52 protein-coding genes, 2 tRNA genes and 5 pseudogenes (2 of these 59 running past the window's edge) are annotated in these 55117 nt (G+C 60.8%); 26 read left to right on the forward strand and 33 right to left on the reverse strand.

The features are described 5' to 3' along the window. Positions 1-184: pseudogene (locus LMH93_RS09745) on the forward strand (transposase domain-containing protein) (its annotated part extends 95 nt beyond the left edge of the window); the annotation flags it as partial. Here LMH93_RS09745 and LMH93_RS09750 read toward each other — a convergent pair. Continuing rightward, entirely contained in the window at positions 104-454 is a 351-nt protein-coding gene (locus tag LMH93_RS09750; protein WP_230065099.1) for an NUDIX domain-containing protein, read from the reverse strand. The pseudogene LMH93_RS09745 and the gene LMH93_RS09750 overlap by 81 nt on opposite strands. Positions 455-760: 306 nt before the next feature. On the opposite strand from LMH93_RS09750, the gene LMH93_RS09755 reads away from it, so the two are divergent. After that, a complete protein-coding gene (locus LMH93_RS09755; protein WP_019750939.1) occupies positions 761-1033 on the forward strand; it encodes a PepSY domain-containing protein in 273 nt (90 codons plus the stop codon). Positions 1034-1203: 170 nt separating this feature from the next. Here LMH93_RS09755 and LMH93_RS09760 read toward each other — a convergent pair whose 3' ends face one another. The 3 genes and pseudogenes from LMH93_RS09760 to LMH93_RS09770 form a co-directional block, all read right to left on the reverse strand. Then, on the reverse strand, positions 1204-1530 hold the full coding sequence (locus LMH93_RS09760; protein WP_014756015.1) for a hypothetical protein: 327 nt from the start codon (positions 1528-1530) through the stop codon (positions 1204-1206). 730 nt (positions 1531-2260) lie between these two features. Then, positions 2261-3055, reverse strand: coding sequence for an OBAP family protein (locus LMH93_RS09765; RefSeq protein ID WP_230065100.1), 795 nt, complete (start codon positions 3053-3055; stop codon positions 2261-2263). A 431-nt stretch (positions 3056-3486) separates the two neighbouring features. Next, positions 3487-3597 (reverse strand): annotated as a pseudogene (locus tag LMH93_RS09770) (transposase domain-containing protein); the annotation flags it as partial. A gap of 270 nt (positions 3598-3867) precedes the next feature. Between LMH93_RS09770 and LMH93_RS09775 the strand changes: the two are divergent. Together LMH93_RS09775 and LMH93_RS09780 are read left to right on the forward strand one after the other, a co-directional pair. Beyond that, positions 3868-5076, forward strand: a complete 1209-nt coding sequence (locus tag LMH93_RS09775; RefSeq protein WP_230065101.1) for an MFS transporter — start codon at positions 3868-3870, stop codon at positions 5074-5076. A gap of 156 nt (positions 5077-5232) precedes the next feature. Then, positions 5233-5838, forward strand: a complete 606-nt coding sequence (locus tag LMH93_RS09780) for a TetR/AcrR family transcriptional regulator (RefSeq protein WP_230065102.1) — start codon at positions 5233-5235, stop codon at positions 5836-5838. A 101-nt stretch (positions 5839-5939) separates the two neighbouring features. Here LMH93_RS09780 and LMH93_RS09785 read toward each other — a convergent pair whose 3' ends face one another. Both LMH93_RS09785 and nhaA read right to left on the reverse strand, forming a co-directional pair. Then, the gene (locus LMH93_RS09785; protein ID WP_185279544.1) at positions 5940-7211 is read right to left on the reverse strand and encodes a chloride channel protein; all 1272 of its coding nucleotides are present in this window, start codon (positions 7209-7211) and stop codon (positions 5940-5942) included. A 226-nt stretch (positions 7212-7437) separates the two neighbouring features. Next, complete coding sequence (gene nhaA / locus LMH93_RS09790) at positions 7438-8799, reverse strand: Na+/H+ antiporter NhaA (protein WP_064328531.1); 1362 nt, start codon at positions 8797-8799, stop codon at positions 7438-7440. A 303-nt stretch (positions 8800-9102) separates the two neighbouring features. Between nhaA and LMH93_RS09795 the strand changes: the two genes are divergently transcribed. Continuing rightward, a complete protein-coding gene (locus LMH93_RS09795) occupies positions 9103-11076 on the forward strand; it encodes a BCCT family transporter (RefSeq protein ID WP_185279542.1) in 1974 nt (657 codons plus the stop codon). 92 nt (positions 11077-11168) lie between these two features. Here the strand turns inward: LMH93_RS09795 and LMH93_RS09800 are convergent, their stop codons facing one another. The 3 genes from LMH93_RS09800 to LMH93_RS09810 form a co-directional block, all read right to left on the reverse strand. Then, positions 11169-12623: a TrkH family potassium uptake protein gene (locus LMH93_RS09800; protein WP_185279541.1), complete on the reverse strand. Its 1455-nt coding sequence runs from the start codon at positions 12621-12623 to the stop codon at positions 11169-11171. Between the two features lie 368 nt (positions 12624-12991). Continuing rightward, entirely contained in the window at positions 12992-13633 is a 642-nt protein-coding gene (locus LMH93_RS09805; RefSeq protein WP_003251131.1) for a 3-oxoacid CoA-transferase subunit B, read from the reverse strand. 8 nt (positions 13634-13641) lie between these two features. Next, on the reverse strand, positions 13642-14337 hold the full coding sequence (locus LMH93_RS09810; protein WP_003251128.1) for a 3-oxoacid CoA-transferase subunit A: 696 nt from the start codon (positions 14335-14337) through the stop codon (positions 13642-13644). Between the two features lie 1906 nt (positions 14338-16243). On the opposite strand from LMH93_RS09810, the gene LMH93_RS29845 reads away from it, so the two are divergent. Next, positions 16244-16894 carry a methyl-accepting chemotaxis protein gene (locus LMH93_RS29845; RefSeq protein WP_370626975.1) on the forward strand — a complete coding sequence of 217 codons (651 nt, stop codon included), beginning with the start codon at positions 16244-16246 and terminating at the stop codon, positions 16892-16894. A 286-nt stretch (positions 16895-17180) separates the two neighbouring features. Continuing rightward, positions 17181-17819 (forward strand): TetR family transcriptional regulator, encoded by a 639-nt coding sequence (locus tag LMH93_RS09820; protein ID WP_100774381.1) that lies wholly within the window; start codon positions 17181-17183, stop codon positions 17817-17819. Between the two features lie 3 nt (positions 17820-17822). Here the strand turns inward: LMH93_RS09820 and LMH93_RS09825 are convergent, their stop codons facing one another. The 4 genes from LMH93_RS09825 to LMH93_RS09840 form a co-directional block, all read right to left on the reverse strand. Then, positions 17823-21386, reverse strand: a complete 3564-nt coding sequence (locus LMH93_RS09825) for a molybdopterin cofactor-binding domain-containing protein (protein WP_230065104.1) — start codon at positions 21384-21386, stop codon at positions 17823-17825. Beyond that, positions 21383-21856, reverse strand: a complete 474-nt coding sequence (locus tag LMH93_RS09830) for a (2Fe-2S)-binding protein (protein WP_070096646.1) — start codon at positions 21854-21856, stop codon at positions 21383-21385. The genes LMH93_RS09825 and LMH93_RS09830 overlap by 4 nt, the downstream gene beginning before the upstream one ends. Positions 21857-22708: 852 nt before the next feature. Then, on the reverse strand, positions 22709-23185 hold the full coding sequence (locus LMH93_RS09835) for a MarR family winged helix-turn-helix transcriptional regulator (RefSeq protein WP_003251120.1): 477 nt from the start codon (positions 23183-23185) through the stop codon (positions 22709-22711). A 70-nt stretch (positions 23186-23255) separates the two neighbouring features. Beyond that, complete coding sequence (locus LMH93_RS09840; protein ID WP_004577272.1) at positions 23256-24308, reverse strand: 2,5-dihydroxypyridine 5,6-dioxygenase; 1053 nt, start codon at positions 24306-24308, stop codon at positions 23256-23258. Positions 24309-24629: 321 nt separating this feature from the next. Here LMH93_RS09840 and nicC point away from each other — a divergent pair, with 321 nt between their 5' ends. The 6 genes from nicC (at position 24630) to LMH93_RS09870 (ending at position 30956) form a co-directional block, all read left to right on the forward strand. After that, positions 24630-25778 carry a 6-hydroxynicotinate 3-monooxygenase gene (gene nicC / locus LMH93_RS09845; protein ID WP_003251117.1) on the forward strand — a complete coding sequence of 383 codons (1149 nt, stop codon included), beginning with the start codon at positions 24630-24632 and terminating at the stop codon, positions 25776-25778. Next, positions 25775-26581 (forward strand): N-formylmaleamate deformylase, encoded by an 807-nt coding sequence (gene nicD / locus LMH93_RS09850; protein ID WP_185279537.1) that lies wholly within the window; start codon positions 25775-25777, stop codon positions 26579-26581. The genes nicC and nicD overlap by 4 nt, the downstream gene beginning before the upstream one ends. A 13-nt stretch (positions 26582-26594) precedes the next feature. Next, positions 26595-27347, forward strand: a complete 753-nt coding sequence (locus LMH93_RS09855; protein WP_003251112.1) for a maleate isomerase — start codon at positions 26595-26597, stop codon at positions 27345-27347. Positions 27348-27362: 15 nt separating this feature from the next. Then, positions 27363-28004, forward strand: coding sequence for an N-carbamoylsarcosine amidohydrolase (locus LMH93_RS09860; protein WP_185279535.1), 642 nt, complete (start codon positions 27363-27365; stop codon positions 28002-28004). Positions 28005-28212: 208 nt separating this feature from the next. Then, positions 28213-29526: an MFS transporter gene (locus tag LMH93_RS09865; RefSeq protein WP_003251108.1), complete on the forward strand. Its 1314-nt coding sequence runs from the start codon at positions 28213-28215 to the stop codon at positions 29524-29526. Positions 29527-29663: 137 nt separating this feature from the next. Then, positions 29664-30956: an OprD family porin gene (locus LMH93_RS09870; protein WP_054889270.1), complete on the forward strand. Its 1293-nt coding sequence runs from the start codon at positions 29664-29666 to the stop codon at positions 30954-30956. 171 nt (positions 30957-31127) lie between these two features. Here LMH93_RS09870 and LMH93_RS09875 read toward each other — a convergent pair whose 3' ends face one another. Then, a complete protein-coding gene (locus tag LMH93_RS09875; RefSeq protein WP_003251104.1) occupies positions 31128-31313 on the reverse strand; it encodes a hypothetical protein in 186 nt (61 codons plus the stop codon). A gap of 350 nt (positions 31314-31663) precedes the next feature. Between LMH93_RS09875 and LMH93_RS09880 the strand changes: the two genes are divergently transcribed. After that, entirely contained in the window at positions 31664-31849 is a 186-nt protein-coding gene (locus LMH93_RS09880) for a hypothetical protein (protein WP_230065105.1), read from the forward strand. A gap of 386 nt (positions 31850-32235) precedes the next feature. Here LMH93_RS09880 and LMH93_RS09885 read toward each other — a convergent pair whose 3' ends face one another. After that, entirely contained in the window at positions 32236-33141 is a 906-nt protein-coding gene (locus tag LMH93_RS09885; RefSeq protein WP_017148232.1) for a LysR family transcriptional regulator, read from the reverse strand. 98 nt (positions 33142-33239) lie between these two features. On the opposite strand from LMH93_RS09885, the gene LMH93_RS09890 reads away from it, so the two are divergent. Beyond that, entirely contained in the window at positions 33240-34001 is a 762-nt protein-coding gene (locus LMH93_RS09890) for a sulfite exporter TauE/SafE family protein (protein ID WP_003251098.1), read from the forward strand. 1 nt (position 34002) lies between these two features. Here LMH93_RS09890 and LMH93_RS09895 read toward each other — a convergent pair whose 3' ends face one another. From LMH93_RS09895 to LMH93_RS09915, 5 genes are all read right to left on the reverse strand, one after another. Continuing rightward, positions 34003-35427 (reverse strand): GGDEF domain-containing protein, encoded by a 1425-nt coding sequence (locus LMH93_RS09895; protein WP_003251095.1) that lies wholly within the window; start codon positions 35425-35427, stop codon positions 34003-34005. 137 nt (positions 35428-35564) lie between these two features. Continuing rightward, positions 35565-37394 carry an SLC13 family permease gene (locus tag LMH93_RS09900; RefSeq protein ID WP_230065106.1) on the reverse strand — a complete coding sequence of 610 codons (1830 nt, stop codon included), beginning with the start codon at positions 37392-37394 and terminating at the stop codon, positions 35565-35567. A 126-nt stretch (positions 37395-37520) separates the two neighbouring features. Further along, a complete protein-coding gene (locus tag LMH93_RS09905; protein WP_003251091.1) occupies positions 37521-37913 on the reverse strand; it encodes a glycine zipper domain-containing protein in 393 nt (130 codons plus the stop codon). A 73-nt stretch (positions 37914-37986) separates the two neighbouring features. After that, positions 37987-38178, reverse strand: coding sequence for a hypothetical protein (locus LMH93_RS09910; RefSeq protein WP_080580367.1), 192 nt, complete (start codon positions 38176-38178; stop codon positions 37987-37989). Between the two features lie 243 nt (positions 38179-38421). Continuing rightward, the gene (locus LMH93_RS09915; RefSeq protein ID WP_019750959.1) at positions 38422-38712 is read right to left on the reverse strand and encodes an RcnB family protein; all 291 of its coding nucleotides are present in this window, start codon (positions 38710-38712) and stop codon (positions 38422-38424) included. Between the two features lie 117 nt (positions 38713-38829). Here LMH93_RS09915 and LMH93_RS09920 point away from each other — a divergent pair, with 117 nt between their 5' ends. Both LMH93_RS09920 and LMH93_RS09925 read left to right on the forward strand, forming a co-directional pair. Further along, positions 38830-39180, forward strand: a complete 351-nt coding sequence (locus tag LMH93_RS09920) for a hypothetical protein (protein ID WP_012051882.1) — start codon at positions 38830-38832, stop codon at positions 39178-39180. 169 nt (positions 39181-39349) lie between these two features. Next, a complete protein-coding gene (locus LMH93_RS09925; RefSeq protein WP_012051883.1) occupies positions 39350-40171 on the forward strand; it encodes a class I SAM-dependent methyltransferase in 822 nt (273 codons plus the stop codon). Here LMH93_RS09925 and LMH93_RS09930 read toward each other — a convergent pair whose 3' ends face one another. From LMH93_RS09930 to LMH93_RS09945, 4 genes are all read right to left on the reverse strand, one after another. Next, positions 40172-40939 carry an SDR family oxidoreductase gene (locus tag LMH93_RS09930; protein ID WP_230065107.1) on the reverse strand — a complete coding sequence of 256 codons (768 nt, stop codon included), beginning with the start codon at positions 40937-40939 and terminating at the stop codon, positions 40172-40174. 36 nt (positions 40940-40975) lie between these two features. Further along, the gene (locus LMH93_RS09935) at positions 40976-42043 is read right to left on the reverse strand and encodes a phosphotransferase family protein (RefSeq protein WP_014859700.1); all 1068 of its coding nucleotides are present in this window, start codon (positions 42041-42043) and stop codon (positions 40976-40978) included. 183 nt (positions 42044-42226) lie between these two features. Continuing rightward, a complete protein-coding gene (locus LMH93_RS09940) occupies positions 42227-42544 on the reverse strand; it encodes an SCP2 sterol-binding domain-containing protein (RefSeq protein ID WP_003251077.1) in 318 nt (105 codons plus the stop codon). A gap of 56 nt (positions 42545-42600) precedes the next feature. Further along, positions 42601-43311, reverse strand: coding sequence for a histidine phosphatase family protein (locus LMH93_RS09945; protein ID WP_003251075.1), 711 nt, complete (start codon positions 43309-43311; stop codon positions 42601-42603). 197 nt (positions 43312-43508) lie between these two features. On the opposite strand from LMH93_RS09945, the gene sohB reads away from it, so the two are divergent. Then, complete coding sequence (sohB, locus tag LMH93_RS09950) at positions 43509-44528, forward strand: protease SohB (protein WP_004577258.1); 1020 nt, start codon at positions 43509-43511, stop codon at positions 44526-44528. A gap of 154 nt (positions 44529-44682) precedes the next feature. After that, a tRNA-Cys gene (locus LMH93_RS09955) sits at positions 44683-44756 on the forward strand. A 219-nt stretch (positions 44757-44975) separates the two neighbouring features. On the opposite strand, the gene LMH93_RS09960 is transcribed toward LMH93_RS09955, so the two are convergent. Genes LMH93_RS09960 through LMH93_RS09970 form a run of 3 tightly spaced genes read right to left on the reverse strand, consistent with a single transcriptional unit; the run spans position 44976 to position 45760 of the window. Beyond that, complete coding sequence (locus LMH93_RS09960; RefSeq protein WP_004577257.1) at positions 44976-45152, reverse strand: hypothetical protein; 177 nt, start codon at positions 45150-45152, stop codon at positions 44976-44978. Further along, a complete protein-coding gene (locus LMH93_RS09965) occupies positions 45149-45472 on the reverse strand; it encodes a hypothetical protein (RefSeq protein ID WP_004577256.1) in 324 nt (107 codons plus the stop codon). The genes LMH93_RS09960 and LMH93_RS09965 overlap by 4 nt, the downstream gene beginning before the upstream one ends. A gap of 48 nt (positions 45473-45520) precedes the next feature. Continuing rightward, positions 45521-45760 carry a hypothetical protein gene (locus LMH93_RS09970; protein WP_230065389.1) on the reverse strand — a complete coding sequence of 80 codons (240 nt, stop codon included), beginning with the start codon at positions 45758-45760 and terminating at the stop codon, positions 45521-45523. Between LMH93_RS09970 and LMH93_RS09975 the strand changes: the two are divergent. The 4 genes and pseudogenes from LMH93_RS09975 (at position 45659) to LMH93_RS09985 (ending at position 48877) form a co-directional block, all read left to right on the forward strand. After that, positions 45659-45926 (forward strand): annotated as a pseudogene (locus tag LMH93_RS09975) (hypothetical protein). The gene LMH93_RS09970 and the pseudogene LMH93_RS09975 sit on opposite strands and share 102 nt — an antisense overlap. A gap of 680 nt (positions 45927-46606) precedes the next feature. Then, positions 46607-47383 (forward strand): annotated as a pseudogene (locus LMH93_RS29850) (PAS domain-containing protein); the annotation flags it as partial. Positions 47384-47482: 99 nt separating this feature from the next. Next, positions 47483-47920: pseudogene (locus tag LMH93_RS29855) on the forward strand (methyl-accepting chemotaxis protein); the annotation flags it as partial. Between the two features lie 657 nt (positions 47921-48577). Continuing rightward, a complete protein-coding gene (locus LMH93_RS09985) occupies positions 48578-48877 on the forward strand; it encodes a hypothetical protein (RefSeq protein ID WP_003250941.1) in 300 nt (99 codons plus the stop codon). Between the two features lie 126 nt (positions 48878-49003). Here the strand turns inward: LMH93_RS09985 and LMH93_RS09990 are convergent, their stop codons facing one another. Further along, entirely contained in the window at positions 49004-50101 is a 1098-nt protein-coding gene (locus LMH93_RS09990) for an SDR family oxidoreductase (RefSeq protein ID WP_230065108.1), read from the reverse strand. A gap of 72 nt (positions 50102-50173) precedes the next feature. On the opposite strand from LMH93_RS09990, the gene LMH93_RS09995 reads away from it, so the two are divergent. Beyond that, entirely contained in the window at positions 50174-50545 is a 372-nt protein-coding gene (locus LMH93_RS09995; protein ID WP_003250937.1) for a MerR family transcriptional regulator, read from the forward strand. A 31-nt stretch (positions 50546-50576) separates the two neighbouring features. Here LMH93_RS09995 and LMH93_RS10000 read toward each other — a convergent pair whose 3' ends face one another. The 3 genes from LMH93_RS10000 to adhP all read right to left on the reverse strand — a co-directional run bounded on the left by LMH93_RS10000 (position 50577) and on the right by adhP (position 52398). Next, a complete protein-coding gene (locus LMH93_RS10000) occupies positions 50577-50813 on the reverse strand; it encodes a hypothetical protein (protein WP_230065109.1) in 237 nt (78 codons plus the stop codon). A gap of 276 nt (positions 50814-51089) precedes the next feature. Continuing rightward, a complete protein-coding gene (locus tag LMH93_RS10005) occupies positions 51090-51296 on the reverse strand; it encodes a DUF6434 domain-containing protein (RefSeq protein WP_230065110.1) in 207 nt (68 codons plus the stop codon). Between the two features lie 91 nt (positions 51297-51387). Further along, entirely contained in the window at positions 51388-52398 is a 1011-nt protein-coding gene (gene adhP, locus LMH93_RS10010; protein ID WP_003250933.1) for an alcohol dehydrogenase AdhP, read from the reverse strand. Between the two features lie 435 nt (positions 52399-52833). Here adhP and LMH93_RS10015 point away from each other — a divergent pair, with 435 nt between their 5' ends. Then, positions 52834-53028: a hypothetical protein gene (locus tag LMH93_RS10015; protein ID WP_003250932.1), complete on the forward strand. Its 195-nt coding sequence runs from the start codon at positions 52834-52836 to the stop codon at positions 53026-53028. Between the two features lies 1 nt (position 53029). Here the strand turns inward: LMH93_RS10015 and LMH93_RS10020 are convergent, their stop codons facing one another. Together LMH93_RS10020 and LMH93_RS10025 are read right to left on the reverse strand one after the other, a co-directional pair. Further along, complete coding sequence (locus tag LMH93_RS10020) at positions 53030-53443, reverse strand: DoxX family protein (RefSeq protein WP_003250931.1); 414 nt, start codon at positions 53441-53443, stop codon at positions 53030-53032. 104 nt (positions 53444-53547) lie between these two features. Next, positions 53548-53632 (reverse strand) — tRNA-Leu (locus LMH93_RS10025). Positions 53633-54099: 467 nt separating this feature from the next. Between LMH93_RS10025 and LMH93_RS10030 the strand changes: the two genes are divergently transcribed. Continuing rightward, a protein-coding gene (locus tag LMH93_RS10030; protein ID WP_004576582.1) for a two-component system sensor histidine kinase NtrB crosses the window boundary here: on the forward strand, positions 54100-55117 show its 5' portion. It continues 143 nt past the right edge of the window; the window shows 1018 of its 1161 coding nt (coding positions 1-1018); its start codon is at positions 54100-54102; its stop codon lies off the right edge, out of view.

The following is a 55117-nucleotide window of genomic DNA, read 5'->3' on the forward strand; positions in this document are numbered from 1 at the left end:
TGACCTGCTCAATACTGACCTTGAAGCCATTGAGGCTGAGCTAAACGCACTTCGTCCTGCCCCAACGCGGGACGAAAACCGTCAAAAGCCCAAGCGTGCGCCGTTACCGCCGCAATTCCCACGTACCGTCATTCGTCACGAGCCAGAGCACACCCAGTGCGCTTGCGGCTGCCGGCTTCAGCGGTGAGGGGGGCGGCTGTACTGACGTTGGCACGTTCATGCGATAGAGCCAGTGCTCTTCCGATTGGAGTACGCTGTGTCCGAGGAACTGAGCATCCGTCAGTCGCATGCCGGTTTCTTCACAGAGCTCTCGACGGGCTGCTTCTAGCTGGGTCTCTCCAGGATCGATTTTTCCGCCTGGCAAAGACCACTCGGAAGCTTCTTTGCGCACCAGCAAGACTTTGTCGGCTTGCAGGCAAATGACAGTGGAGTGCAGTTCTTTCGATTGGCTCATGGCGGATCCTCCGGTATGAACGGAAGGCCATACCTACATCACCTACATCTGGAAGTTCACTCCGCTCGGTAAATGGCCTGTCGGGTCGTTGCACCATCCTCTCAGCATGATTCCAACCGCTTCCATCCGTCGGAACCTTGGGTGGAATTTCAACCATGCTGAAACCACAGTCGCTGCCTTGCTGTTACGAGGTCTGCCGGAGCTCCATGAAGAGACCTCAGTTTCGGTGTCGATCCGCACTCAAACTGAACGGCGAGATCAGCGTGAGGGTCGGAACGGTAACTGTCACGAAAAAGGATGTTAACGATGAAAGCGATGACTCGACTGTTCACTGGCTTCGCCGTAGTCGCCGCAATGGCAAGCACTGCAGCATGGGCGGATCAGCCTGGAGCAGATTGGAAAGTAACCAAGGATCAGGCCGAAGCTACCTTAAAAGGCGCCGGCTACACGCAGATCACCAAGATCGAGGCCGATGATGGTCATTGGGAGGGGGAAGGAATGAAAGCTGACGGCAAGCAGTATGAGTTCCAGGTCGATCCGCACGACGGCAAGATCATCAAGGACGAGCTGGATAACTAATCAGGGCGGTTGTTGCTCTCTGATCGGCCCGCGCTTTGTGTGCGGGCTTTTTTTCGCCTATCAATTTGGAAAACTGTACTGTTTCCTTAGCCGGTCATTCCGTCATTCCTTGAATGGTGGCTTCGAAGATATTGGGGAAGCCAGGGGTATCCCTATCCCTGGCTATTTGCTTAGCGGTTGTCTTCCGTCATTCCGCTGTCTTCGTCCTGAATCGCTTGCGACTCATCGTCCATACTTTCCTTCCGATCAGATTTAATGCCGGTGGAATGGCCTCCTTGGCCACCCCGTTGGGTTGCACCACCGGCACGCTGAGGATCATCTTCCTGAAGGTTACTGCCGCTGCCATGCCCAGTTTGCTGATTCTCAGGTCTCCCTCCGGACATTTGATCACCTTTCTGGCTGGCTTCAGACGCCCGTTGTGCATCATTGGCAAAACTGCCAGGGTTGTTTTGAGCGGTGCCGCCTTGCTGACCAGCCTTGTCTTGATCGTTAGCCATGATCTCGCACCTCGTGTGTTCACACAGAGAGCCTGTGTTTTCTTCGGATGCCGGGAGAGTGTGGGATGCTCCCCTTACTTTCGTGCTAGCTGACCGGGGGCGCGAAAGATCGTAAAACGCAACGTATCGTGTGATAAAGATCGTTGCGATGGTATAGGTAGGTGTGGCGATCTGAGCGCGGCTAATTTACTTCCAACAGGGGCAGACGCTGCCGGATGTCGGCGATGAGCCGTCTGCCTTCTGCCTGCATCAGATCGCCATAATTGGCAATTGCGCCACACCTTCGGCACGTGAGGATGGCCTTTTTGTTCAACTTTACTGGTGTCACAAGGTCTTGCCCACCGCATTTGAGACATCTCAGCGTGACGCTCACAGCTTTCCTCTCCATGGATGTTGATGAGTACCCTTCCGTTGCCGTGCTGTTCGTGAAACACGGTGCGGTAAATGGAGTGGCGCGGTGTGCTGAACGTTCACTTTGACATGAGGCTAGCTTGCCCAGCCCGCTGCTGGATGATGGCAACTACTGACAAGGGCAGTCGGGAATCCAAGTTGTGGGATGCGCCGGGATAATTTGGATAAGGCAAGCGGAGCGCGCCGGCCCAAGGATGGGCCAGCGCGTGAGGATGTAAGCCCGAGAGGGCTGTAGCCTGGCTTTGCCAGGGTGCGGTTTACGACAGCCGTCCCAAGAGGGGTACGTCAGGGGCATAACTACATGCAACAGTCCCACGTGCTATTGGCTGGAACGGCTGTTCGCCTTCTCAGAGGTCGACGTGGCGGGCCGATGCAGATGAGCACCCGTTGGATCGGTGATCTGAATAACGTTGCCGTGTTGCCAAGCATCCGCCTTGGGATCAGCCGCAGGGATTTGAATGTCAGCCCGCTGAGCTTTGATTTTTGCCGCATCTACCCTCAGACGGCGATTGCGCTGCTCGACCATCGCCGGGTCAGCCTGGCCATCCATTGTGAACCCCATCATCAACTGCGGAACGCCCACAGGAAGAGCTTTATCCTGGTCGGTGTGCCACGTGTGCCATGTCTTCCCGTAGGTGTGGGCAAGCCGCTCCATCAGCGCATGTTCAGCAGTCGCGGGTATGCCTGGTGCAACCAACTGACCGGACGAGACTTCATACCCGTGGCTGTGCCACATCGCCTTCTCGTTGGTCGGCAGACCAGCAAACAGCTTTTCGTCGATGATGTACTCGACACCCATGATCTTCGCTTCCTTGGTATTACCGTCGAAGACGAGGCACTGGATGACATCCTCATTCAGGATGGAGCAGTAGTGATGCGCTTCCATCTGCACATCAGGATGTCCGTTGTAAAAGTGGAAGCCATCCAGGTAGGCGTTGATGGCCTCAATGGGCGGCTTGGCCTGCAAGGTCGCGGCGCCGGCTTCCAGCAACTGAGTCTTTGCGGATTCGGGCCTGCCAGGCGTCTCCACAGGCGACTTCGTCTCAGGAGCAGAGCAAGCCCAAAGAAGACTACAGGCCAGGGGAAGGGCTACGAATTTGATGAGTTGTGACATGAGAGTGGCTCTAGCTAGTGTCCTCAAGGGACAGCCTGGGCCTGTTGAACGGACAACTCAGAAGACAAACGGCCGAATTCTAGGCAAAAGAAAGCCCGCTGCTAGTCGGGCTAATGGGAACTTCTATCACACGGGGGGATAGGACGAGTGTTGCCTAGGTGTCGTGAAAATGGGGTGAAAGAAAAGTCCCTCCAATGTCATGCAGGGTTCTCCAACGCTGGGCCAGCCTATGCGCGTGATCTGCGACAGAGCTATGCGACGGTTCACGTCATTGAATCTTGTGGTCAAATGGCAAGCGGAGCGCGCCGTCCCAATGGTACAGAGGCGTGAGGAAAGCCCTGATTATTCAGGGCTTTTTGCGATTCTTAAACGATGCACGCTCCCCTCCTGCCGCAAGGTCAGGGCTTGGTTTACCGTGGCTTCCCCGACTTTCACTTCCACGGCAATAGCGATTCGTAATCCTCAATCTTCGCGGCATGCGGCAAGTCCTCCAGTACGTGGCGAAGCCATGCATAGGGTTCTTGGCCGTTGGCTTCGGTGGTTCAAGCAAGCTCTCAATTGTGCGCTGACTGCAGTGACGTTCGTGGCGACTGGCCTGCGGGCCTCATCGCTCATACCTTTCAACTCTCGCTTAACGGCGAACGAGTGCTCGCGCCACGCAAGGCGTCACGGGGCAGGGCGGCTGAATAAGGACGTTCCCCGTCGAGTATTTACATTCAGTTCGTATGATAATAAGGTTTTAATCATACGAGCTGCATGTATTTTACCTTGAGCGTGACTGCCCAAGGGCGTTTCGATAAGGAGAGTCGAGCGTGTTCAGTACCTACCGCGAGCTGTTCCAGGCCAGAGGCGCCAAGGGCTTCGCCTTGGCCGGCCTGCTGGCCCGGCTGCCGTTGCCGATGACCGGTATCGGGATCATCACCATGTTGTCTCAGATCACCGGCAGTTACGGCCTGGCCGGTGCGGTGGCGGCCACCTTCGTGCTGACCTATGCACTGATGTCGCCGCAGCTCTCGCGCCTGGTCGACCGCCATGGCCAGGGCCGCTTATTGCCGGCCGCCGCCGGGCTCAGTGTGCTGGGCATCCTTCTGCTGTTGGCTTGCAGCTATTGGCGGCTGGCGGACTGGACCCTATTCGTCGGGGCCGCGCTCGCCGGCTTCATGCCCAGCATGTCGGCGATGGTGCGCGCGCGCTGGACCGCGATTTACCGCGGCAAGGCGCAACTGAAGACAGCCTACTCGCTGGAAACCGTTCTTGACGAAGTCACTTTCATTGCTGGCCCGCCGATTTCGGTGGGGCTGAGCGTGGTGGTACTTCCGCAGGCCGGTACATTGGCTGCTGCCGTGTTCCTGGCCATCGGCGTGTTCGCCTTGGCGGTGCAGGTCGGCACCGAGCCGCCAGTAGAGGCCGATGCCGCCACCGGGCAAGACAGCGTGTCGGTGTTCAGGCTGGCCGACGTACGCCTGCTGACCTTGCTGATGGTCGCTATGGGCTTGATCGTCGGTACGGTCGACATCGTCAGCGTGGCATTCGCCGAGCAGATGGACATGCCGGCTGCGGCCAGTGTGGTGCTGTCCTGTTATGCCGTCGGCTCCTGTGTCGCGGGGCTGGTGTTCGGTGTCCTGAAACTCGATACCCCGCTACACAAGCTGCTACTGCTGGGTGGGTTGGCGACGGCGGCGACAACCTTGCCGCTGCTGGTGGTGGGAAACATCATCGGGCTGGCCATTGCCGTGCTGGTTGCGGGCCTGTTCTTCGCCCCGACCATGATCGTGGCGATGTCGCTGGTAGAGCGCATCGTTCCCGAAAGCAAGCTGACTGAAGGGATGACCTGGTTGCTCGCCGGTCTCAACGTTGGAGTTGCCGGCGGTGCCGCAGCGTCTGGGCAGGTGGTCGATATGTGGGGTGCCCAGGCCGGATTCAACGTTGCCTTGGCCGGCGGGGCCGCAGTGTTGTTGGTCGCGCTTTGGGGCTACCAGCGCATGCGCGCCCGAGCCCGACAGGCGTCGTATTCGCTTTGATCGGCTTCAGGGCTGGCCGCCAGGCTTGGTGGCTCGGTCACCGCGCGACGATACGACAGGCTTGTCAGTGCGCCTCGCGCCCAAGACAATGCGTGCAAGCGCTATGAATACTCGTATACGCCTACCCCATGCCGCCAGAACACAAGGAATAGCTGGATGGTTCGCCGCACCCGCGCCGCAATGCAAGAAACCCGAGCCCTGTTACTGGCCACCGCCCGCCAGATGTTCAGCGAGCAGGGGTTTGCGCACGCCTCGATGGATGATCTGACCGCTCGGGCGGGCTTGACGCGGGGGGCGTTGTACCACCACTTTGGCGACAAGAAGGGGTTGCTGGCAGCCGTCGTTGAGCAGCTCGACGCTGAAATGGACGAGCGCCTGCGTGCTATTACCGAAACCGCCGATAACGCTTTGGACGGCTTCCGCCAACGCTGCCACGCCTACCTGGAGATGGCGCTGGAGCCCGATATCCAGCGCATCGTGCTGCGCGACGCCAGAGCGGTGTTGGGGGGCGGCTCGCCTGAGGCCCAGCGGTATTGCATAGAGTCGCTGCGCCAGTTGATCGACAACCTGGTACTACAGGGCGTTTTCGTCAACGCGCACGCTCAAGCGCTGGCTGCGTTGATCTACGGCAGCTTGGCTGAAGCGGCTGTGTGGATCGCGGAGGCGGACGACGGCAATGCTCGCTTGGCGCAGGCCGGCAAGGCGTTCGACCTGCTGTTGCTCGGGGTGCTAAAGCGGCCAACAGACTCTACGGAGGCGTGAATGCGCGCGACAGTTCCGCCCTGTTGGGAGCCCCGTACCCCTCAGGGCAGTTCCGCTACCTGACTACCCGTTAACGTCTGGCAGGGCAGGCTTGGTGCTGCTCAAGGTTTTTCGGTAGCGCTCGGTTGGCGAGCGGCGGGTTCTGTGGAAGAAGACGCGGCAGCATGAAGCTTGTCGGTAATCTGTTTGGCCAAGGCATGGTAAAGCGAGACTGGAGACACCCATCCAGAGATCGCCGCCGCCATCAGTGTCGCGGCCAACATGGGAATGGCCAGGTCCGGGCTGTGTGTCAGTTCAAGCACGATGACCGAGGCGGTCAGTGGCGAGCGTGTCACACCGGCCAGGTATGCGCCCATGCCGAGAAGTGCGCCTGCCTGAGGGTCAATATCGGGCAGTAAGCTCAACAGCGGCGCAAAGGCGGCGCCGATGCTCAGTGAAGGCGAAAAGAGCCCGCCTGGAATCCCGGAGAGATAGGACGCGACGTTGGCCAGAAACTTCCACAGCAGAAAGCTTGTGTCCGTGATCGGCTGCCCCTCCAGCAACGCACGTGTTTCTTCATACCCGGTGCCGAATACATGATTCCCAGAGACGAGCCCCAAGGTGGCCAGCAGCAACCCACAGATGGCAGCAAAGCGCACTGGATAGCGTCCGCGTAACGTACAGACCTGGCCGAGTATGCCCTTGTCGGTGGGCAGCACAAGCTTGGCGTAAAAACCACCCAGCAGCCCGCCCAGCACTGCACAGGCAGGAACGACGCTCCAGCCCCAGCCCACCGGCATCCGACCGCTGATCTCTCCAAAGTAGGCGTAATGCCCCATCAGCCCCAGCGTCACGACCCCGCCGATCAGCACCGCAGTGAGCACCAAGCCACTGAAACGTTGCTCGAACGTGCGGCTCAATTCCTCAATGGCAAAGACTACCCCCGCTAACGGTGTATTGAAGGCTGCCGCAATACCCGCAGCGCCTCCGGCGAGCACCAGGCCAGCGATGGTGCGCCGGCCGTGCAGGCCTAAGCGTCGGCCAAAGGAATAGAGCACTGCGGCGCCGATGTGGACGGTCGGGCCTTCCCGGCCAACCGAACCGCCGACCAGCAGGGCGCCCAGCGTCAGGCTCATGCGTGCTGCCGCCACGGGGAGCGAGAGTAATCGGGCGCGCAGCCGGCGAGAGGGCATTTCCAGGGCGGCGATGACTTGGGGAATGCCGCTACCCTTGGCATTTTCAAACCATCGTTGCGTCAGATAAGCCAGGGCCGTGAAACCCAGCGGAGTGATGAGAAGAGGTGACCAGGGTGCCCATTCCAGCAAGCGCTTGAACGAAGCGAACGCCGCGTCGGCTAGCCAGGCGAATGCCAGCGCAACGAGCCCCACCAGCAATGCCCCGATCCAGAACGCCAGTCGCTGACGCCATTCTCGCCAGCGTGAACGGCGGGGGAGTGAAGGAGCAGGTCGGGTAGGGTCGGACATTGTCCACGCATGGCTGACTTGGAAAACCGAGAGTATGGCGTGTTTTCCCGCACAGGCCTACCCGACACAGGTTGTAGCCGCGTCGGGAGTGGCGATCCGCTTGCCCAACTGCAAGGGATCGCCAGTCCGGATGTAGCTAGGTGGGCGAACCTGCTTTGGTAGCAGACGCTGCGCTACGCAGGCTCCACACCCCCCAGGTCAACCCCAGCACGGCCGCGATCAACGACGCGGATAGCACGCCGAGTTTCGCTGCCCCAAGTGAGCCAGGGTCGACGAAAGCGAGGTTGGCGATGAAGATCGACATGGTGAAACCGATACCGGCCAGCAGCCCGACCAGGATGATGCTACGCCAGTTGACCTCGGCGGGAAGCACGCACCAGCCCAGGCGGACCATCAGCCAGCTGACGCTGACGATGCCCAACGGCTTTCCTGCTACCAGGGCGACAGCGACGGCGATCATGACCCACTGGGGGCCTTCTGCGGACAGGTCGACACCCGAAAGACTGACCCCGGCGTTGGCCAAGGCAAACACCGGCATGATGCCGAAGGCTACCCAGGGGTGCAGGGTGCCTTGCATGCGCACAACCGGCGGCAGCAGTTCGCGCTGGGCCAGGCGCAGTCGTTTCAACGGGTCCATGAGGTCGCTGGCATCTTGCTCAGGCGCCTTGGCGCGCCCCAGCAATTCGCCGGTGAAGCGGGTAATGGCATCCAGTGGGCGCTCACGCATCGGCATTGCGGTGACAGGTGTCATCAGGCCCAGCACGACGCCTGCGAGGGTCGGGTGGGCGCCGGTCAACAAGATGCCCAGCCAGACGATCGCACCGGGAAGGACGTAGGCGTAGGCTGAACCCACACCGATCTTTTGAAGCCCGATCACCATTAGCAGGCCGATCAGTGCAACGCCGAAACCGGTGTAATCAAGGCCGCCTGAGTAGAAGAACGCGATGATCAGGACTGCGATGATGTCATCGATGATTGCCAGGGCGAGGAGGAACACACGTACGTTGGACGGGATCGACTTGCCGAGCAGTGCCAATACGCCCACCGCAAAGGCGATATCCGTCGCCGTTGGCACGGCCCAGCCTTGCTGGTCTGCCGACGCGTGACCAAAACTCAGGTAGAGGAGTGCGGGTACCGCTACGCCGCCGACAGCGGCTGCCATGGGGAGTGTGGCTTGGCGCAGGCTGGACAGTGCACCCTCGTGGATTTCGCGGCGGATCTCCATGCCCACGACCAGGAAAAAGATGGTCATCAAGCCATCATTGATCCAGAAATGCAGAGACTGCGAATAGACATGCGAGCCTACGCCGAACGTCAACGGCGTATGCCAAAGGGCTTCATAACTGTCGGCAGCCGGGGAATTCGCCCAAATCAATGCAGCGACTGCGGCAATCAACAGAACGATGCCGCTGACCGCTTCAATGTGCAAAAAGCGTTCAAGGTTGGCGAAGGCACGCTCAGCCAGTTTCTGGGCGCGAGGTAATTCTACTTTATGCATAGGCACAGGTACTCCCGCATGGCGGCCCGACCTGCGCTGTTCTTTAACCTGCCCCACTGCACCGTGCAGCTGGCACCCGTCCGGTAGTCTACCGAATAACCACTCTCAGATGAACAACAAGCGCCAAACCATTCACTCCAATAGGGCATCGGTTTGAGATTTTTTCCTGCAGACGGTAGGGTTTGTGGTTGTTTTTGAGCACGCCGAGCTTGGCGGACGGGAGTTTATCCAGCTGCTAGCCTTGGTAAATGTCGTCGTGCCCAGGCACGCTGTGCTCATCGCTTTGCAAGGAGAACTGCCGCTATGACTGCAGCCCCCAAACCCAGGAGCACCCTCAATCCACCTGTCTTCTACACCAGTGCGATACTTGTTTTTCTGTTGGTCTTGTACGCCACGGCATTTCAGGAGCATGCCCAAACGCTGTTCGAGCAAGTCCAGCGATGGATCATCACCAATGCCAGCTGGTTCTACATTCTTGTTGTAGCGTTGGTATTGATCAGCGTGGTGTTTCTGGCCGTCAGCCGCTATGGCGACATCAAGCTAGGCCCTGACCACAGTGAGCCGGATTACCGAAAGAGCAGTTGGTTCGCCATGCTGTTCTCGGCAGGAATGGGGATTGGCCTCATGTTCTTCGGCGTGGCCGAACCGGTCATGCATTTCACCACGCCACCCGTGGGCGATCCCGGCACCGTCGCCGCGGCGCGCGAAGCCATGAAAATCACCTTTTTCCACTGGGGCCTGCATGCTTGGGCGATCTATGCCATCGTCGCGCTGATCCTGGCCTACTTCAGCTTCCGCAATGGCCTTCCGTTAACCTTGCGTTCGGCACTCTATCCGCTGATCGGTGAGCGAATCTATGGCCCTATAGGGCATGCCGTGGATGTCTTCGCCATCCTCGGCACGGTGTTTGGTGTGGCCACCTCGCTGGGTTATGGGGTATTGCAGATCAACAGCGGGTTTCATCATGTGTTCGGTTTGCCGGTAAACACCACCGTGCAAGTCATCCTCATCACCGCCACCTGCGCATTGGCGACGCTTTCGGTGGCTAGCGGCCTGGATAAAGGTATTCGCATCCTGTCCGAACTCAACCTGAGTCTGGCGGTGATCCTGATGCTGTTCGTGCTGCTGCTTGGGCCTACGGTGTTCCTGCTCCAGACCTATGTACAGAATACCGGCGCCTACCTTTCGGACATCGTCAATAAAACCTTCAATCTCTACGCTTACGAGCCCACCGACTGGATCGGCGGTTGGACCTTGCTGTACTGGGGCTGGTGGTTGTCCTGGTCGCCCTTCGTGGGTTTGTTCATCGCACGTATTTCGCGAGGGCGGACCATCCGGGAGTTCGTCTGCGGCGTACTGTTCGTGCCTGCGGGTTTCACCTTGCTGTGGATGACCGTGTTCGGCGACTCGGCAATCCATATGATCCTCAACGATGGCGTGAAGGATCTGGCTGCTGTGGTCAGTGAGGACAGTTCCCTCGCGTTGTTTGCTTTCCTGGAGCATTTTCCGTTCTCCAGCATCATTTCGCTGGTCGCGGTGCTGATGGTGGTCGTGTTCTTTGTGACCTCGGCGGACTCTGGTGCGCTGGTCGTGGATATGCTCGCCTCTTCCGGACAAGGTCATTCACCCCTGTGGCAACGTATCTTCTGGTCAGTCTGCATAGGCGCAGTCGCGATCGCGTTGCTGCTGGCGAACGGTCTGAAGGCGCTGCAGACCGCGACCATTGCGAGCGCTTTGCCGTTCGCGGTCATCCTGCTGGTTGCGATTTGGGGCTTGTTCAAGGCGCTGAGTCTTGATGCGACTCGCCGCGGGTTGCGCAATCAAGCCTTGCCGGGCCCACGCCATACCCGCCACCCACACGGCGGCTGGCAGAGGAGGCTGCGCAATATTGCATTGATGCCTCGCCGGGTTCATGTCACGCGCTTTATCGCCGAGGTGGTGAGGCCGGCCTGTGAAGAGGTCGCCCAGGAGCTGCGCAAGCAAGGCTACGAGGTGAGCGTGAATGAGCGCGATGATGGGCGGGTATCTCTGGAGCTCTCCCATGCCGGTGAAGGACGTTTCCTCTACGAGGTGCGGCCACGGGCCTTCAATACGCCAAGCTTCGTCATGCGGGACACCGAAGACGGTGCCGATGCCCGCAAGTATTTCCGCGCGGAAGTGCATCTGCGAGAAGGGGGCCAGGACTACGACATAATGGGGTGGAGCCGTGACGATGTGATTGGCGACATCCTGGATCAGTACGAACGCCACCTGCATTACTTGCACGTGGTGGGCTGAAGTGGATTCGGTCCTGCCCTGGCGTAGTCAGGGCAGGGCGGATTACCTACCGTCCAGAGGTCTTCTGGCTGATTGGTTGTATGACCCCAGGCCTAGAATCGCCAGAAGACTGGCGAGACCAGTACCAGTACGGTGAGGATTTCGAGACGTCCAAGCAGCATGCCAACCGTCAGTAACCATTTCGCTGCGTCCGGCAACGAGGCGAAATTACCTGCAGGCCCGATAATCGTCCCCAGGCCTGGGCCGACGTTGCACACCGCGGTGGCCGCCCCGCTCAATGCCGTCATCCAGTCGAGCCCTATCAGAGAGAGGCCAAGGGCGATGACTGCGATGGTGACGGAGAAGAAGAAGGAGAACGTCAGCAGTGACCGTACGATCTCTTCATCGATGGGGTGCCCATTGTATTTCTTCGAGATCGTTGCCCGTGGATGGATCAACTGCTTCAGGCTGCTGACAAGCAAGGCAGCGGCCACCTGGAAACGGAATATTTTCAAACCGCCGGCGGTGGAGCCCGAGCACCCGCCGACGAACGTCAGGTAAAAGAACAGCATGATGGCGAAGCTGCCCCAGAGCGTGTAATCACCCAAGGCAACGCCTGTGGTGGTCACCACCGAGGTCACATTGACCGCAACGATACGAAACGCATCCCACCAAGCCAGGTCGCTGTGCAGGCAGAGCCAGGTTCCGACGGTGAGCCAGACGAAGACGAGAAAACCAATGAAACCGCGAACTTGATGGTCCGTGAGCAGGATGCGTCGATGGCCACGCAGCGTGGCGACATAGAGTGTGAAGGGCAGGCTGCCGAGTATCATGATGACCACAGCTACCCAATGCACCGCAGGCTGTGGCCAATGAGCCAGCGAGGCATCCGAGGTCGAGTAACCACCGGTTGAAATCAGCGACATCGAATGATTGATGGCTTCGAACGGGGTCATGCCGGCAGCCCACAACGCCCCTGTTCCCAATGCTGTCAGGGCCAGGTAGACCAGCAGTATCATCTTGGCAGCCACATGCGAACGTGGCGTCACTTTGTCAGACCAATCCGAAGACTCGGTCTGGAACAGGCGCATGCCGCCCACGCGCAGCAGTGGCAGGATCGCCACGGCCATGCCGATAAATCCAATGCCTCCCAGCCAGTGCAGCAGGGAACGCCATATCAGTAGCCCCGGTGATGCACTGTCCAGGCCTGTCAGCACGGTCGAGCCGGTGGTGGTAATTCCCGACATGGTTTCGAAGAACGCGTCCGTGTAACTGATGTCGCGAATTAACACCATCGGCAGCGCCGCAAATGCACACACGATGACCCAGCTTGCCGTCGTGAGGAAATACATGTCCCTGGTCCGCAGTTGCGGTATGTCGGGGACGCCCCGGGCTACCGGAAGCAGGCCGACGCACAGAACGATCAGGCTCGACCAGACGAATGCGCCGAGGTCGTCGCTGCGGTCGTACCACAGCAACGTCAGCATCGGAATCACCATGCTGACGGCCAATGTGATCAGGAATACGCCAATAATGAAGGCAATGAAACGCAATGCAGGCAGCGGCATTGAGGGAGCTCGTTGGGACAGTGCCGGCAGTATTGCTTGCTTTACGGTAATGTCGAGTAAAAAAGGCGTAAAGTCGCGGCCGGGGATTTTGCACGCCGCTGTCTGGCTCTCGCTCGATGGCTCATTGGGCTGATCTCTACGCGTGTTCCCGTCTGTCAGCTCCCAAACGGTTGGAAGAGAGGCCTCAACGCCGCGTACCCCCTTCGCGGGTTGGCGAAAACAGCGCAAGCCTTGTGTCGCGAAAGGGCTGCGGAGCAGCCCCCGGATTTCAGCGTGGATACACGAATTGCCGGGGCTGCCGTGCAGCGCTTGTGCGGCACTGTTGAGAGTGCCGCAGCGGGCATGGAAAGCCCCGCTGGCTTTCTGGATTACTTGATCAGCGGTACGCCACTGAGCTTCTGCAGCTCGTCAAAATCGATGTCCGCGCAGATCTCGACCACTTTCAGCCCTTCAGGTGTCACTTCTAGTACGGCCAGGTCGGTGTAGATGCGGCTGACGCAAGCGATACCGGTCAGCGGGTAGGTGCACTCGGGCACCAGCTTGCTTTCGCCGGTCTTGGTCAGGTGGTCCATCATCACGAACACCTGGCGGGCGCCGGTGGCCAGGTCCATTGCACCGCCTACGGCCGGGATCGAGCCTTCGGCGCCCGTGTGCCAGTTGGCCAGGTCGCCCTTGACCGACACCTGGAAGGCGCCCAGTACAGCGATGTCCAGGTGGCCACCACGCATCATCGAGAACGAATCGGCATGGTGGAAGAAGGCACCACCGGTCAGCAGGGTGACGTGCTGCTTGCCGGCGTTGATCAGGTCATCGTCTTCCTCGCCCGGCGCAGGGCTTGGGCCCATGCCCAGCAGGCCGTTCTCGCTGTGCAGGAACACTTCCTTGTCGCCCAGGTAGTTGGCCACCAGGGTCGGTGCGCCGATACCCAGGTTTACATACGCGCCTTCCTGGATGTCTGCGGCCACGCGTTGGGCCATCTCGGTGCGGGAGAGCTTTTTGGTGATGGTCATGGCAGGCCTCAGACAGCTTTGGCAATCGAAGAAGCGGCAGCACCGGTGACGGCGACCACGCGCTGGACGAAGATACCCGGGGTGATGATGTGTTCCGGGTCCAGTTCACCAAGTTCGACGACTTGGTCGACCTGGGCGATGGCGGTCTTGGCAGCCATGGCCATGATCGGGCCGAAGTTGCGGGCGGCCTTGCGGTAGGTCAGGTTGCCCCAACGGTCACCCTTGTGCGCCTTGATCAGTGCGAAGTCGGCGTGCAGCGGCATTTCCAGCACGTACATGCGGCCGTCGATCTCACGGGTTTCCTTGCCCTCGGCCAACAGGGTGCCGTAGCCGGTCGGTGAGAAGAACGCACCAATGCCGGAGCCTGCGGCGCGGATACGCTCGGCCAGGTTGCCCTGCGGGACCACTTCCAGTTCGATCTTGCCGGCGCGGTACAGTTCGTCGAACACGTAGGAGTCGGACTGGCGCGGGAACGAGCAGATCACCTTGCGCACGCTGCCTGCCATGAGCAGGGCGGCCAGGCCGATCTCGCCGTTGCCGGCGTTGTTGCTGATGATGGTCAGGTCGCGGGCACCGGTGGCAATGAGGCCATCGATCAGCTCGGACGGCATGCCAGCCGTGCCGAAGCCACCGACCATGATGGTCGAACCGTCGGTGATCCCTTCCACCGCGCTGGCGATGGACTCGTACGTTTTATTGATCAAGGCGAGCTCCTGGTTGTTCCTGGAGTTGTGGTTGTCGGGCTGGCCGGAGCGCGTGAAGCGATGGGGCCTGTCAGCACTTGAAATGGCTTGCTGACTTTCGCTATAGCGTGCCGCAAGATAGGGCAACAGTAGAGAGGGTTTGGCTGAATTTGTGCGATTATCGAACTGTTGTGCGATCTGCGAGCAGTTCTGGAGGCTATTTGTCTCATTTCAGTTGAATGCTTAAACCCCTCATTTTTGCCCCTGTCTGGTGCGCTCCGGGGTTGGCTTGCCGGCACCTTGCACTGATGAAGTGCATCCACTCCGCGGGATGGCCGATTAATCACGCCTCCCGCCGTTGGCGTGCGACTTGCTATCAGATTGCCATTCGATGTCGCGTATGGTGAAGATAATGTCGCTTTCCAGTGGTTCGATGCAGTTATCGTCGAGTGAAAAGGGTTGGCTGCCGTGGTTTGGCAAAACCGGCAAATTCAGCATGGGCTGGGCGTGCCGCCTTAATCGGGCCAGTTACCCGCAGGTCGAGCAAACGTTCGAAGCCATCGCCCAGACCCGCGTGCAGTTGCTGCATGAGTGGGTGCGCGAGCAGTGGGAACACCTGGCCGACCTGGCCGAGCAGGTGGCGCCCGGGCTCGCTCAAGTCGATAGCGCAATGTTGCGCAACACGCTGGCCCAGGCTGAGGACTTTTCCGAACTGTTTGTCGTCGATGCCCACGGCATCGTCATCGCTTCGACCTGGCCCCAGCGTGGCACGCCACGCATCGAGCACTTGGCAGCCCTGGCGCAAGGGCTGAAAGCACCGTTTCTGCACGGGCCCTACAGCGACCCGCTGACCTTGCAGGTCGGCCCGTCTTCCTCGCGCTTCCACGATGAAGTCACGTTGATGTTCTACCAGCCCCTGATGCACGAGAGCAAAGTGCTAGGTTGTTTGTGTGGGCGGGTGCCCAACGATGTGCTGGGTGACCTGATCCAGCGCGAGGCAGGGCACATTTACCCCGAGTCGGGCGACAACTACCTGTTCATGGCGCAATCGCGCTTCGACCCTGGCATACAGCCCGGTACCGCGTTGTCCCGCTCGCGCTTCGAGGACGCCACCTTCACCCATGGCGAAAACCTCAAGAACGGTGTGCACACCCCCTGGACCACCGTGCAGGTCCAGCGTCATACCGAGCTGGAGCTTCGTTTCACCGACCCTTCCACGCGGGAACTGCACCCAGGCGTGAGGGAGACGATCAGGCGGGGTGCCAATCTGTTCGTGACCTACCCCGGCTATTCCGACTACCGTCATGTGCCAGTGGTGGGCAAGGGCGTGACCTTCCAGTTGCCAGGCTCACCCGACCGCTGGGGCATGATGTGCGAGGCAGACCTGGAGGAGGTCTATCGCCGGCGTTCGCTGAGCTACGGGTTGATGAAACCCTATGTAGCGATCATGGCGGGGCTGTTCGGCTGCAATTACTGGGTGCAGCACTATGCAGGCCTGCCGCAAGGGCTGACTGACGCGATCGAGGCCTTGAGCATGCTGGGCGCCACCTTGTTGTTCGGCGTGCTCGGGCCCAAGCGCCTGGCCGCCAGGTTGAATGGCATGAGCAGTGTGCTGTGCACCATCGCCGAGGGTGAAGGCAACCTGCGCCAGCGCCTGGATACCAGTACCTTGGCCAATGATGAGAGCGGCGACATGGCGCGCTGGATCAACAGCTTCATCGACCGCCTGGACACGGTGGTCGGGCAGGTGGTCAAGGCCAGTCGCACGGTTGGCAGCACCAACCAGATGATGCTCGGGCGCAGCCAGGAGGCCAGCGTAAGCTCCGCCGACGTGGCCGACGCCGTGCACCAGATGATGATCATCATGGAAGAGCAACTCGGCGAACTGCAGCAGGCCTCGGTCAGCGCCGAGCAGATGAAACAGGCCATGGACGAAGTGGTCAGCCGCGCACGCGCGCAGTACCAGGCGGTGCAGGCGGGCACCCAGTCGATCCGCGATGTGGTGGCGCGCTCATCATCCAGCGTGCAGCGGCTCGACAGCCGCATGGTCGAGATCGACAACATCACCGGGTTGATCAGCGAAATCACCAACCAGACCAACCTGCTGGCGCTCAATGCCGCTATCGAGGCGGCGCGGGCCGGGGAGCATGGTCGTGGCTTCGCGGTGGTGGCCGACGAGGTGCGCAGCCTGGCCGCACGCACCTCGCGTGCCGCCGACGACATTCGCCATATGGTCGAGAGCCTGCAGGGCGAAACCCGGCAGGCGGTAAGCTTCATGGAGCAGGGCGTGCAGGATGTCGACAACAGCCTGCGCCTGGCGGAGGACGCGTCTTCCGAAAATGTGCAACTGCACCAGGCGGTGGAGGGCATGTTCGCCATCATCCAGCAGCTCAACCGTCGCAGCGTGGAATACGGCAAGACGATCGAGCAGGTCAACCAGTCCTCCAGCGAGATGCGCCAGACCGCCCTGGTGCTGCAAAGCAGTGCGCAGAAGGTGAAGGTGGATGCTGGCAAGTTGCAGAAGCTGGTGGGGCAGTTCGAAGTCAGCGATGATGGCGAACGAGGCGTCGCTGCTTGAGTAACGCACCTGTCCGGTAACCCGGGAGTCCGTCATGATCCGGCTGGCTGTACGTGCCACTCATCAGGTGCAAGCCAGCCCCGATGGCTGCTGACTTCCAGGCCGGTAGCGGACGAAGGGCGGGTTTGCCCGCGAAGAAAGCAAAACGATCAATGGTAGCGGCTCTGCTGGTGTGAGCCGGTCCGCCATCTCCGCCATCTCCGCCATCAGCCCAGCCGAAAAAGCCGCGCAATGGCTCAAGGTCTGTGGCAGTGTTGGCTATCTGGCCAGCCCCACAGGGACCGACATGCAAACTCGCAAAACCGGTGTTCGCGCCCAGCAGGCCGACCGCACCCGGGACAATATTCTCAAGGCCGCAGTGAAGGTCTTCAGCAAGGAAGGCTTCACTGGTGGGCGCATCGAGCAGATCTCCACACTGGCCAAGTCCAACGACCGGATGATCTATTACTACTTCGGCAGCAAGGAAAAGCTGTTCATCAGTGTGCTGGAGCACATCTATGCCAGCTTCAACCAGGCCGAAGCGAAGCTGCGCCTCGACCTCGCCGACCCTGAGCAGGCCCTGCGCGAACTGGTGGCATTCATCTGGGACTATTATGTGCGCCACCCCGAATTCGTCACCATCCTCGCCACCGAAAACCTTCACCAGGGCTTGCACGCGCGCAAGTCGCAAAACCTCAGGGCGCTGTCCGGCGAGGCGGTCGGCGTGCTGCGGCCGATCATCGAGGCCGGACAAATAAAGGGCCTGTTCCGCGACGATATCTGCATTACCCACGCCTACCTGATGATTGCCTCGCTCTGCTATTTCTATAACTCCAACCGCCATACGCTCAGCTCGTTCCTGGCCGTGGACCTGGCGGACAAGCAGGCCAAGGCCGATTGGCTGGCCTTCATCAGTGACCTTGCGCTGCGCGGCTTGCGCCGCTGAGCCTCAGTGGCTGCCAGGGTTGGCGCGTACCTGCGCAGCCTTGGACGCCAGCCCTTGCCAGGCCGGTTTGTCGGCGGCAAAACGATGGCGCAGGTAGGCCGCGAGGTCGGCTACCTGGCGGTCCGACAGGCTGTCCTTGAAACCGGGCATGTAGCCCAGGTCGCGGGTTGCCGGGGTCGGAATGCCGTGCAGCACCACGCGCAGCAGGTTGTCCGGCAGGTCACTATGGACGTTGCTGTTGACCGCCATCGACGGGCTGACGCCAAACAGCTTCGGCCCCAGCCCATCACTGTGGCAGGCCAGGCATGCACCTTTGAATACCCGCTCGCCGTTGCTCAGCGACACTGGCGAGTCCACCTGAGGCGCGGCATTGGCGGCCACTGCCTGCGGCTCGCCATCCAGGGAGCTGAGGTAGTGGGCGATAGCGCGCACGTCGCTTTTTGGCAGGGTGGCAAGCTCACTGACCACCGGGCCCATGGGGCCGGCCGCCACGCCATGTTTTTCGGAGAAGCCAGTGCTGAGGTAGTTGAACAACTCGTCTTCGCTCCACGGCGTCGATGACTTGCCCAGGGCATTCAAGGCCGGGGCCTCCCAGCCATCGACCATGCCGCCGGCAAGGTAGCTGCTACCGCCTTTTTCTGCGCCCATCAGGTTGCGCGGCGAATGGCAGGCCGTGCAGTGGCCCAGGCCGTCGACCAGGTAGGCACCGCGGTTCCACTGTGCGCTGCGCTGCGGGTCGGGCTGGTATTCGCCGCGTTGCAGAAACAGCGCATTCCAGCCGGCCATCAGCGCCCGCTGGTTGAACGGGAAGCGCATCTGGTTGGCGGGCGCTTCCTGGCGTACCGGGGTTTGCGACATCAGGTAGGCATACAGCGCTTGCAGGTCGGCGTCGTTGATGTTGCGAAACGAGGTGTAGGGAAACGCCGGGTACAGGTGCCGGCCATCGCGGCTGATACCTTCGCGCATGGCCCGCTCGAAGGCAGCGAAGGACCAGCGGCCGATACCGGTTTCTGGGTCGGGGGTAATATTGGTGCTGTACAACGTGCCAAAAGGCGTATCCATTGCCAGCCCCCCGGCATTGACCTTGCCGCCGCCGACCGTATGGCACACGGCGCAGTCGCCGGCCGCCGCCACCTGGCGCCCGCGCTCGAGCATGGCGGCGCTCCAGCTGCCGACACCAGGTGGCGTTACCGGGGCGATTTCGGCGCGCCAGGGCAAGGCGGTGGCAAGCATGCCCAATGCGGCGCCGAACACCCCGGCCAGCGAGCCGAACCACCACTTCGAACGCTTGGTTGACGGCTGCGCTGGCGCGGGTGCATCTGGCCCTTGGCCTTCGCCACCGAGCGCAGCGCGCACGCGTTCGGCAGTGATCGGCAGCTCGCGAAAACGAATGCCGGTGGCGTCGAAAATGGCATTGGCGATGGCCGCTGCGCTGGGTACCGAGGCTGACTCGCCACTTCCCATTGGCGGCTCGTGCTGGCGCGGCAGCATCATTACGTCGATAGCTGGCACCTCGGGGAAGGTCAGGATCGGATAGCCGCCCCATTCCTTGCTCGCCACCGTCGACTCTTCGAAGCTGACCTGCTCCTTGAGTACCCGGCTGGTGGACTGGATGACGTTGCCGTGGATCTGGTGACGCACACCCTCGGGGTTGACCATCATCCCGGCATCGTGGCCAATCACCACGCGGGTGACGGCGACTTCGCCTGTGCGCCGGTCCACTGCGACATCAGCCACCCAGGCTGCCCAGGCCGCGCCGAAGCCGGGGAATTTACTGTGGATATAGCGCGCATAGGCAAAACCCCGGCCGCGCAGCACATCACCTTCGGCCTGTGTCTGCATGGGCCGGGTATGTGGCTGCCATTGCGCGCGTTCAGCGGTGGCTTTGACCAGGTCGATGGCGCGCGGGTCGGACAGGTGCTTGAGGCGATATTCGACCGGGTCGACGCCAGCGGCGAAGGCCAGTTCATCAATGTACGACTCGTGGGCGAAGCTGTTGGGCATGGCCGACACACCCCGCATCCATGAAGCACGCACCAGTGGCGTCATGTCATTGATGGTGACGCGCATGTGTTCGTAATCGTAAGGCGGGATCGACGTGCGATCGCCCATCTCGAACAGCGCCGGCACCGGTTCCACGGCACCGGTCAGCAGCAGGGCCAGGGTGGGCGCGCCATTGGACGGGTAGCTGGTCTGGAAGTCATAGGCAGCCACGCTGCCATCGGCGTTCAGGCCACCGTCGATTTCCATCAACTGCGCGGTGCCCTTGGGCTCCCACACGTGTTCCTGTTCGCGGGTCAGCTGCACCCGCACCGGGCGCTGCACCGCACGCGACAGCAGCACCGCGTCGGCGCACACGTCATCGGCGCAGTTGCGGCCATAACAGCCGGCTGCCTCCATGCGAATGATCTCGATGCGTGCTTCGTCGCACGCCAGCAGCCAGGCCAGGTCTGCGCGCAGCAGGTGCGGGTTCTGCGTACCTGACCACACGCGGATCTGCCCTGCGGTGAAGTCGGCCAGCGCACACGATGGGCCGATCGATGCGTGCAGCTGGTACGGCCACAGGTAGCTGCGGCTCAGGCGCTGGCTGGCATTGGCGATGCCGCTGTCGACATCGCCCTGGTCCAGCACGGTGCGCTGCACGCGCGGGTTGTCGCGGATGGCCTGGGCGACATCGCTAAGGTCAGGCAGCTTGCCTGTGAATGGCTTCCAGCTGATTTTCAGCTCATGGGCTGCACGGATGGCTTGCTCTTCGCGCTCTGCCACCACGCCGACGAAGTCGCGGATGACCACCACGGCGACCACGCCGGGTAGATGGGCGATGGAGGATTCATCCACCGCCAGCAGGCTGTTGCCGACAAAGTCGCCGCTGTCATGGCCGGCATAGGGCGGGCGGATGACCCGACCGTGAAGCATGTCGGGCAGGCGCATGTCGTGCACATAGGTCAGCTCGCCGGTGGCCTTGCCTGGGATGTCTACCCGTGGGGCGCTGCGCCCGACCAGGCGGTAGTCCTCGACGGCTTTCAGTGGGGCATCGTCGGCGATGCGCAGTGGCTGGTTATCACCTTGCACCAGTTCGGCGAAGCTCAGGGTGTTGCCGTTGCCGTCGACCACAGTGCCTTCTTCAATGCGCAGGGCCTGGACCTCGCAGCCAAGCCGTTGTGCAGCCTGTTGCAAAAGGTAGCGCCGCGCGGTGGCCGCAGCCTTGCGCAAGGGCACGGCGGAAATCTGCAGGGTGGCGCTGGCAATGGTCGCGCCCTGGTTGGGTGCCCGCTCGGTGTCGCCCAGCACCATGTGCACCTGGTCCATGCGCAGGTCCAGCTCTTCGGCGACGATCTGCGCCAGCGAGGTGCGGATGCCAGTGCCCAGGTCGACATGACCATTGAAGGCGTAGACCATGCCGTCGTCGCTGACCGCGATGAACAACGCCAGCTCACGTTCCTTGGCTGGAGGTGTCACGCCCTTGGCCACTGGGCCTGAGGGTGGGGTGATCTGGTCGACGATCAGCAACACGCCGGTCTTGGCCAGCAGTTGGTCGCGGCTGGGCACCTGTTGTGAGTGGTTCATGACTTTCTCCGGGTCTCGGCAGCGCGGCGCACGGCGCGCAGGATTTCGACGTGGGTGCCACAGCGGCACAGGTTGCCGGACAGCTCATTGCGAATCTGTTCGTCACTGGGCTCGGGAATGCGGTCGAGCAGGGCCTTGGCAGTCATGATCATGCCGTTCATGCAGTAACCACACTGGGCCGCTTGCTCATCGATGAACGCCTTTTGCACCGGGTGCGGCGCGGCCTTGCAGCCCAGCCCTTCGAGGGTGGTGATATCGCGGCCGGCGGCGCCGGCCAAGGGGATGACGCAGGAGCGGGCGGCCACGCCATCGATGATCACCGTACACGCCCCACACTCGCCCAGGCCGCAGCCGTACTTGGGGCCGTTCAGGCACAGGTCGTTGCGCAGGATCAGCAGCAGCGGGGTGTCAGGCATGGCGCTGACTTCGACGGGCTGGCCGTTGACCTGCAGGGAGATGGTTGTTTGCATTATTGGCTCATCTCTGGAGGTTGCTTGCGCTACCAAAGGACTCAAATGACGCGAGCGTTTCGGTAAGTACTCACTACATGAAATGAGTGAGCAAGAAGCAGGCCAGAGATGAATTTGCAGAGCGCTGTGGTGGGGGCAGGGAGGAAGATTTTCGGCGTCTGGGAAATCGAGCGCCGCCCGCGCGGCGCATCGCGCTGTGCCGAACCCCCGATGCGTGTGTAGACGCGGGTTTACCCGCGAATACGGTGGCGGCGGCAACGGTGAACGGCCGGTGGAAATTGGCTGGCAGGCCCGGCCCTTTCGCGGGTAAACCCGCTCCTACGACGACCTGTGCCCAACCACCGATGTGTGTGTAGGAGCGGGTTTACCCGCGAATACGGTGGCGGCGGCAACGGTGAACGGCCGGTGGAAATTGACCAGCAGGCCCGGCCCATTCGCGGGTGAACCCGCGCCTACGACGGCCTGCGCCCAACCCCCGATGCGTGTGTAGGAGCGGGTTTACCCGCGAATACGGTGGCGACGGCAACGGTGAACGGCAAGTGTAAATTGGCCAGCAGGCCCGGCCCTTTCGCGGGTAAACCCGCGCCTACGACGGCCTGTGCCGAACCCCCGATGCGTGTGTAGGAGCGGGTTTACCCGCGAATACGGTGGCGACGGCAACGGTGAACGGCAAGTGTAAATTGGCCAGCAGGCCCGGCCCATTCGCGGGTGAACCCGCGCCTACGACGGCCTGCGCCCAACCCCCGATGCGTGTCCAATGTGAGCGAGCTTGCTCGCGATGCGCCGCGCGGGCGGCGCTCGATCTCTCAGGCCGCGTATCTGTGACGGCCACTGCGGCAGTCACAACAAATTTCAGCCCGCGTTTTCGTCGCTGTCGATCATCTTGCGCAGCAAGTACAAAATGGCTACACGTTCGCCGGCATTCAAGCTGCCCATGCTCAGTTCGCTGATCTGCCGGGCGCAGGGGATCATTGCATCGAGCAATGCCGCGCCGCTTTCGGTGAGTTCGACGATGACCTTGCGCCGGTCGCCTGGGTCTGGCGAAAGCTGCACCAGCTCACGGGCCTTCAGGCGCTCGACGATGCCGCGGATGGTTGCCTGGTCCACCGCGGTGGCCTTGATCAGCTCAGCCTGGGAGCTGGGGCCGTGGTCGCGCAGGGCGCACAGCGTGACGAACTGGATCGAGGTAAGCTGCGGGTCGCAAGCCTGTTGCTGGAAAATCGCCGTGTGCCGCTGGTAGGCCTTGCGCAGCAAGTGCCCGACCTGTTCGGTAACGTCGTAGGGGGTGTTGTCGAGCGGGGCGCTGCTGGGGGTGGTTTTTTTCGACATAGGATGGCTTGGGCTGGGTGGAAAGAGGCTGGCCGGCCGCCAATAGCGGAGCGCCCGGCCAGTATAACCCCTATCGCGCTCGCGACTCCTCTGGTGCAACCACGTCGCCGGCCAGCACGACCGCCTTGTCATCCAGGTAGATATCGCAGTTGCGCAGCGGGATGTCCAGGTGGCACGGGGTCTTGCGCTTGCCGCCGACCTCGGTGTTGGGGCCAGTGGAGAACAGGAAGTTGCCGTAGAACGCACGGGCATCCATGCACATGCCGTCGTTGCGGTCGTGCAGGCCCATGGCCGTCCATTGCGCGCGCGGCTGCAGGCCCCAGCCTATGTGCGAGATGCCGTATACCTCGGGGTCGTTGAAGTACTTCATGTAGTCACGCAGGTACTCGGCCTCGAAGCCGCCATGTATGCCGGTGATGAAGCCTTTTTCGATTTCCAGGGTGATGCGCTCGCGGCAATAGTTCTTGAACGGCAGGATGATGTCGCCCACGTCCAGCACCAGCGTGCCCTCGGCGCTGTCCTCGTTCGGCCAGGTGAACAGAAAGCCGCTGGGCCAGTGGTCCCAGCGCCCCGGTTCGTCGGCATAGCCGTACTCAGTCACGGCCGGGTACTGGCCGAGCGGGGCGTGGAAGTCGCTACCGGCCTTGGACCGCACATGCAGGCTGCGCGCCTGTTTCAACAGGGTTTCGGCAGCCAGCACCCGACGTTTGTCGTCTTCGGTCGGCAGCATGCGCGCCAGTACCTCGGGTGGTTCCACGGCCAGCAGGATGCGCGTGCCGGTCTTGAGAATCTGCTCCTGCTCGGGTGAGTGCAGCAGCATCATGGTGTCGACGACCAGGTCGGCGGCTTCCAGCGCCCGCTGCGCCGCCAGGTTGCCGGTCAGCGCGGTGTCGCCGCAGTAGGCCGTCATGTCGTTGCCCATGGCGGTCGGGTGGTTGAACGCCGGCAGCTCTACCGCATACACCTTGGCCTTCAAACGCTGGGCGGCCTCCATGGCGGCGTTGACCGTGCGCGGGTCGGAGTAGTGGCTCTTGAGCACGGCCACGCTCTGCGTTTCGTCCACGCGAGACAGCTTCAGTACGTGCTCGAACATCTGGGTCAGTTGTGCATTGCTCACCGGCATCGGGGTTCTCCTGGGTGGCGTTGACAGGGGCGCACCATGGCAGTGCCTGGTGCTTAATCTCGGTGCAAAATAATAGTGTGTACACCCTATTTTTGCAGATGAAAACGCATCCTGCCAGCGAGCGCAAGTTATCTGTTCAAACGTTACATATCCACACATTATCCAGTATTTACGGTAACAGTAAGCCGGGTACTGTTTCGATCAGCTGCTTGAAAAATATTTTCAGCGGGCTCTTTTCAAAGGTCATTTGTAGCGTATACGCTCTAAATCGTCAGGCGGTTGAACCGCTGGCCACCTATCAGAACAAGAGGAGACATACCCATGCGGGGTAGGCAGAAAATCGCAATCGTCGGTGCAGGTCTGGGTGGGGCAGCCGCCGCCACGTTGCTGCAACAGGCCGGGTTCGATGTCGAGGTATTCGAACAGGCTCCGGCGTTCACCCGCCTGGGCGCGGGCATTCATATCGGCCCTAACGTGATGAAAATCTTCCGCCGCATGGGGCTGGAGCAGAAGCTGGAGCTGATGGGCTCGCACCCGGACTTCTGGTTCAGCCGCGACGGCAATACCGGTGATTACCTGTCGCGTATTCCGCTGGGCGAGTTTGCCCGCCGCGAATACGGCGCCGCTTACATCACCATCCACCGTGGCGACCTGCACGCCCTGCAGATCGAGGCCATCCAGCCGGGCACCGTGCACTTCGGCAAGCGCCTGGAAAAGATCGTCGACGAAGGTGATCGGGTGCGCCTGGACTTTGCCGATGGCACCCACACCGTGGCCGACATCGTCATTGGGGCCGACGGCATCCATTCGAAGATCCGTGAAGAGTTGCTGGGGGCTGAAGCGCCGATCTACAGCGGCTGGGTCGCGCACCGTGCACTGATTCGCGGGGTGAACCTGGCACCGCATGCCGATGTGTTCGAGCCCTGCGTCAAATGGTGGTCCGAAGACCGCCACATGATGGTCTACTACACCACCGGCAAGCGCGACGAGTATTACTTCGTCACCGGCGTGCCACATGAAGCCTGGGACTTCCAGGGTGCGTTCGTCGACAGCAGCCAGGAAGAAATGCGCGCAGCCTTCGAAGGCTACCACCCCACCGTACAGAAGCTGATCGACGCTACCGAATCGATTACCAAGTGGCCGCTGCGCAACCGCAACCCGTTGCCGTTGTGGAGCCGTGGCCGCCTGGTGCTGCTGGGCGACGCCTGCCACCCGATGAAGCCACACATGGCCCAGGGCGCGTGCATGGCCATCGAGGACGCGGCCATGCTGACCCGCTGCCTGCAGGAGACCGGGTTGTCCGACCACCGCACGGCGTTCGCCCTCTACGAGGCCAACCGTAAAGAGCGGGCATCGCAGGTGCAATCGGTATCCAACGCCAACACCTGGCTTTACACCCAGGAAGACCCAGCCTGGGTTTACGGCTACGACCTCTATGGGCAGCAGCTTAAAAGCGGGGAGGCGGCATGAGCACCTTCGTCGCTGGCGGTAACGTGAGCGCCAATGGCATCCGCCAGCATTACCTGCGCTATGGCGGCAAGGGCCATGCGCTGATCCTGGTGCCGGGCATCACCAGCCCAGCGATCACCTGGGGCTTTGTTGCCGAGCGCCTTGGGCAGTATTTCGACACCTATGTGCTGGATGTGCGCGGGCGCGGCTTGTCTTCAAGCGGCCCCGAACTGGACTACGGCACCGACGTTTGTGCTGCGGATATTCCCGCCTTTGCCGCAGCGCTGGGCCTGGATGGCTACCATCTGGTCGGGCATTCGATGGGGGCGCGTTTTGCCATCCGCGCTGCCGCCCAAGGGGCGCCGGGGCTGCAGCGGCTGGTGCTGGTCGACCCACCGGTGTCCGGGCCGGGTCGCCGCGCCTACCCGAGCAAGTTGCCGTGGTACGTCGATTCGATCCGCCAAGCCACGGTTGGCATGAGCGGCGATGACATGCGCGCCTTCTGTGCCACCTGGAGCGACGCGCAGCTGGCCCTGCGTGCCGAGTGGCTGCACACCTGCTACGAGCCGGCGATCGTGCGGGCCTTCGATGATTTCCACGAGGTCGATATCCACCAGTACCTGCCCGCGGTGCGCCAGCCGGCATTGCTGATGGTGGCCGGGCGGGGTGGAGTGATCGAGCCCCGTGACATTGCTGAAATGCGCGAGCTCAAGCCGGATATCCAGGTCGCGTACGTGGACAACGCCGGCCACATGATCCCCTGGGATGACCTGGACGGTTTCTTCGCCGCCTTTGGCGACTTCCTCGACCACCCCCTCGTCTGACGGAGCACGAGACATGACCCAGCTATACCGCATCGGCCAGATCGTGCCGAGTTCGAACACCACCATGGAAACCGAAATTCCGGCGATGCTCAACGCACGCCAGGCGATCCGCCCCGAGCGGTTCACCTTCCATTCCAGCCGCATGCGTATGAAGCAGGTGAAGAAGGAAGAACTGGCCGCGATGGACGCCGAGTCCGACCGCTGCGCAGTGGAGCTGTCCGACGCCAAGGTCGATGTGCTGGGCTATGCCTGCCTTGTGGCGATCATGGCCATGGGGCTGGGCTATCACCGCCAATCTGAAAAGCGCCTGCAGCAGGCCACCGCCGACAATGATGCGCTGGCACCGGTGATCACCAGCGCCGGGGCGCTGGTCGAGGCCTTGCATGTGATGAAGGCCAAGCGCATTGCCATCGTCGCACCGTACATGAAGCCGCTGACCGAGCTGGTGGTGAACTACATCCGCGAGGAAGGCTTCGAGGTGCAGGACTGGCGCGCGCTGGAAATCCCCGACAACCTCGCCGTGGCCCGTCACGACCCGGCCAACCTGCCGGGCATCGTCGCCGGCATGGACCTTGAGGGCGTCGATGTGGTGGTGCTGTCGGCGTGCGTGCAGATGCAATCGCTGCCGGCAGTGGCCAAGGTCGAGGCGCAAACCGGCAAGCCGGTGGTCACCGCAGCAATCGCTACCACCTACGCCATGCTCAAGGCGCTGGACCTGGAGCCGATCGTGCCGGGCGCCGGTGCCTTGCTGTCGGGCGCCTACTGAAATCGGGAGACGGACATGAGCGATGCACAAAGTGCCCGTGACAACTACCAGGGTGTGTGGGGCCAGCGCATCGGCTTTGGCCGCAAGCCGGCCCTGCTGATGATCGACTTCATGCAGGGCTACACCACTCCGGGCGCACCGCTGTACGCCCCGGGCGTGGTCGCAGCGGTCGAGCAGGCCGCCGGCCTGCTGGCGCTGGCCCGCGACTGCGGTACCTTGGTGGTGCATACCAACATCCGTTACCAGCCGCCGCATTTTGCTGACGGCGGCGTGTGGGTGCGCAAGGCGCCGGTGATGAAGGACATGGTCGAAAGCAACCCGCTGGCAGCCTTTTGCGAGGCCGTTGCGCCACAGGCAGGGGAGGTGGTGCTGAGCAAGCAGTACGCCAGCGCTTTCTTCGCCACCAGCCTGGCCCCGCTACTGCATGCACAGGGGGTGGATACCGTGGTGCTGGCTGGCTGCTCGACCAGCGGCTGCATCCGCGCCAGTGCGGTGGATGCCATGCAGCACGGGTTTCGAACCATCGTGGTGCGCGAGTGTGTCGGTGACCGCCACAGCGACCCGCACGAAGCCAACCTGTTCGACATCGACAGCAAGTACGGCGATGTCGTCACCCGGCAGGATGCCATGCAGCAACTCAGGCACCTGGCCGGCTGAACGCCGGGCAGCGCCTATCCAATAACAATCAAGGACCGGTGCGGGAAGCCCGTCCATGACCGCCTGCTGTCCGGGTGGTCGCCCCGCAGGAGCACTCGGGGTCTTCAGGCGCTGTCCAGGCCCGCCGCGTAGAATGCGCGGCGTGCCCGGCGCGTCGAAAACTGCTGGCCTTAAAACAACCACAAAGTCGCCCGCCAGGAGACAGGAAATGCCAATTGCGAATGCAACCACGGTCCACAGTGACATCGACCATGGCACGAAAGCGCTGTACAGCAAGATCACCTGGAGGCTCATCCCCTTCTTGTGTTTCTGCTACCTCGCAGCTTATCTGGACCGCATCAATGTCGGCTTCGCCAAGCTGCAGATGCTCGAAGACCTGCAGTTCAGCACAGCGGCCTATGGCCTGGGTGCCGGGCTGTTCTTCGTCGGCTACATCATCTTCGAAGTACCGAGCAACCTGATCCTGCAGCGCGTTGGCGCCAAGCTGTGGATCGCCCGCATCATGATCACCTGGGGCCTGCTGTCGGCCTGCACCATGTTCGTCACCAGCACCACCCAGTTCTATATCCTGCGTTTCCTGCTGGGTGCGGCCGAGGCCGGCTTCCTGCCAGGCGTGTTGTACTACCTGACCATGTGGTACCCCACCTATCGCCGCGGGCGCATCATTGCCCTGTTCATGATCGGGCTGCCGTTGTCGAGCGTGATTGGCGGGCCGATTTCTGGCTGGATCATGGGGCATTTCGACCAGGTTCAAGGTTTGCATGGGTGGCAGTGGCTGTTCCTGCTGGAGGCGATCCCCAGCGTTTTGCTCGGCATCCTCACGTTCTGGGCATTGCCTAACCATTTCCAGCAGGCCAAGTGGCTGTCGGCTGACGACAAGGCACAACTGGCGGCAGACCTGGCCGCCGACGATGCCGAGGGCAAGGACAGCAAACACAGCTTCCGCGATGGCTTCTTCAACCTCAAGGTGTGGATGCTCGGTGGTATCGACTTTTCGATCCTGCTCAGCGCCTATGCAATGGGCTTCTGGATGCCGACCTTCATCCGCGATGCGGGCGTCAGCGACACCTTCCATATCGGCCTGCTCACGGCCATTCCAAGCCTGGCCGCGCTAGCTGGCATGCTCATGATCGGGGCCAGCTCCGACCGCCACCGCGAGCGCCGCTGGCACATCATCGTGCCGTTCATCATTGGTGCAATCGCCATGGCCAGCAGCACCTTGTTCAGCCAGAACCTGGTGATGACCGTGGTGCTGTTCGCCATTGCCTCGGCGGCGATCATCGGCGCGGTGCCGGTGTTCTTCAGCCTGCCGGCGACCTTCCTCAAAGGCACCGCAGCCGCCACCGGCTTTGCCCTGGCCTGTTCGGTAGCCAACATCGCCGGCCTGGTGAGCAACTCACTGATGGGCGTGGTCACCGACCTCACCGGCACCTCGCACGCTGCGCTGTGGGTGTTTGCCGGCTGCCTGATCCTCAGCTGCTTCCTGGTCATCGCCTTGCCGGCCAAGCTGGTCAACCGCTAGCGGCCCAGCGCTTCACGCAACGGCAGGGCAGGCGGGCTGGGGCCCGCCTGCCGACCTCTCTCGATGCAACCCGCACGCCGGTGGCCATGCAGTGCCGCCGCGCCGGGTTGCTGTTGCCCAAATCCAGGAGTAGCCCTATGCAAGGTTTCACTGCGCCGCGTTTTTCTTCGTCTGCACGCCTGGCCGGCGGTTGTATTGCCGCCGCTTTGTGTGCAGAGGCCACGGCAGAAGAGGCCGGTTTCATCGAAGGTGCCCGCGCCACGCTGCAGGCGCGCAATTACTTCTTCAGCCGCGACTATGCCGATATCAAGGGCGCCAGCACCCAGTCGCGTACCCAGGAATGGGCGCAGGGGTTTATCCTCAATGCCAGCTCCGGTTATACCCAGGGCACCGTTGGCGTGGGTGTGGATGTTACCGGCCTGCTGGGTTTCAAGCTCGACAGCAGCCCGGAACATGCCCGGTCCGGGTTGCTGCCCAGCCTGGACAGCGGCAAGTCGGCGGACGAGTACAGCCGCCTGGGTGCGGCGATCAAGTTCAAGGTGTCGCAAACCGAGCTGAAGGTGGGCGAGCTGATGCCCAACCTGCCGGTGCTGCTGTTCAGCGATTTGCGCCTGTTGCCGCCGACTTACCAGGGCGCGATGCTGGAGTCGCGCGAGTTCGCCGGGTTGACCCTGAACGCCGGCCAGTTCCGCTCCACCAGCCTGCGCGACTCGTCCAACAGCCAGAAGATGTACGCGCTGGTCAACGACCCGATCAACCCGGCGCGGCTGGCGCGCTTTACCAGCGACCGGTTCAACTACGTGGGGGCCGACTATGCCTTCAACGACAACCGTACCAGCGTCGGTGTCTGGCAGGCGCAGTTGGAGGATATCTACCAGCAGCGCTTCTACAGCTTCAAGCATGCCGAGCCGATCGGGGGCTGGACGCTGGGGGTCAATGCCGGTTACTTCGATGCCCGCGAGGACGGGAGCAAGGTGGCTGGCGACTACGATAACCATGCGCTGTTCAGCCTGTTCTCGGCCAAGACCGGCGGGCATACCTTTTATGTGGGCTATCAGCAGATCGGCGGCGATGACGGCTTTATCCAGGTAGGCGCCAACACCAACCCGATGGGTAATACACTGCCGACCTATGAGTTCTCGGCGCCGGGTGAACGCTCGTGGCAGGTGCGCCATGATTACAATTTTGTCGCCTTGGGGCTTCCAGGGCTGACGTCGACCCTGCGTTATGTAAAGGGGCGGGACGTGGACACAGGGCTGGGCTTTGAAGGGCGTGACCGCGAGCGTGACCTGGACCTGGCCTACGTGGTGCAAAGCGGGCCGTTGGCCGGGCTTGGGATACGGGTGCGCAACGTGATGGCGCGCTCCAACTACCGGACAGATATCGATGAGAACCGCTTGATTCTGAGTTACACGATCAAGGTGTTCTGAGGGGGTAGATGGCCCGGCGCCAGCTCGGTTCCCGAAGCAACCCTGTGCTGCGAAGAAGCAATAACTGCCTAAGGCAGTCGTTTGCCTTACCGCCCTCTTCGCAGCGCAAGGCTGCTCCTGCATGATGATGGGGAGGTCTGAGCTGTGGAACATGACAATTGCGCTTGCAGGTCACTGCAAGGTGTCGGGCTTCAGGCTATCCGGCAGTTGCCGAAGGGCCTCCTCAAACCGCGCGATCGGCCCAGTGAGTTGATCCGCTTCCTTGTCCTTGCCTTCACCTCTTAAGCGCTCACGCTCAACGCGCAGGTTAAGCAGATTTTTCTGCAACTTCAGTGCAGAGGTTTTGAACGAGTCCATGCTTTTCTCACGCTGTAGGCTTCCGTACCGTTGTAGGAAAAATGGACCGTAGCAGCTCGAATTTGCCGGAGAAACTGATGTTTCATACAGGCAAGACTCATTGCCACGCCATTTCCTACAGAGTGCGGTAAACAATCCTACAAACCGTGTTTCAGATCGTGTCCCCCCAAGCAAGCTCAATCTACCGTATTGGCTGGGTTCAGGCGCTTTCGAGGGGCAGCGCACTGAACGCAGGTACTGCGCAAAGCTGGAGGCGTGTTTAGAAACTTCATGTATCAATTGCCCGCCCGCGAGCGACACGTGCTCAGCGTCAACCACTGCGGCTGAATCCAGCCCAGCGGCATCTGCGCATGACATCTGATCCGCTTTTTTTCCATAAACCTGAATCTGTAACCGTATCAGCCCAAGCTCGACAATGTGCCCATTCCGGCATCACAACTGTAGAGGTTCCAATGGGCAAGCTGGCGCTGTTCCTGGGTGGTTTTCTGCTGCTGACCATTCTGATTGGTATTCTTGGCACCATTCCGCCAAGCTGAGTTCACTGCTTTTTCCCCTGCGCGGCCCGTCCACTTCAAGCGACGGGCCCAATCCATCGGCAAATGGCCGATAATCTCTTTGATTGCACTGCTGGATCAGCAGTAGGTGCACGTCATTCTCAAGTGCAAAGTCCTCGTGTAGCCTCCCGCCGCCGCGCACTCGGTGGTGTTTGGCCTTGGTGTCGATACGCGCGGTACGCAGGCGTGGATCGAGCGGGTCAGGTTGGCCAATTCGGCGTGTCTGCTTGTGCGATAAGTCGTTCTTTACGCTGGGAAATCTGTCCACAAAAAACGTGGGTAGGTCTGTGGATAAAGTGCTGCAAGCCAGACCCGCGGCGGGCTCTGTTAAATTGAGCAGAAATTGAACAGTTGTTTTATGGCCTGTTTCAGTGGAGCGGGCCGGCTCGGCGTATGGCTGCCAGCAAGTCACGTACCCGCGTCGGCAACTCGCCGGCAGGGTACACAGCGTGCATCTGTGGGTCCTGGCCGCTGCTGGACGTCAGGCGGTACTGCGGACACACCCGCACCAGGCGGCCGGCCTTGACCTGTGCTTCGCCGACCCAGGCGGCAAGGCGGGCGATGCCGGCGCCAGCCAGGGTGCTGTGGTATACCGCGCCTCCTGAGCCCAAGCGAAGCCGGGGCCTGGGGCGCAGGCTGGTGATCTGGTCATCGTGGCAGAAGTGCCAGGCCTTGAGGATGCGTGGCGCGGTATGCAGGATCAAGGTGTGGCCATCCAGGTCTTCCGGGTGTTGCGGTGTGCCAGCCAGGGCCAGATATGCCGGGCTGGCATACAGGTGGCGCTGGTAGGGCCAAAGCGGGTAGCCGATAAGCTCGCTCGATTGCGGAAAGGCACCGCGCACCACGAAATCGAATTTACCTTGCAGCGGGTCAAGGGCTTCGTCGCTGTACTGCACGTCCAGGGTCACCTGAGGGTGGCGGCGGGAAAACTCGGCAAGCACTTGCGGTAGCACATGCTCTCCCAGCAGTTGCGGCGCGGCAAAGCGAATCCAGCCTTGGGCGTTGCCGCTGAGCGCGGCCAATTCGTCGGCTGCATCGCGTTGCACATCCAGCAAGCGTTCGGCATGCGGCAGCAAGCGCTCGCCGGCCTCGGTCAGGGTGACGGCGTTGGCGTTGCGGTTGAGCAGTTTGCTTCCCGCATTGTCTTCCAGGGTTTGCACCGCGCGTGTAACTGCGCTGGGTGAACGCCCCAGGGCGCGGGCGGCAGCAACGAAGCTGCGCTTGTGTGCCACGCTGACGAACGCTTGGATTTCCCGCAGCATGTCCAGTGCCATTGCCTGCTCCTCGTTGCAGTTATCGCAATATGGCATTTCAACACAAGTGTGCCACTTTGATTAGCCTTGCAGGCGTCTTCACTGCCTGGAACCGCGTCATGATGGATATTGCTGTGCTTTCTGTGTTCGCCTTCGCCGCTGGGTTGATCGACGCTGCGGTGGGTGGCGGCGGGCTGATCCAGATCCCGGCCTTGTTCAACGTATTGCCCTCCGCGCAACCGGCCGCATTGCTCGGCAGCAACAAATTGGCGTCCGTGTGCGGCACGGCCTTCGCGGCCCGCTCGTTCATTCGTAAAGTGACGCTGGATTGGGGGTTGATCGTACCGGCGGCACTCAGTGCCTTTGTCATGTCGTTCGCGGGGGCCGCCACGGTGTCGCTGGTACCCCCCAGCGTGATGCGCCCGGCGGTGCTGGTGCTGATCGTGCTGATGGCTGTCTACACCTTCTGCAAGAAGGATTTCGGCACCTTGCACACACCTGCCCAGGTCGGCCGCAAGGAGCAGTGCCTGGCAGTGCTGATTGGCGGCGCTATCGGCTTCTACGATGGCCTGTTCGGCCCGGGCACCGGTAGCTTCCTGATCTTCCTGTTCATCCGCTTCTTCGCCCTGGACTTCCTGCACGCCTCGGCTTCGGCCAAGGTGGTGAACATTGCCACCAACCTGGCGGCGCTGGTGTTCTTCGTGCCGACGGGCAACGTGCTGTACGCCATAGCCTTGCCCATGGCGGCGTGCAACATTCTCGGCGCGCTGACCGGTACCTGGCTGGCGGTACGCAAGGGTGCCGGGTTTGTCCGCGGGCTGTTCCTGGTGCTGTTGTGTGTGCTGATCGCCAAGCTGTCGTGGGACCTGCTGGCCGGCTAGTTCAGATCACCAGGCGCTGTGCTTCGGCCTGTTCGACGCGGTTGCGGCCCCGGGCCTTGGCCCGGTACAGCGCCTGGTCGGCACTCGCCAGCAGTTCGTCGAGGCTGGGGGCCGGCATGTCTGCGTCGCAGCCTGCCACACCGATACTCACGGTAATCTGCAGGCGCTGGTCGGCCTGTACCACGTGCAGGTCTTGGATGGCGCGGCGCAGGCGTTCGGCGATGAAGTTGGCCCGCTCTGGCGCAAGTCCGGGCAGGATGACAACGAATTCTTCGCCACCCAGGCGTGCGATCAGCTCATCGTTGTGCAGCTGGTCCTGAAGGGTGCTGGCGAATTGGCGCAGCACCTGGTCACCGACTGCATGGCCGTGGGCATCGTTGATTGACTTGAAGTGGTCGATGTCCAGCATCATCAGGGTCAGCGGCAGCGCCTGGGCGTGCTGTTGGCGGCTCTCCAGCAGCGCGTTGGCGCGGCGTGTGAAGGCGCTGCGGGTGAGCACACCGGTGAGGTGATCGACGGTGGCCTGGTGCGCCAGGCGGGCCATGAGGCTACGGTTGGCCTGGCTGACGCAGGCCACCACCAGCGGCCCGAGCACCAGCATGGCGATGCCCAGGCGCGCCGACATCAGCGTGGTAACCCCAGGTTCGCTCTGCGGCACGCTGAAATGCATGAGGTTTTGCGCCACAGCCACAATCAGCGTACTGCCGGCCGTGAGCGTCAGCAATGAAACCAGGAACGGTGAGTAGGTCCAGGCACACCACAGTAACGCGGCAATCGGGAAGGCAATGGCCCCAGGGCCACCAAAGGCGATGCTGAATGCCAGCGAGGCCAGCAGCACCAGCAACGGCGCCAGGCGGATGGGTTGCGCGCCGCCGCGCACCAAGGCCCGCACCGAGGGCGCTGTAAGCAGCACCGGCAGTACCAGCACACCGGTCGAGAACTGTTCGCTGAACCAGGCTAGCCAGGTGGCGCGCAACGACTGTTCGAACCACGGTGCGGCCATTACCGCTGCCATGCTGGCCGCCACCATGGCAGCGGCGGCGCAGGCAGCGAACACGCTAAGCACGCCGTGCGGGCTGCGCATGCGCCGGTGCATGCGTGGCAAGCGCGACATCAGCAGCCAGAGGGTGACCACCACGCCAAGATTGCACAGGTTGAACCACAGAGCCGGCCCCCAGGCGCTGCCACACAGCAGGTCGGCCCCCACCATGGCCAGCCACACCAGGCAAAAGCCCGTAAACGTGGCTTGACGGGGGTAGCGCAGGAGTACGCCGGCCAGTACCGCATTCACTGGCCAGAATAGCGACAGCGATTCGATCGGGCGTGCCAGGATGCCGCCCAGGGTGAGGGCGAAGGTCACGCCAAGTACAACGACATAAGGCAACACGCGCGATTGGGCTGGAAAAACCATGAACTCGACCGGCAAGCGGAAACGAAATCCAGGACAACGCGATAGAGCACCTGGGACAATTACCCGCAGTGTGTTGGGTCAGGGTGGTTGATGTCAATCTGCCGCGATTGGCTGCGATAATGTCAAATTGCCTCTATTCCTGGCCGCTTTCCTCACAACCCGAAGAACCACGGCACCATCACGACGGTAACCAGCATCACCAGCACGGTGAACGGCACGCCAATCTTGACGAAGTCAGCAAAGCGGTATTGCCCCGGCCCAAGCACCAGCGTGTTGACCGGCGATGACACCGGCGTCATGAATGCCGCCGACGCGGCCAGCGCGACGGTCATGGCGAACGGGTAGGGCGACATGCCCAGCTGCACTGCAGTGCTGACAGCCACCGGTGCCATCAGAACGGCGGTGGCGGTGTTGGAAATGAACAGCCCGATCACTGCGGTGACGGCGAACAGGCAGGCAAGAATGGCGCTGGGGCCGGCATCCCCCAGCACGTTCACCAGCCCACCCACCGCCAGGTCGATGCCGCCGGTTTTCTGCAGCGCCTGGGCGAAGGGCAGCATGCCCACGATCAGCACCAGGCTTTGCCAGTGGATGGCGCGGTAGGCACTGTTCATGTCGATGCAACGGCCTGCGCCCATCAGCAGGCAGCCGATCAGCGCTGCCATGACATTGGGTACGGCGCCGCTGACCATTAGCCCGACCATTACCGCCAGGCTAAGCAACGCTTGCGGTGCGCGGGTGCGGGCTGGTGCGACCAGGTCGATCTCGGCGGGAAGGCTCAGGACCAGGAAGTCTTTGGGCTTGCTCTGCAACTGGCGTACCGCCTTCCACGGGCCGACCACCAGCAGGGTGTCGCCAAGGCGCAGCTTTTCTTCCACCAGTTGCTCTTCGATAGCGGCCTGATCGCGGCGCAGGCCGACCACGTTAAGGCCATAGCGGGTGCGAAACGCCAGTTCGAGGATGCTCTTGCCGATCAACTGCGAGCCAGGTGGCAGCGAGACCTCAGCCATTCCCAAATCCTGGGATTGATCGATGAAGTAGGCGGCCTTGAAGTGCAGCGGCTCCAGTTGCATGGTTTGGCACAGGCTGCGCAGGTCGTCATGCTTGGCGAACAGGTCGAGCAGCAGCACGTCGCCCTGATGCAGTACGGTGCCCGAGTCGGCCGCGATCACGCGCGTGGTGAACTTGTGTTGGCGCTCGATACCGATCACGTTGGCGCCGTGTCTGGTGCGCAGTTTCAGCTCGCCAAGGTTGTGGCCGATCAGCGGCGACTGAGGGCGGATGCGCAGGCGTCGTTCACGGCCGTTGAGCTTGTAGTCCAGGACCAGGTCCAGCAAGGTGCGGCGGCTTTCCACCCGGCCGTCCTTGCGCACTTCACCGTTGAGCCAGTGGCGGGTCAGCAGCATGTACCCGATGCCCAGCACCAGCACCACCAGGCCAAACGGGGTAAAGCTAAAGAAGCTGAACCCTGCTTCGCCATGGCGGACCAGCTCGCTGTGCACCACCACGTTGGGCGGTGTGGCGACCAGGCTGAGCATGCCACTGATGAGGCCGGCAAAAGCCAGTGGCATCATCAGGCGGCTGGGTGAGAGCTGCAGGCGCGCAGCGATGCTCAGCACCACCGGGATAAAGATGGCCACCACGCCGGTGGAGCTCATTATCGATCCCAGCCCGGCCACCGCCACCATCAGCAGTACCAGCAGGCGCCCCTCGCTATTGCCGGCCCGCTCGCTCATCCATTCGCCGATGCGATAGGCAATGCCGGTGCGCACCAAGCCTTCACCAATCACGAACAGGGCGGCGATCAGCACCACGTTGGGGTCGCTGAACCCGGCCAGGGCCTGTTCCACGGTAAGGATGCCGAGTAGTGGCAGGGCGAGAATCACCAGCAGCGCGACCACGTCCATGCGTGGGCGGTTGATGACGAACAGGGTAATCACGATGGCCAGCAGGCCGAGGACCCAGAGCAACTCATGGTTCATGGGGAGGGGGTGTTCCTTCACACGGGGGCACGATAGACAGTAGCAGTCAGTGTGCCAGCTTGTCGTGAAGGGGGTGTTGATGTGCTGCAACAAAAAGGGCCGCTATGCGGCCCTCCGGTCACGGGGTCAGTGACGGTGGCGGTGGTGCTTCTTGCTGCCGCGGTTGTCGTCGCCCAGATGGTTGCCGAGGGCACCACCGGCCGCGCCGCCCAGGCCGGCACCCACGGTCGAACCGGTCTTGCCGCCTACTGCGCCGCCCAGCAGCGAGCCGCCGGCCGAGCCCAGGCCACCGCCGATGGCGGCTTCGGTACGGTTGCCCTTGCGCGCACCGACAGCGCTGCCGGCTGCGCCGCCAACGCCGGCACCGATGGCTGCGCCGGTCTTGCCGCCGAGCTGTTGACCAACAACGTTGCCCAGGACACCCCCCAGGCCACCGCCAATGGCGGCAGTACCGTCACCGGCGAAAGCGCCCTGGCACAGCAGCAGGCCGAGGGCAAGGGAAGGCAGAGTCAGACGCATGATACGAACCTCAAAGGAATCATCAGGATAAGTTGCCGCGCAACGGGCGGCAGGTCAGGGCTGAAAGGACGCTTCAGCGGTAGTAGCGGTCACCGCGGTATTGCCGATCGTCATCGTCGTCGCGGTCATGGCGGTGGTGGTGGCGATGGTCACGGTCACGATCGCGGTCACGCCAGCCGTCGTCATCATGGTAGCGATGGCTATGGCAACCTGCGGTCAGCAGAACAACAGCAACCAGAGAAAGGCTTGCAAGACGCGTGAGCACGATATAGGTCCTTGATCCGCATAGGTTTACGGGGCACCTTTTAAGACTGGGGCCGATCGATTTGGTTTCCTGGGCGGGCAAAAAAATTGTGCTTCAAGTGATCAGCGCCAAGGCGTCCGTCTGAAAGAACGGGCGGTGGCGCTGACCGGCATTGATCGTTCCAAGCGTACCAACACGTTCTGGCCATGCTTGGCCGGCGGCGAAGTGCTGTGCAATGGGGCGCCTTGGCCGGGGCGTGTCGAATCAGGATGCCGGTTGAATCGCCAGCACCACGCCATTGGTGATCTGCACCAGCACGTAATGCTTGCCCATGCGCACCCAGTGGCTTTCCTTTTCCGGGTCGGGCAGGCCTTTGGCTTTCCAGTCCTTGACGGCCTGGTCATCGCGTTTGTACTGGTCCGGGGCCTTGTCGCCGACGTTCAGTTCACGGTTGTGGGTTTCGGGGGCGGTGATGCTTTCTTCGCTCGAGGGGGCGGCGCTGACGCTCAGGGGCAGGCAAGGCAGGGCGGCGAGTAGCAGGTAGTGCAGTTTCATGATGCGTTCCTCGTGATGGCATGTTTTATCTGCGACAGCGGCAAGTGCGTGGCAATTCACTCGGGATGCCTGCCAGTGCTAGAGTCGCCTTCTTTTTCGCGACCCCGAGGATGGAACATGCGTGCGATTCTGCCGTTGGCTGCGGTGCTGATGCTGGCCGGTTGTGCTTCTGCGACCATGGAAACGGCGCGTGGCGGCAAGCCGACTGCGCAGCTCGACTCGCACAAGGCGCCAGAGCTGGTGGCCCAGTGCATCCAGTTCAGCTGGCAGGAAGAGAAGGTGTTCGGTGATGACGCCAGCGGCTACCTGGAACCGCGCAAGCAGGGCGGGTTCACCGTGTTTACCCGTGAGGCCGAAGCGTTCGTGGACGTTTACCCGCAGTCGGGCGGGACGCGTGTGGATTACTACGCGAAGCAGAACGACGGCGTGGCCCTGCAGCGCCGAGCGGCTGCTGCAACCTGCCTGTAACGGCTGGCGCTATCGCCGCTCCTGTAAGGGCCCGTGCATTCAGGGTACTGAGCAAGGCAGTTGTTGCCACAGCAGAGGCGCGCGGGCTTTACAATTTTTATCAAGTCAGTTGTGTCTCAGGGCGCGGGGTGACGGCTAGCATAAGGTGCTTCCACGCAAGGACGACACCATGGACCGTTCACTGCAACTCAACCGTATAAGCTGGGATGAGCGTGCCCCGTTGCACGCCGCTTCAAAGGACTACGAGGTCGAGCGCCTGGTCCAGCAACACGGGCACTTGTCCGAAACCGTACGCTTCGACCTGCCATTGCTCGGTGACATCGACGGGCTTGATACGGTCCACTTGCAGTGCCACATCGGCACCGACACCCTGTCGCTGGCGCGCCTTGGCGCCAAGGTTTGCGGCCTGGATTATTCCAAGGCTTCGCTGGCCGAGGCACGGGCATTGGCCGAGCGATGCGCGCTGCCCATCCAGTATGTCGAGTCTGACGTCTATGCCGCCGACAAGGTACTGCCGGCGGGTACGTTCGACCTGGTCTACACCGGTATTGGCGCGCTCTGCTGGTTGCCCCGCATCGAGCCATGGGCACGCACCGTCGCAGCACTGCTGAAACCGGGCGGGCGGCTGTTCCTGCGCGACGGGCATCCGATGCTGATGGCTGTCAACGAAGATCATCAGGACCGCCTGCAGCTCGAATATCCGTATTTCGAGCACGAAGCGCCGACGGTGTGGCACACCGACCAGACCTACGTCGAAACCGATCAGCGCCTGGCCCACACCGAAACCCATGAATGGAACCACGGCCTGGGAGAAGTGATCACTGCCTTGTTGGCCCAGGGCCTGCAGCTGACAGCGCTGGTCGAGCACCAGAGCATCCCCTGGGAGGCGCTGCCGGGGCAGATGGTCAAGGGCGAAGACGGCGAATATCGCCTGCGCGAGCAGCCTGCACGCCTGCCCCTGAGTTACACCTTGGTCGCCGTCAAAGCCTGATCAGGACAGGAAGCCACCGTCGACATTGAGCGTGGTGCCGGTGGTGTAGCTGGAGGCATCGCTGGCCAGGTACAGCACCGCGCCCGCCATTTCCTTGGGGTCGGCCACGCGCTTGAGCGGGATCTGTTGCAAGGCGGCATTGAGGATGGCTTCGTTCTTCACCAATGCCGAAGCGAACTTGGTGTCGGTCAGCCCCGGCAGTAGCGCGTTGCAGCGAATACCAAAGGGTGCACACTCTTTGGCGAACACCTTGGTCATGTTGATGACCGCCGCCTTGGTCACCGAATAGATGCCTTGGAACAGCCCAGGTGAAACACCGTTGATCGACGCCACGTTGATGATGCTGCCGCCGCCGTTCTCGCGCATCAGCTTGCCAGCCTCCACCGACATGAAGAAGTAACCACGGATGTTCACGTCCACGGTCTTCTGGAACGCCCCTGGGTCGGTGTCCAGCACATTGCAGAATTGCGGGTTGGTGGCGGCGTTGTTGACCAGCACGTCCAGTCGCCCGAACTGTTCGCGAATGCCAGCGAACACCTGCTGAATCTGTTCCAGCTCACCAATGTGGCAGGCCACAGCCGTGGCCTTGCCGCCGGCGGCAATGATGGCGTCGGCCACCTGCTGGCACCCATCAAGCTTGCGGCTGGAAACGATCACATGGGCCCCTTGCTGCGCGAGCAAGTGGGCGATGGCCTCGCCGATGCCTCGGCTGGCGCCGGAAACAAAGGCAATCTTGTCGTCGAGGTCGAACAGGTGGGTCTTGGACATGCTGTTTTCCTTGTTATCCGTCGTCGTGGGCTGTGCTCAGAGGCTGGACTTGGAAATGACCTGCAAGGTCATTTGTTCCAGCAAGCGGTTCATGTGAATGAACTGGGCGAAACGCTTGTCCTGGGTCTGGCCGTGGTAGTAGCGGTAGTAGATCTGCTGAACGATCCCTGCCAGGCGGAACAGGCCATAGCAATAGTAGTAATCGAAGTTGTCCAGGCGGATGCCGGCGCGCTCGGCGTAGTAATCGACGAACTGGCGACGGCTGAGCATGCCCGGCGCGTTGCTTGGCTGGCGGCGCATCAACTGCACTGGCGCCGGGTCGCCGGCTTCGATCCAGTAGGCCAGGCAGTTGCCCAGGTCCATGAGTGGGTCGCCCAGGGTGGCCATTTCCCAGTCCAGCACACCGATGATGCGCATGGGGTTATCCGCGTCCAGGATGACGTTGTCGAACCGGTAGTCGTTGTGCACGATGCTAGGGCGCGGGTGGTCGGCGGGCATTTTTTCGTGCAGCCAGGCGGTTACCGTTTCCCAGCGTGGCGCATCCGGTGTCAGGGCTTTTTCATAACGGCTGGTCCAGCCCTCGATCTGGCGCTGCACGTAGCCTTCCGGCTTGCCCAGGTCGGCCAGGCCGCAGGCGGTGTAGTCCACCTGGTGCAGCTCGACCAGGCGGTCGATGAAGCTTTTGCACAGGGCTTCGGTCCGGCTGGCGTCCAGGTTCAGTTCGGCCGGGATGTCCGAGCGCAGGATGATGCCCTTGACCCGTTCCATCACATAGAACTCGCCGCCGATCAGGCCGGTGTCGGTGCAGTGTGCGTAGGCCTTGGGGCAGTAGGGGAAGCCGCTGTTGAGCTGGTTGAGGATGCGGAACTCGCGGCCCATGTCGTGGGCCGACTTGGCCTTTTGACCGAAGGGGGGGCGGCGCAGCACGAAGTCGCGGCCCGGGTAGCTGACCAGGTAGGTGAGGTTGGAAGCGCCGCCAGGAAACTGGCTGATGCTCGGCAGGCCGTGCAGGCCGGGGATATTGGCTTTGAAGTAAGGGTCGATGACGGCCGCGTCGAGTTCTTCGCCGGGGCGTACCTGGGTGGACTGGTCGGTGAGCGTCATGCGTCTTCCTTATTCTCGATAGCAAGTACTATTGGGTAATTTAATGGTCCGCCAGGATTGGAACAATCGTCCCATGTGCCAAATAGGTGAGGGTGTTGCTGGTGGATCACTGCACCGAATGCAGGGCAAAAAAAACCGAAGCCGTCAGGCTTCGGTTTTTCGATCATCCGGTATTCCCAGCCCTCAGGACGGGAACAGCTCGCTGAGTTTCATCGACAGCATCATGTCGCCCTCAACCCGCAGCTTGCCGCCCATGAAGGCCTGCATGCCGTCGGTTTCGCCGCTGACGATACCTTTCAGGGTTTCGGCGTCCATCACCAGGGTGCAGTTGGCATCCGGGTTCTCGCCTTCCTGCAGGTCGCAGGTGCCGTCCTTGACGATCAGCGCGTAGTGCTTGTCTTCGTCGGTGATGTTGAAGCCGAACACCAGGTCCAGGCCGGCGGCAGCGGATGGGTTGAATTTCTCTTGCATCTTTTTGACGGCATCAGCTACGGAGGTCATGGCGCATTCCTTATAGAGTGATTTACACGTCCCCGCAGGGACACAACAAGCCGGGCTTATCGGTAAGTGACAAGCTCCGGCGCCCTCAACAGCTGCACATGGGCCTGGCTGTTGAAGGAGGCCAGTGCCACGTCGCGGCCGCGAAACTTCAGCTGGCTGAGCGACGTGTTGATGATCTGCCAGTTCAGCGCGAACGCCTGGCTGGGGGTAATACCGGTAACCAGGTGGAGCAGGGCGGCAATGGTGCCACCCGAGGTGAAGATAGCAACATGATCGCCGCTGCCGGCGGTATCCAGCACGCGTTGCAGCCCACCTTGTACGCGGGATGTAAACGAACGCCAGGTTTCCAGGCCATTATCGGCATGCTCGCCATCGTGCCAGCGTTGCACCATCAACGCGAACAGACGCTGAAACTCGCTGCGGTGCTGCGCAGCATTGCGCAGCACATGCAGGGCATCGGGCTCTTCGGGCAGCAAGTCGGGCAACAGGGCGCGGATCACACCGTCGGCATCGAACTCATTGAATGCGGCGTCGGTCTCAACCGCCGGCACCGGGCAGCCGTTGGCGTGCAGCGCCTGCAGCGCCAGCCGCGCGGTATCCTGCTGGCGGCGCAGGTCGCCAGCCACGCAGCGGTCCAGCCGCACGCCCAACTGGGCCAGGTGCTCACCCAGGGCCTGGCTCTGGCGCACGCCCACGGGCGAGAGGACGTCGTAGTCATCGGCACCGAAGGAGGCTTGGCCATGTCGAATCAGGTAGAGATTGCCCACGAAAGGTTCCGGCCTGTTGGAGGTTGCTGCGAGGTTAGGATGCGGCTCACGGGCTGTCAACGAAAAAACATACAAGCGTTTGAAAAGGTTGTTTGAAAGGTGTTGCCAGCGTTTACACCGGCTGGCAGCACCACAGACGCAACGGTATGCTTGCAACAGTGACGCGCCGTAGTGGCGCAGGTATTTAAGGAGTCAACGTGGAGTTTCTTGCCGAATACGCAAGCTTTCTCGCCAAAACCGCCACCCTGGTCATCGCCATATTGGTGGTGCTGTCGGCGATCGCCGGGCTGCGTGGCAAAGGTCGGCGCAAATCGGGCGGGCAATTACAGGTCACCCGGCTGAACGATTTTTACAAGGACCTGCGTGAGCGCCTGGAGTCCGGCTTGCTCGACAAGGCTCAGCTCAAGGCCCTGCGCAAGCAGCAGGCCAAGGCGGAAAAACAGCAGAAGAAGGGCAAGGCCGAGGACAAGAGCCGGGTATTCGTACTGGACTTCGATGGCGACATCAAAGCCTCGGCCACCGAAAGCCTGCGCAACGAAATCACCGCGCTGCTGACGCTCGCCACCGCGCGTGACGAAGTGGTACTGCGCCTGGAAAGCGGCGGTGGCCTGGTGCACAGTTACGGCTTGGCTGCTTCGCAACTGGCGCGTATTCGCCAGGCGGGCATCCCGTTGACCGTGTGTATTGACAAGGTGGCTGCCAGCGGTGGGTACATGATGGCCTGCATCGGCGAGAAGATCGTCAGTGCCCCATTCGCCGTACTGGGGTCTATTGGCGTGGTGGCGCAGTTGCCCAACGTCAACCGCCTGCTGAAAAAGCACGACATCGACTTCGAAGTGCTGACTGCTGGCGAATACAAGCGCACCCTGACCGTCTTTGGCGAAAACACCGAGAAGGGCCGGGAGAAGTTCCAGGAAGACCTGGACATCACTCACCAGTTGTTCAAGGATTTCGTCTCCCGCTATCGTCCGCAGTTGCACATCGATGAAGTGGCCACTGGCGAAGTCTGGCTGGGCGTGGCCGCCTTGAATCGCAAGCTGGTGGACGAGCTGCAGACCAGTGACGAGTACCTGAGCGAGCGCGCACGCAACGCCAACCTGTTCCACCTGCACTATGCCGAACGCAAGAGCCTGCAGGAGCGTATTGGCATGGCCGCCAGCGGTACCGTGGAGAACGCGGTGGTAGGCTTGTGGAGTAAACTCAGCCGCCTGCGCTAACACCTTGAACCCGTTGAAATTTTTTTTCGTTCAGGGGGTTGCAAGGTTAAAGGAATGAAGACATAATGGCGCCCATCGAAACGCAGCAAACTTTGAAAAAGGTTCAGCGTTTCAAGGAGATAGCAAAGCGCAAGCAGCTAGATCCGACCTTTGAGGCCGAGTAGCAAAGTGGTTATGCTCCGGATTGCAAATCCGTCTACGCCGGTTCGATTCCGACCTCGGCCTCCACCATTCGAAAGCCCCGCAGCCATTGAGGTTGCGGGGCTTTTTTAATGCCTGCGTTTTTCAAATTTGGGACACCTTGGCGCTGGTGAAAAGCTTAGGCTTCGGGGGCTTCACGCCCTGCCTGTTCACGCAGAACAGACCGTTGCGAGCGATATTGACCTCCCTTACGGCGAAACTCTCGCCCAAGGTGTAGGCCTTGGACGGAATCGTTATGGCTGATCCTCAGGCCGTGAAGTGATATCCGACCTGCGCCGCCCGGGCGGCTTCCTCGGTGCGGAACATAAGCCGTGTTTTGCTGGTGCTGCCCCAGCTGTCGTATTCGACGTGGACCCACCCGGCGCCGAACTCTCGGTACGGCTCGCCAAGGATCTTCGTGATGTAGCAGTCGATAAGGTTCATGGGCATAGCTCCCGCGGGACGCTCACTGTTTCGCTGCGGGCGTGGTACATGGCCGCTCGGGTTGCAGCTTCTGCCCGGGTATCGCCGGGCTTGCGGTCAAGTGGGTGACCTGACACGCAGGCCAGCCAGGGCCAGCTGCTGCCTCGGTCAATCCAGATGCTGTGCTTTTGGATGAGATACTCGCCGGTCGCGCCGTCGATGGCCTGGCCACCGATCGGCAGTTGCAGTTGGCCGGCCGGCGGCGGGATAGGGCCGTCGACCATTTCGACAGCCCAGAGCAACGCCTTTCCGGCCAGGTCGCAGGTGGGAACTTTGATCATGCTGGAAATTTGATCAGCTTCTTGGGCACCTGGACGATATCGCCGAGCTCAAACGCCGACCAGAGATACCGTGCTTATCAGTTGTTGAAAGCGCTCGATAAATTGCCTGCTGCATTGATGAATCGAGTGGCCTACAGCCACGGGGGTAAGATTTGCTGGGAGGAGGATCTCGAAGCTCAGCGTAAAATGAGAATTCGAGGACCGATATATTGGGGCTGGGCCGACCCAAAGCTTCACCATCGTACCCATGGCGAAATTCTCGACGACGGCACCCTGATTGATGTTCATGTCAGATTGTCCCGCACAGGCCTACGCAGATGTTCATCGGCGTCTATGCGCCGGCTGGAAGTGCTGAAGAGGCCTTTGGCGGGGCGATGACTGGGGCGTTGGGCGTGCTCACGTGCTCGCCACTGAGGGGGCTGCAACGGAAAAGCTCTCAGCCTGCTCGAAATAGAGGGGAGAGGATTACAGCTATGCGGAGTACAAGCGTGCTCCACATGAATCGAACGGATTTGGAATTGCAAGTGACCTGCTCGATTTGATGTCATAGTGAAGGCATAGGGACATCGGCACGTATTTTCGAGCCAGCCCTTCAGGACTCGTCCAAATGCTAAGCGACGATGATTTTTGCTATATGGCTCGTCGGCCTCTCCTTGTGTTGGAAGCCTGTAATTCAAGGCTAATGCGCCTAGTTTCTGCAGGCGGTATCTGCGGCGTCATCTGGGATGATTCTGTGGTCTACCAAGCGAAAACGCATGAAGCCTGGATTCATTTTTGAGCCAGAGATCTCAGCGTCTGCTACCAGTGTGATCCGGAATCTCGGATGGAACTGCGATTTTCAGCGGTGACTCTCCGTTCCTGCAGGGTGCATTAAAGCGGGAGCTGACACCTGTTGAGGCGCTCGCTTTGCATAAGGTAATGCATGTCCTTTTTGTCGAGGTGCTTCAGTCGTCCTTAAATCAGAGTCGTCGGATGACGATCACGGTTCCTGGTCCTATAGCTATTTAATAGCTGGCTGGGAATTTTTTCATGCCCCGTCCGTATACCCACAGTGATGAAATCAAAAAATGACTGGGTGCTCAAGAAAAAAGGCCTGTGTCGATATTTTCTTAATCAGAAAACTTGGAGCCTTTTATGTTCAACCGCAATCTTAAAAAAACGCTGCAAGAGCAGAACGCGGAGCTGCTACTGCTGCGTCAGCAAGTCGAGCAAATGGACAGAGGGATGCTCTCCATGAGACTTGATGCACAGTTTCGTATCTGCTCATTTAACCGACTTTTCTCAGAGACTTTGGGGTATTCCGACGAGCGCCTGTATGGTCGCCCGCTCTCTGAAATCGTTCCGCCTTACGTTAAAGAACTACCTTGCTTTCACGCCTTTAACCAAGCTGTAGCGCGATTTGAACCCGTAAATGACGAATATCGCTACCTTCGCGCTGACGGTACTCTTGCGTGGTTGAAAATCTATTGGTTCCCCATTCGAGATCAAGAGGGCAGCCTCGCCTATGTTCAGGGTTACGGAAGTGAGATAACTCGTACCGTGGAGCAGGCGAAGGAAAATGAGGCTCTCATCCAGGCGCTGGTTCGCTCCACTGCCGTCATTGAATTCAACTTGGATGGAACTGTAATCACAGCTAACAAGCAGTTTCTCGAGGCCATGGGGTACTCATTAAGCCAGATTGTTGGCAAACATCATCGTTTGTTTTGCCCCGTTGAAGAGGCTGCATCTCCCCAGTATGAAAATTTCTGGAAGACGCTCAATCGTGGCGAGTACGTCGCGGATCGTTTCAAACGAGTCGATGCCCGTGGTAGCGATATCTGGCTCGAGGCTACCTACAATCCTGTGCATGTCACTGAGGGCAGGCTGTCTAAAGTTGTAAAGTTTGCGAGCGTTGTTACGGACCAGGTCGCACGTGAGCAAGAGGTCAAGGATGCAGCTGGAGTTGCATTTGATATATCCCAGCAAACTGATTCGAGCGCAGGGCGGGGTGCGGTGGTAGTGACGCGTACAGTCGACACCATGCGCAGTATTGCTGAACAAATGAAAGCGGCAACCGAGAGCATTGAGGCGCTTGGCAAACAGTCTGCGTTGATTAGTTCTATTGTTCAAACCATTGGCGGTATTGCTTCACAAACAAATCTATTAGCACTAAATGCCGCTATTGAAGCTGCGCGTGCTGGTGAGCAAGGTCGAGGTTTCGCTGTGGTTGCTGATGAGGTGCGCAAACTGGCTGGTCACACCAGCTCGGCTACCGAGGAAATCGTTAGCGTTGTCCACCAGAACCAGGCGCTTGCTGATCAAGCTGTTAGCGAAATATTCAGCAGCCGAGCAAAAGCTGAGCAAGGCCTAGTACTCGCTAACGAAGCTGGTACCGTTATCTTGGAAATTCAAAACGGCGCTAAACAAGTGGTCGGGGCGGTTGGTCGCTTTGCGAATGGGGTGAGGTAGTTTTCCGTCAAAGGATTCGTGTCGAAAATTGCTCAAGCCAGCTAGTGTCGGTATATCACACTGGTCACTTGGTGCGCTCTGTATCGATTTTCTGTGGGCATGTGGAGATCTCTAGCTGGCCAGGTGCCAGCTGCATGGGTTAGGCACCTCCAGCTCGCGGGCGACCAGTAGGGTGGCCGTGCTGTCTTTACCGCCGATCATGCTGACGATGTTGTATCCGGCCATCGTGTAGTTCTTGCGTGCAGGCGCCGCCCTTGCCGGGAACGCGTTATCGTTGAATTAGAGGTGATATGCTTCGCCGCTTACCAAACAGGGAGGGTGGTAATGAAACTGCGGGAGAGGCACAAGGCGTTTCAGGAATGGTTCACGCCGAGGCGGCGTAGGCGAGCGGGCGGAACCTTACTCGCCATCTGGGCTGTCGGCATCTTCATCTACCCTGGCCAGCACTGGATCTATGTATTGACGCCAGGAGTCATGTGGTTCTTCAGCGCTTGGCCGCCCGAGTTTCACGACAAGCGTTGAGTCTTTGGCGGGGCTGCTGAATAGCCGATTGTCCGATTCAGCTCACAGATGAGTCAGACGAATTTGCGTAAAACTGCACGTTCGCTATGGTGGCAATAAACCACCTGACTACAACTAAAGTCGTAGGAGCGTCTCATGAGAATACGCGGTGATGTTTTCTGGGCCTGGGCTGACCCGACGCTTCATCACCGAACTCACGACGAGACGCTCGACGATGGGACATACATTGATGTTCAGACGCGGCTGTCGCGGACAGGCAAAACGCAGATGTTCATCGGGGTGTACGCCCCTGGTGGCATGGCTATCCTTGAAGAGGCCTTCGATTCTCGCCCTGGCGAGTCGATGACCAGGGCGCTGGCGTGGGGCGTTGGCCGGGCCCGACGGGTCGCCACTGAAGGTGCACCTGCCGCAGGCTTTATGGCTGCCTCGAAATAGCGGCTAGGCGCGCAGCGCCGGAGGTCAAGCGGCGACCTATTGTCATCAGCGAAGACACCGTGCATGAAACCTCTGCGTCTCCAGACTTCCAGCAATCCGGCAGGGAGGCTTCATCGGCCTGGCCCGTTATCCTCGCTGGCCAGCGCCTTCTCTTTTGGACTTTTTCATCAAGTAGTCGCTGACATAGCGCACCGTGTTTTCCAAGGCCTGCGTCATGTCGGGATGGGTAAACGCGTACTTGCGCTCCAATTGCCTGCTGTTTCCCATGTCGAAGCGCTGTGTCTGAATAAAGTTCAATGACTCGGCGCTGATCGCCAGGCGGGTCGCCAGTCCCGGAATTGTCAATATCGACCTGAGCAACCCTATGGGTATATGGCGGCGGGGTGCCTTGACCTTTAGCGTGTCTGCGATCTGCACAAGCATTCCCTGCAAGTTTGGTGTTCGCTCATACAGCGCCAGAACTTGCCGGTTGGCCATGGCGGGGTCGAACGCCACGCAAGTTATCATGTTCACCAGATAATCGACGCTGACCAATGGCAACCAGTGATTGGCGGAACCGGGAATAGCTTTAAATCGGCCTTGTGCCAGATTGCGAATGAGTTCGGCAAGCGGTTGTCCGTCCAGGATATGCCCGTTCTCGCTGTGGCCGCACACCGTAGCAGGGTGAACAATCGTGTAATCCGCATCCGCGTCTTGCATATAGCGGATGACTGCAAAATGGGACTCGAGTTTGCTGCCTTCGTAGCCGCCTACCCGGGCGTAGACCGCGGGCCAGTTTGTGTTTTCAGGGCACTGAACATCAACCCCGATACGGGCAAGGTGGTTGAGGTTTTGCAGCATGAAGCCGCCTACCATGAGCAATCGGATGCGCTGGCTGGCCGCAAGCCTGGCCACGCTCAGAGCACCTTGGACATTGACTGTGCGGGCGCGCTCCGGTGTCAGCCCCCAGGAAAATGCCGCCGCGAGATGGAAAAATACAGCGGCCGAAGTGACGCGTTCTTTGTCTGCTTCGCTGAGGCCAAGCCCCTCCTGGCTGATATCGCCTTCAACGGCATGGAGATACTCCGGGTTACCCCCCAGTTGGCCTACCTGCTCCTTGAGGCGTTCGATGTTGCCGGGGCTGCGCATCAGCACCCAGGTCTTGTGCCCTTGCGCAGTAAGAGCGGCCAGCAAATGTTGCCCCACAAAGCCGCTGCCGCCGGTGACAAAGCATTCCACACTCATGTTTGAACCCTTGTTTGGATAATGGGCGCAGGCTAAGGTGTAGAGCCTGCTCTACAGTCAAGGATTTTTAACGTGAATATTGGAGAGTTGGAGCGCCGGAGTGGGCTCAGCCGCCATGCATTGCGCTATTACGAACAGCTCGGGCTGATCGAGCCACACCGACAAGCCAACAACTATCGCAGTTACAGTGAACAGACCGTAGCTGACTTGGCCTTCATACAGAGCGCCCAGGGCGGGGGCTTTTCACTTGCTGAGATTAGGGACATTCTTGTGGCCAGGCGGGGTAACACGATCGATTGCGCGCAAGGCGCCGTCTTGGTCGCCGCCAAGATGGCCGAGATTCAAACGAAGATCACCACGCTACAGGCCGCTTATGTTTTTCTGGACGCGGAGCGTGCCAAGCTTGAAGCCAGTGCTATTGCCAATGGGCAGATAATGCCTTGAAGTCCTGTCAGTGACTATTTTCGATCGAGCGTCAGCCTTCAGGTAAGGTGACACCGCAGATAAATTCATGCGTCCCCAAGCGGTGTGAGCCGAATTCCACCACGTAGCCGTCTCCTCTGCGCTGTGCCTCTGCCATCGCCGTTTTCCGGTCAGCATAAACGTCGACGAAATGCCATGGATGTCGGTCTCTCAGGACCCCCCATCCGATGACCCAGCCTTCCCGCGAAGGGTCTGGTGGCAGGTGCTTCGCCAAACTTCGAATGGACATACCGATCTCCTCATATGCACAGGCTCGCCATTGCAGGTTGAGCACTTTTCTTGAACCACACCTCGCGGGCGTCGGTCTTCAGCATGAAGGATGAGTGATATTTCCAGGTTTGCTCATCAAATATTGAAATGTTCGCAGTCTAGGGTTGGGTTCAAGCCAATTCCACCATCGAGGGAGTCAGGAAATGGATTATTCCAGCATGGTTGAATCGTTGGACAAGATGCTGAAGGCAACGGCTGCAGGCAAGGCCTGCCTCCAGCCGTCAGATACAGAGCTTCACCCATACCTCCGTAGCCATTCGTCCGCGACGTCACCCATGGTTGATGGGGTACCCCTCTTGATCCAAAGCATGAGTCCACGGTCGAACTTGAATGCCGCGCCGCACTCGCTGAGCAGAAACTGACGAACCTTCTGCGTGTTGCGGTAATGCTTGTCCAGAGGAGTCGTACGGCTAATCGGCCCGGCGTGCCAGTCGACGGTCATGGTCTGTTCCTTTGACAATTGAGAAGGCAAAAAGCCCGTAGAGGGTCATCTACGGGCTTTGCTGTGGTTCCACACGACCTGGCTCGGCCTGTCAGCCTTCGAACTGTATCACCATCCGGCCTTTGATCTTGCCCTCCAGCATCTCGTCAAAGATCTGGTTGATATCCTCGATCGGTCGCAGCGTTACCTTGGGCACCACTTTGCCTTCAGCGGCAAACTGGAAGGCTTCCTGCAGGTCCTGGCGTGTACCTACCAGCGAGCCCACCACTTCGATCCCATCAAGCACCAGACGGGGAATATTCAGGTCCATGGACTCCGACGGAAGCCCGACGGCCACCAGTCGCCCGCCAGCGCGCAAGGCATCGACAGCCGAGTTGAACGCGCCTTTGGCAACGGCAGTAACGACGGCAGCATGTGCACCGCCGGTTTTGGCCTGGATGACCTTCGCGGCATCTTCGTTGAGCGGGTTGACGACCAGGTCCGCGCCCATCTCGCTGGCGAAGCGCAGTTGCTCTTCGTTGACGTCGATGGCGATGACTTTGGCGTTGAACACATTCTTGGCATATTGCAGGGCCAGGTTGCCCAGGCCGCCGAGACCGTAGATGGCGACCCATTGGCCGGGGCGGACGTTGGAGATCTTCACTGCCTTGTAGGTCGTGACGCCGGCGCAGGTGATGCTGCTGGCGGCAGCGGAGTCGAGGCCGTCGGGCACTTTAACCGAGTAGTCGGCCTTGACGATGCAGGCCTCGGCCATGCCGCCGTCCACGGTGTAACCGGAATTCTTCACGTCGCGGCACAGGGTCTCGTTGCCGCTGTTGCAGTATTCGCAATGTCCGCAACCCTGGTAGAACCAGGCAACGCTGGCACGGTCGCCTGGCTTGAGCGAGGTGACGCCCGGGCCAACTTCCTGAACCACGCCAATACCTTCGTGGCCCAGTACTACACCGGTCTTGTCACCAAAGTCGCCATTTTTCACGTGCAGGTCGGTGTGGCACACACCGCAGCACTGCATCTTCAGTAGCGCTTCGCCGTGCTCGAGAGGGCGCAGGGTTTTCTCTACCACGTCCACGCGACGGCCTGGTGCAACGACAGCAGCTTTCATGAGAGCCTCCGTGTCTATTCGATATGAGCTTGGGTTATCGCTGGGACAGCATAGACCTTGCCTGGCCAGGCAAAACTGCTTCAGGTCATGGTCATGGTGGACGCTTGCGCAAAATACCGACGGATCCCTGACTGGCATTTGCGGAAAAAAGAAAAGCCCGCGGCAATGATGCGGCGGGCTGCAAGAACGTACGGAGCAGGGTCAGTGTGCTCATTCGGATGTCGGCATTTCGTGAAGGTCAGGTCATGGGGGTGTCATCATCTGCACCGAAGTACGCAGGGCCATAAAAAAAGCCCGCCATAAAGGCGGGCGAAAGACGTTTGAAGGGAGAGCCTGCAGGTTGCGCCGTGCCAGTTAACCCAGGATTAAGCGACAACACATTGACCCAGCATCCTGATCAGCCTATACAGGCCTGCCATTATCCCAGGAGCCAGCATGCGCGACGAAGACGACCTGCACGAACCCGAGCACGATCACCTGCTTGACCACGAATTTCTCTACGACGACGTGGAGCCCGAGGCAGATGCCCAAGGCGCCGAGGATGAAGTGGAGGAAGACGAGGAAACGCTGGATGACCTCGATGACGAAGAGCGCGATCACCCAGCCTGGTTCGACGACTGCGACGACTGACTCAGCGACCATCCACCGAGAACCGCCCGGGCCCGCTTACCGCCAGCAACAGCAGGCCACCCATGATGCTGAGGTTTTTCAGAAACTGAGTCATGTTGGCGCTGCGTTCGGGGTCGACCATGTTCCAGAATGGGTGGCCCAGCAGCGCCGTGCCCAGTACGAACAGCGCAAAAAGAAAGGCCAATGGCCGCGTGTAGAAACCGAGGATCAACAGGATTGCGACGACGAACTCCATGATGACGGCAATCCCTGCTGCCAGCATCGGGGCAGGGGCGCCGAGCGAGGTCATGTAGCCTACCGTGCCATCGAAGCCGGTCAGCTTGGCCCAGCCAGACAAGACGAAGAGGACCATCAGCAGTACGCGGGCGATCAGGATAATGATGTCGCGTTGACCATCGAACAGGGAGTAGCGCATGGCGGCGTTCCAGTGGACGGGGACAAGCTCCACTTTAGCAGCTGCGCCAGACATTGCTGTCAGGCAGCAAAAAGGCGCCGCAGGGGCGCCTTTTCAACGAAGTTTGGTGCGAGTGGCGGGACTCGAACCCGCAAGGCTCACGCCGACAGATTTTAAGTCTGCTGTGTATACCAATTCCACCACACTCGCACGTTTGAAGGGGTCGCAACGACCAGCTCGCTTCTAAGCAGAAGGGCTTCGCAATCAAGCGCGCTTTATAACCCATTGTTATAGTTGAGTCAACTGCAGCACCTATGATCAACAGATAGAAGAGGCGATCGAACGGGCAATTGACACCTTACTGTCGTTACGCCACTGTTGCCCATGGTTGGATCCAAGCGTGTTCCGCAATGACTTGGGGCCGAGTTGGCGAAGGTGTGGTGCGTCCACGGTTATTCTGGCGGCTGTTGTTCGCGCAGGTGCTCGTGTTGGCCTCTGCCGGCGGTGGTATGATCATGCGGCTCAGCCTGTGATTGCTGAAAGAGGCCATGCCGCGGCGCATCAGCCCGGCGCTGGCCGAGCCGGAACGCTGACAGCCTGTAGTCGTTCAGCTGTCTACTGGCAGACACTCCAGGCTACGTTCATTTTCTCCCTCCTGCTGTGCCAGTGGAGTTTGCATGGTTTCAGCCGACTGCCTCGACGCTTCCCTCATGCCCGCCCATCGTTATGAACAGCTGGTTCAGTCGGTGGTGGATTATGCCATCTACATGCTCGACCCTTCCGGCCATGTGGTGTCTTGGAACGCCGGCGCGCAACGGATCAAGGGTTACCGTAGGGATGAAGTGATCGGCAAGCATTTTTCGTTGTTCTTCACCCCACAGGATTGTGCGCAGGGCCGCCCCGAGTGCCTGCTGCGTCAGGCGCTGGAGCAGGGTGTGGCGCAGGACGAAGGCTGGCGGGTGCGCAAGGACGGCTCGCAGTTCTGGGCCCTGGCGGCATTGGATGTGATCCGTGATGAAAATGGCCAGATCATTGGCCTGGCCAAAGTCACACGCGATATCACTGACCGTCGCGAGTCGGCGCTGCAGCTCGACGCAGTGCGCGCCCAGCTGTTCCAGGCGCAGAAGCTTGAAGCCCTCGGCCAGTTGACCGGTGGTCTGGCGCACGACTTCAACAACATGTTGACCATCATCATCAGCTCCGCGCGCCTGGCGCTGGCCACCCAGGACCCGGCACGCACCCAGCGCATGTTGCAGCACATCCTCGATGCCAGCCAGCGTGGCACCGAACTGACCCAGCAACTGCTCAGCTTTGCCCGTCACCGCAAGCTCGATGTGGCCAGCGTTGCCCCGGCAGACTTGGTTAACGCTACGCGTGGCCTGCTTGAGCATGCATTGCCAGGCTCGATTGACTTGAACGTATTGCTGCAACCGGACCTGCCGCGGATCGAGGTGGATGCCGGGCAACTGCAGATGGTGTTGCTCAACCTGTTGTTCAATGCCCGTGATGCCATCGACGGGCATGGCCGCATCAGCCTGACTGTCGATGTGGTCGAGCTGTTCGGCGAAGTTGAAGGGCTGAAGGGCAGCTTCGTGCGCTTCGAGGTGGAAGACACCGGCGCAGGCATACCCACAGAGATACTGCCGCGTATCTTCGAGCCGTTTTTCACCACCAAGCCTTTCGGCAAGGGTACCG

The organism is Pseudomonas sp. CIP-10, assembly GCF_020911845.1.
Lineage (GTDB): Bacteria > Pseudomonadota > Gammaproteobacteria > Pseudomonadales > Pseudomonadaceae > Aquipseudomonas > Aquipseudomonas alloputida.

Bases quoted from the DNA above. Each gene is read 5' to 3' on its own strand.
- LMH93_RS09920 (WP_012051882.1), top strand. From the start codon at position 38,830: ATGCGTGCGATTCTGCCGTTGGCTGCGGTGCTGATGCTGGCCGGTTGT.
- LMH93_RS09765 (WP_230065100.1), bottom strand. From the start codon at position 3,055: ATGTCACAACTCATCAAATTCGTAGCCCTTCCCCTGGCCTGTAGTCTT.
- LMH93_RS09925 (WP_012051883.1), top strand. From the start codon at position 39,350: ATGGACCGTTCACTGCAACTCAACCGTATAAGCTGGGATGAGCGTGCC.
- nicC (WP_003251117.1), top strand. From the start codon at position 24,630: ATGCGGGGTAGGCAGAAAATCGCAATCGTCGGTGCAGGTCTGGGTGGG.
- LMH93_RS10015 (WP_003250932.1), top strand. From the start codon at position 52,834: ATGCGCGACGAAGACGACCTGCACGAACCCGAGCACGATCACCTGCTT.
- LMH93_RS09940 (WP_003251077.1), bottom strand. From the start codon at position 42,544: ATGACCTCCGTAGCTGATGCCGTCAAAAAGATGCAAGAGAAATTCAAC.
- LMH93_RS09960 (WP_004577257.1), bottom strand. From the start codon at position 45,152: ATGAACCTTATCGACTGCTACATCACGAAGATCCTTGGCGAGCCGTAC.
- LMH93_RS09855 (WP_003251112.1), top strand. From the start codon at position 26,595: ATGACCCAGCTATACCGCATCGGCCAGATCGTGCCGAGTTCGAACACC.
- LMH93_RS09840 (WP_004577272.1), bottom strand. From the start codon at position 24,308: ATGCCGGTGAGCAATGCACAACTGACCCAGATGTTCGAGCACGTACTG.
- LMH93_RS09780 (WP_230065102.1), top strand. From the start codon at position 5,233: ATGGTTCGCCGCACCCGCGCCGCAATGCAAGAAACCCGAGCCCTGTTA.
- LMH93_RS29845 (WP_370626975.1), top strand. From the start codon at position 16,244: ATGGACGAAGTGGTCAGCCGCGCACGCGCGCAGTACCAGGCGGTGCAG.
- LMH93_RS09985 (WP_003250941.1), top strand. From the start codon at position 48,578: ATGAGAATACGCGGTGATGTTTTCTGGGCCTGGGCTGACCCGACGCTT.
- LMH93_RS09865 (WP_003251108.1), top strand. From the start codon at position 28,213: ATGCCAATTGCGAATGCAACCACGGTCCACAGTGACATCGACCATGGC.
- LMH93_RS09820 (WP_100774381.1), top strand. From the start codon at position 17,181: ATGCAAACTCGCAAAACCGGTGTTCGCGCCCAGCAGGCCGACCGCACC.
- LMH93_RS09830 (WP_070096646.1), bottom strand. From the start codon at position 21,856: ATGCAAACAACCATCTCCCTGCAGGTCAACGGCCAGCCCGTCGAAGTC.
- LMH93_RS09860 (WP_185279535.1), top strand. From the start codon at position 27,363: ATGAGCGATGCACAAAGTGCCCGTGACAACTACCAGGGTGTGTGGGGC.
- LMH93_RS09905 (WP_003251091.1), bottom strand. From the start codon at position 37,913: ATGCGTCTGACTCTGCCTTCCCTTGCCCTCGGCCTGCTGCTGTGCCAG.
- LMH93_RS10000 (WP_230065109.1), bottom strand. From the start codon at position 50,813: ATGTCCATTCGAAGTTTGGCGAAGCACCTGCCACCAGACCCTTCGCGG.
- LMH93_RS09795 (WP_185279542.1), top strand. From the start codon at position 9,103: ATGACTGCAGCCCCCAAACCCAGGAGCACCCTCAATCCACCTGTCTTC.
- LMH93_RS09935 (WP_014859700.1), bottom strand. From the start codon at position 42,043: ATGACGCTCACCGACCAGTCCACCCAGGTACGCCCCGGCGAAGAACTC.
- LMH93_RS09885 (WP_017148232.1), bottom strand. From the start codon at position 33,141: ATGGCACTGGACATGCTGCGGGAAATCCAAGCGTTCGTCAGCGTGGCA.
- nhaA (WP_064328531.1), bottom strand. From the start codon at position 8,799: ATGCATAAAGTAGAATTACCTCGCGCCCAGAAACTGGCTGAGCGTGCC.
- LMH93_RS09875 (WP_003251104.1), bottom strand. From the start codon at position 31,313: ATGGACTCGTTCAAAACCTCTGCACTGAAGTTGCAGAAAAATCTGCTT.
- LMH93_RS09800 (WP_185279541.1), bottom strand. From the start codon at position 12,623: ATGCCGCTGCCTGCATTGCGTTTCATTGCCTTCATTATTGGCGTATTC.
- LMH93_RS09805 (WP_003251131.1), bottom strand. From the start codon at position 13,633: ATGACCATCACCAAAAAGCTCTCCCGCACCGAGATGGCCCAACGCGTG.
- LMH93_RS09880 (WP_230065105.1), top strand. From the start codon at position 31,664: ATGACATCTGATCCGCTTTTTTTCCATAAACCTGAATCTGTAACCGTA.
- LMH93_RS09930 (WP_230065107.1), bottom strand. From the start codon at position 40,939: ATGTCCAAGACCCACCTGTTCGACCTCGACGACAAGATTGCCTTTGTT.
- LMH93_RS09755 (WP_019750939.1), top strand. From the start codon at position 761: ATGAAAGCGATGACTCGACTGTTCACTGGCTTCGCCGTAGTCGCCGCA.
- LMH93_RS09915 (WP_019750959.1), bottom strand. From the start codon at position 38,712: ATGAAACTGCACTACCTGCTACTCGCCGCCCTGCCTTGCCTGCCCCTG.
- LMH93_RS09760 (WP_014756015.1), bottom strand. From the start codon at position 1,530: ATGGCTAACGATCAAGACAAGGCTGGTCAGCAAGGCGGCACCGCTCAA.
- LMH93_RS09750 (WP_230065099.1), bottom strand. From the start codon at position 454: ATGAGCCAATCGAAAGAACTGCACTCCACTGTCATTTGCCTGCAAGCC.
- adhP (WP_003250933.1), bottom strand. From the start codon at position 52,398: ATGAAAGCTGCTGTCGTTGCACCAGGCCGTCGCGTGGACGTGGTAGAG.
- nicD (WP_185279537.1), top strand. From the start codon at position 25,775: ATGAGCACCTTCGTCGCTGGCGGTAACGTGAGCGCCAATGGCATCCGC.
- LMH93_RS09965 (WP_004577256.1), bottom strand. From the start codon at position 45,472: ATGATCAAAGTTCCCACCTGCGACCTGGCCGGAAAGGCGTTGCTCTGG.
- LMH93_RS09990 (WP_230065108.1), bottom strand. From the start codon at position 50,101: ATGAGTGTGGAATGCTTTGTCACCGGCGGCAGCGGCTTTGTGGGGCAA.
- LMH93_RS10005 (WP_230065110.1), bottom strand. From the start codon at position 51,296: ATGACCGTCGACTGGCACGCCGGGCCGATTAGCCGTACGACTCCTCTG.
- LMH93_RS09970 (WP_230065389.1), bottom strand. From the start codon at position 45,760: ATGAACATCAATCAGGGTGCCGTCGTCGAGAATTTCGCCATGGGTACG.
- LMH93_RS09825 (WP_230065104.1), bottom strand. From the start codon at position 21,386: ATGAACCACTCACAACAGGTGCCCAGCCGCGACCAACTGCTGGCCAAG.
- LMH93_RS09870 (WP_054889270.1), top strand. From the start codon at position 29,664: ATGCAAGGTTTCACTGCGCCGCGTTTTTCTTCGTCTGCACGCCTGGCC.
- LMH93_RS09900 (WP_230065106.1), bottom strand. From the start codon at position 37,394: ATGAACCATGAGTTGCTCTGGGTCCTCGGCCTGCTGGCCATCGTGATT.
- LMH93_RS10020 (WP_003250931.1), bottom strand. From the start codon at position 53,443: ATGCGCTACTCCCTGTTCGATGGTCAACGCGACATCATTATCCTGATC.
- LMH93_RS09890 (WP_003251098.1), top strand. From the start codon at position 33,240: ATGATGGATATTGCTGTGCTTTCTGTGTTCGCCTTCGCCGCTGGGTTG.
- LMH93_RS09835 (WP_003251120.1), bottom strand. From the start codon at position 23,185: ATGTCGAAAAAAACCACCCCCAGCAGCGCCCCGCTCGACAACACCCCC.